The following is a 57,166-nucleotide window of genomic DNA, read 5'->3' as shown; positions in this document are numbered from 1 at the left end:
GGCGGGAATGCCGGGGGCGGCCGGGGTGGAGCCGGGGGCGGGCGGCGGGCCGGGGGGTGGAGGCGGTCCCTGGACGCCGGGGGGCGGGCCCGGGGGCGGCGGGGTGGCCGGGCCGCCACTGCGCGAGGAGCGCGACGGCGGTCGCGCCTTGCTCGTCGCGGCATTCGCTATGTCCGCCGCGCCACCGGCCGACGGCCGAAGCCCACCGGTCGACTCCTGCCTCAGGGTCTGCGGCAACTGACTGCCGCCGGACATCAGCGCGGTGGGAGCGTCCGGACCGACACCGGAAGGAGGAGTGCCGTCGTCGTCCACACCGGCGATGGGCGGCGCGAAGACCGTGTCGGGCAGGGGTACTGAGACGTCGTCGGTGTTCACGGAACTGGTGTCGTTCCAGGACCTGCCGTGGGACGGGGTCCGCTCCTGCTCCCCCGCGTCGGCTCCGGCCAGCCATACGGTGCCGTCCTGCGGCACGTTTCCGCCCTGCGAGCGGTCGGCTCCCACCGGGCTGGCGTCCGCACCGACAGCACCAGCAGCAACACCGGTCGATGGGAAGTCATCCACCCGGGGCAGGGGCGCCGAACCACCCTGACCACTCTCACCCACGGCAGGCGGAGGCGTGTCCTGAGCTCCCGACGAGGGCTGGACCGAAGGTGCGGGATCGACCACTGGCGCCGGCTCAACGGCGGGCGCGGGGACGGGTGCCGACGGTCGGACATAGGAGATCGGAGCACGGGGGGTGGCACCGATCGGCGCGTCCGTCGGCACGAAGACCGCCCCCGAACCGCCACCCGCTCCGACACTGTCCCCGCCCCCGGCAGGCGCAGCCCCGGAGGAGGCCGCGGAGTCCTGCTGACTACTCGGTTGACCGTCCTGGTCATTGCTCTGCTGACCGTCCTGCCGGCTGATTCCGGCACCCTGCGACGGGGCGGCGCCCCCGTCCGCGGGCTGCCCCCCTGACGTCCCCAGCCGATCGGCAGCGTCCTGGAGCCACTCGGGCGGAGTGAGCAGGAAGGAGGTCTGATTGAGATCGATCCGCTGGGGCGGCGGAGTGTCCGCGACGGCCTGCGCCCGGGAGCCGTACTCCTCCTCGTACCGCCTGATCACCTCACCGATCGGCAGTCCCGGCCAGAGCGTCGCCTCCCCGCTGTCCCGCGCGATCACCAGACGCTGGTGCCCCCCGTCGGGGGTGGCCACGTCCTCGCGGTCCTGGGCCCAGACGACGAAGCCCAACTCGAACTCACGGACCAGCACCTCACGGTGCTGGTACACGGGCATGTCGCCGTTGACCCACTCTTCCGCACGCTCCTGCGCCTGCGCGAAGGTCACCATCGGAGCGTCACTCCCCGTCCGGGTTCGGGACGACGTACGCGAAACCGCCGTCCACCATCAGATTGGCCACGGTCTCCAACTCGGGCGGACTGCCGGCGAGCCGCTTCAGGAAACCGTCGAAGTCGGCACCGCAGGGCAACAACAGTCGCTCGACCCGGTCCTGGATGTGCCAACCGTTCTGGTCCCGCGCGTCGTCGTACGCGCAGAACCACACGGAACCGGTCTGCGGCCCTCTGGCCTTCACGGCCAGGATGCCGCCCTGGACGAAGCCGACGCCCAGGAAGTCCTTGGTCAGATGGTCACGCAGACACTTGTTGACGTACACCAGATCGTTGGCGGCGGCCTCGTCGCGCACGGTGAAGAAGGGCTGGTCCACCAGCAGGCCGAGTTCCGCATCGAGCGCGACACCCACCGGGGCACAGCCGCCGGCGGCCTTCAGGAAGGAGCGGTACGCACCCGGCAACCGGTATCCGAGCTCCTCCTCCACACCGAGGATCTGCTGCTCGGTGACGGACAGGTCGCCCTTGGGGAGCCCGAAGTGGGCGGGCCTGGTCTCCTGGAGCGGGCGGGTGCCCCGCTTGTGGTGATCGACCGCAGTGGTGGCCAGTCCGCCGTGGTGGCGCAGCAGCGCCTTCACCTCGACGGGAATCAGCTGAAGCCGTCGCGTGCCGCGGACGTGGTGCCAGGTCCAACCGTGCGGCGTGGCCACCGCAGGCAGGGTGTTCCACAACTGGTGGCCGCTCCCGTGGAGCGCGGCGTTCGCCGATACGTAGTCGGTGAGCCGCAGTTCGTCGATGCCGAAGCCCTGAGGCGGCTCGGCGATCTCGGCGACGGCACGGGCGTACGGCGAGAAGTCGGGATAGCCGTCGGCGTCGATCCGCACACCGCGCGGGTGACGGGCGGCCCGTACCGGGTCGGGGAAGTACACGATCTGACCGGCGTAGGCCGCGTTCGGCGGTGCGGCGTTCACAGGACCGTTCGGTGGCGCGACGTGCCCCTGGGGGCCGGGCGGTGCCCCCAGCCCTTGCCGACCTGTCGTCATGGCGATCTGCCCCCTGCTGGCTTCCGACTGTTCAGGACAGCCTATGCGGGTGGGCCCGGAGGCAGTACCGGTCCTCCCAGGACACCCTTCCGCCGTCACCAAACGTCACGGTCGAGTGACCGAAAGACGACGAGCGGACACGTTTCACCCACCCCGCTTCCACACCCCGCACCGCGTTTGGCAAGGTGTTCACCCAACTCGGGGGAGTGCACGGGAGGGGACAGCGACACCATGCACACAGCGCAGTCAGGTCAACCGGTCACCACAAGTGACCCTCGTCTCAGCTGGAGCAGCACCGATGAGGTGCCCGCACCGGCGTTGAACCATCGAAGGGACGGCATCCTGCCGGCTGTCGCAGCCGCGCTCTCCGTACAGGGAGAGACGCTGAAGTCCACGGCGGGCAAGGGCGATCAGCCACCTGTGCTCCACCCTCTCGTCCAGGACTTCCTGGATCGGCTTCCCAGCGGCCAGCGGGAGCGCTTCACCGGCCGTTGCCCCGAGGCGATCCTGCTCTCACGCCATCTCGCCACCGCCGAAGGCAAGCGCTCCAAACGGGCCCGCCGCAGGCCACTTAGCCACAGCGAGGCCAAACGGGCACTCAAACAGGCGAAACTGACGGCACGCAGAATCCGGGAGGACGGTGACCCCTTGCACGGCAGCTACGCACCGCCGTGCCGCTCCTGCACGCCGATGCTCGACCACTTCGGCGTACGAGCGGTGGGCCCGTCCACGAACGAGAACGGCTGAATCCGCACCGATGTCCGAACGCCTCAGTACGACCCGGTTCCCCGTCGCCGTCGACGCCGCACTGCGCGAGTCGGGTTGGCAGCCCGGCCGCTGGGACATCAAGATCGCCGAGCAGTGGGCCGACAGCCTGCGCGCCTACGCGTCCCCGGCCGGACACCAGCACAAGGTCTTTCCCGCCGCGGTGGAGGCGTGGGCCGAGTTCGGTGGCCTCTTCATCACGGCTCCCGGCCCCGGCCGCCAGACGGCCCCCCTCGCGGTACGCATCGACCCGCTCGCCGGCCTCCATCTGGCGCGCACCCTGTCCGACCTCGGGCGCGCCCTGGAAACCGAGATCTCACCACTGGGTGCGGAAGGGGACGACCAAGCGGTACTGGCGATCGACTCGTCGGGGCGGGTGTACAGCGTGGACCACACCGGGGACTGGTACTTGGGCGCAGACATCGACCGGGCCCTGTCCACCCTGCTGCTGGGCCTCCAACCCCAACGCCTCACCCTCACCTGACCCCTGCCTCCCCCCGCCAAACACTCCGCCCGGCCCCACCCCATGGACGGACCAGGAGCAAACAGACCTGATCCCCCCACCAAGCCCCCACCCCCTGAGCCCAACCCACGCACCACCCAGGGCAGGCAGACCTGGTTGCCCCACCAAGCCCCCACCCTGAGCCCGGCCTACGGACCAGCCAGGGCAGGCAGACCTGGTTGATGTTCTGGGGGCGCGCAGGGGGTGTCCCCGGAAGCGTCGGCGGCTTCAGGGCTGTCACCCACGGGTCAGCAGCTGGCCGCCGGCGCTGAGGAGTCACGCCCGAAAGCACCCCCACCACCCGCACCAAACCCCACCCCGCACCCGGACCCCCCAAAGCCCCGCACCCCAGAGCCAACCCCCAACACAGGCTCCACCCGGAAACACCCAGCCCGTCCGGCGTTTGAGGACGGAACCCTCCAGCCCCCAGGGCGGAAACCCACACACGAGCCCCACCCGGAACCAGCTAGGACCCGCAGCCCCGGACCCCCCTCAGCCCGTCCGGCGCTTGAGGACGGAACCCCCCGCCCCCCAAGGCGGAAACCCACGCACAGGCTCCACCCGGAACCAGCTAAGCCCCGCAGCACCCGCAGCACCCCCCTCACCCCCTCGGCAACACCGCCGACACCCTGAACCCCCCCGCATCCGTCTCCCCCGACACGAACACCCCGCCCAACGCCTGCACCCTCTCCCGCATCCCCACCAGCCCGTTCCCCCCGCTCGGCAGGTCCGCACCCCCCGTTCCCCCCGCGCCCGAGGTGTCCGGAGCACCGTTTTCCACCTGCATGGCCACCTCGGCGTCCCGGTGGGCGATGCGCACCCGCACCTTGGCGCCCGCCGCGTGCTTGTGGACGTTGGTGAGGGCTTCCTGGATCACGCGGTACGCGGTCTGCTCCACCTCGGGCGCGTACTCCCTCACCTCGCCCTGCACCAGGAGTTCCACCACCATGCCCGCCTGCCTGGACTGTCCGACGAGCGCATCCACCTCGGTGAGGGAGGGGCCGACCTCTGCGGCTGCCGCAGCGGCAGCAGCCGCTGCGGCGCCGACCGCGGCCAGCGGCACGGAAGCCGTCCCGCGCTGCTCGCCTTCGCCCGTGCGCAGCACCCCGAGCATCTCCCGGAGCTCGGTCAGTGCCTGTCGACCCATGTCTCCCACGAGCGCGGCGTTCTTCACGGCCTTCTGCGGGTCCTTCAGCGCTACGGCCTGGAGCGCGGCGGCGTGGACGACCATCAGGCTCACCCGGTGGGCGACGACGTCGTGCATCTCACGGGCGATGCGGGTGCGTTCCTCGGTGCGCGCCCATTGGGCGCGCTCCTCGGCCCGGTCGGCGAGGAGCGAGAGTTCCTGCTCCAGGCTGTCGGCGCGTTCCCGCAGGCTCTCCATCAGCCGGCGTCTGGCTCCTATGTAGAGGCCGAAGAGCACCGGGGGAAGAGTGACGCCGATGGCGATGAAGCCGGACATCAGCGGGACGTACCAGACGCCCGGGTCGTCGAGGTCCGATGCGGCGACGTCCTGGCCGACCCGGATGAAGCTCACGATCAGTGTGCCCATCAGCGACATCCCGGTGAGGATGGCGATGATCCGCCGCGGCACGTCGGACGCGGCGAGCGTGTAGAGGCCGACGACGGACAGCAGATAGCCCATCTCGGCCGGTGTGACGGCGATGGCGAGCAGGACCACCGCGATCGGCCAGCGCCGCCGTAGGACGATCACCGATCCCGCGATCAGCCCGAACAGCACTCCGATGGGAACGGGCAGTGCGGTCCTGTCCGCAAAGGCCACCCCCTCCACAGCGCATTCCAAGGCGGAGAACAGGCCGAGCCCCACATCCAACGCAACACTGCGCCGCCGTCCCCACCACAGCCAGCCGCGGGCGGTCGTGCCCGTGGCGTCCTGGTGTGCCCCCGTTGTGGTCATGGCTCCCAGCCTAAGGGCGAGGGTGTGGCTTTTCCCCGGCACTTTTACGGGGCTGGTTCCGGCCGTCGAAATCGATGTTCGTTCGAGGGCGCCACGCCCTACCGTCGCATCAAGTGCCGTTGGTACGGCATAGTAGGGGCTGCCCTATCGCGTCCGATCGCGCAGAGCTCAGCGACGAGTCAGATCGGACATAGGGGGCGATCTATCCCAGGTCGTCTAATGGCAGGACAAATGGTTTTGGTCCATTGAATGAGGGTTCGATTCCTTCCCTGGGAGCACAAAGCGGTGGGTCCCGGCCTCAAAGGTCGGGACCCACCCTTATTTTCTTGGCGAAACCCCCCGGTATCCTGCGGATGTCCACCACTCGAAGCCGAAGGGCATTTCCGTGAGCGTCAACCGCCCGGCAGCCGTCGTCGTCCTCGCAGCGGGTGAGGGCACCCGCATGAAGTCGAAGACTCCCAAGGTCCTGCACGAAATCAGTGGGCGATCCCTCGTCGGCCACGTCGTCTGCGCCGCACGCGAGCTGGAGCCAGAGCACCTGGTCGTGGTCGTCGGCCATGCGAGCGAGCAGGTCACCGGGCACCTCACCGAGCAGTACGCCGGCACCCGCACCGCCTTCCAGGCCGAGCAGAACGGCACCGGCCACGCCGTCCGCATGGCACTCGAAGAGCTGGGCGCGGGCCTGGACGGGACCGTGGTGGTCGTCTGCGGCGACACCCCGCTGCTCTCCGGCGAGACGCTCACCGCGCTGACCTCCACCCACTCCGCCGACGGCAACGCCGTGACGGTCCTCACAGCCGCGGTCCCCGACTCGACCGGCTACGGCCGCATCGTGCGCGACGCGGCCACGGGCGCCGTCACCGCGATCGTCGAACACAAGGACGCCACCGCCGCCCAGCGCGCGATCCAGGAGATCAACTCCGGGGTGTTCGCCTTCGACGGCCAGCTCCTCGCCGATGCCCTCGGCAAGGTGCGTACGGACAACAGCCAGGGCGAGGAGTACCTCACCGACGTCCTCGGCATACTGCGCGCGGACGGCCACCGGGTCGGGGCCTCGGTGGCGACCGATCACCGTGAGATCCTCGGCATCAACAACCGCGTCCAGTTGGCCGAGGCCCGCAGGCTGCTCAACGAGCAGTTGCTGGAGCGGGCGATGCTGGCCGGGGTGACGTTCATGGACCCGGCGTCCGTACTGCTGGACGTCACCGTCACTTTTGAGCCAGACGCCATCGTGCACCCCGGAACCCAACTGTTGGGCTCCACCCATCTCGGCGAAGGCGCCGAGGTCGGACCCAACACCCGACTCAAGGACACCAAGGTCGGCAGCGGCGCCCGGGTGGACAACACCGTCGCCGACTCGGCCGAGGTGGGCGACGGGGCCTCGGTCGGCCCGTTCGCCTATCTGCGCCCGGGCACCCGGTTGGGCGCGAAGTCCAAGGCAGGCACGTATGTCGAAATGAAGAGTGCCGTCATCGGCGAGGGCACCAAGGTCCCCCATCTGTCCTACGTGGGCGATGCGACCATCGGCGACTACACCAACATCGGCGCCGCGAGCGTGTTCGTCAACTACGACGGCGAGGCCAAGCACCACACCACGATCGGCTCACACTGCAAGACGGGGTCCGACAACATGTTTGTGGCGCCCGTCACGGTCGGGGACGGCGCCTACACCGCGGCCGGCTCGGTCATCACCAAGGACGTGCCGGCCGGTTCGCTGGCCGTCGCCCGCGGCCAGCAGCGGAATATCGAGGGTTGGGTGGCCCGCAAGCGCCCCGGCAGCGCGGCTGCGCAGGCCGCCGCAGCGGCCACGGATCGAGCCATTGACGAGAACTGACCGGAAACAGCTGCGCCGAACTCGGCGTACCGTGATACGTGCACACAAATTCGGCTGGCTCGCGACTGGCGAATACACCGCGGCCAGAGAACACCCTCTGAGGAGACAGTGCTGTGACCGGGATCAAGACGACCGGCGAGAAGAAACTGATGCTCTTCTCCGGCCGCGCCCACCCCGAGCTGGCCGAGGAAGTCGCACATCAACTGGGTGTCAGCCTGGTGCCGACCAAGGCCTTCGACTTCGCCAACGGCGAGATCTACGTACGTTTCCAGGAGTCGGCGCGCGGCGCCGACTGTTTCTTGATGCAGAGCCACACGGCCCCCATCAACAAGTGGATCATGGAACAGCTGATCATGATCGATGCTCTGAAGCGGGCCTCGGCCCGGAGCATCACCGTGATCGTCCCGTTCTACGGCTACGCCCGGCAGGACAAGAAGCACCGCGGCCGTGAGCCGATCTCCGCGCGTCTGGTCGCCGACCTGATGAAGACGGCCGGTGCGGACCGAATCCTCACCGTGGACCTCCACACCGACCAGATCCAGGGCTTCTTCGACGGTCCGGTCGACCATCTGTTCGCGTTGCCGCTCCTCGCGGACTACGTGGCCGCCAAGGTGGACCCGTCCAAGCTCACCGTGGTCTCCCCCGACGCCGGTCGCGTCCGGGTGGCCGACCGCTGGTGCGACCGCCTCGGTGCGCCCCTGGCCATCGTGCACAAGCGCCGTGACAAGGATGTCGCCAACGAGGTGACCGTCCACGAGGTCGTCGGCAACGTCAAGGGCCGGGTCTGCATCCTGGTCGACGACATGATCGACACCGGTGGCACGATCTGCGCCGCCGCCGACGCCCTGTTCGCCAACGGCGCCGAAGACGTGATCGTGACCGCGACCCACGGAGTCCTCTCCGGTCCCGCCGCGGACCGGCTGAAGAACTCGAAGGTGAGCGAGTTCGTCTTCACGAACACCCTGCCCGACCCGCTGGACCTGGAACTGGACAAGATCACGGTCCTGTCCATGGCCCCGACGATCGCCCGCGCGGTGCGTGAGGTCTTCGAGGACGGCTCGGTGACCAGCCTCTTCGACGAGCAGGCATAGTCATGGCGCAGGGCCCGTACCCCACCCCGGGGTACGGGCCCTGCGGCATGTCCAGCCCCTCCCCCTGCCAGCTCCCGCCCCGCCTCCCCATCACGGTCCACAGTGATCGATTGGGTGCTGGGGGTCGGCTTGCGTAGACTGTGCGAGTTGCTCGGCGAGGGAGGCTGCGTCTTCGGACGCGGCGGTCCGTTATCGACGCGCTCTTCGTAGCAGGCCAGTCGTGGCCGGGTGACCCCAGTTCTCTCACCACTACGAGGAGTGCATATGTCCGAGGTCAAGATCGCCGCTGAGCTCCGCACCGAGTTCGGCAAGGGCGCCGCCCGTCGCACCCGCCGCGCCAACAAGGTGCCCGGTGTCCTCTACGGCCACGGCACCGACCCGGTCCACATCTCCCTCCCGGGCCACGAGCTGCTGCTCGCCCTCCGCACCTCGAACGTCCTGCTCGCGCTGGACATCGAAGGCCGCAACGCCGAGCTCGCGATCCCGAAGGCCGTGCAGCGCGACCCGCTGAAGGGCCACCTGGAGCACGTTGACCTGCTGCTGGTCAAGCGCGGCGAGAAGGTCACCGTCGAGATCCCCGTCCTGACCGAGGGCGACCTGGCCCCGGGCAACTTCCTCGTGGAGAACGTCCTCAACACCCTCACCGTCGAGGCCGAGGCCACCCACATCCCCGAGTCCGTCACGGTCTCCGTCGAGGGCCTTGAGGCCGGCGCCGCCATCCACGCCAAGGACATCGCCCTGCCCAAGGGCACGACCCTGGCCATCGACGAGGACGCCGTCGTCATCCAGATCCTCTCCGCGCAGGCCGAGGAGCCCGCTGCGGACAGCGAGTCCGGCGAGGACGCGGGCAACTCCGAGGCGTGAGTCTGCGCCGCTTTCTCTTCAGCCGCCGCCCGGGCCCTTCGGCCCGGGCGGCGGCTGGTCGTCCGGATGGAGACGGTCAGATGACGACAGAGGCGAACGCCCCCTGGTTGATCGTGGGGCTCGGCAACCCCGGCCCCGGCTACGCGGCCAACCGCCACAACATCGGCTTCATGGTCGCCGACCTCCTCGCGGAACGCGTGGGAGGGAAGTTCAAGCGCGCTCAGAAGGCGCAGGCGCAGGTCGTCGAGGGCCGCATCGGACCTCCGGGAGACGCCGGACGCCGGGTCGTGCTGGCCAAGCCCATGTCGTACATGAACCTCTCCGGCGGCCCGGTGGTCTCCCTGCGCGACTTCTACAAGGTGCCCACCGCCCGGATCGTGGCCATCCATGACGAGTTGGACATCGACTACGGCGTGCTGCGGCTCAAACTGGGCGGTGGGGACAACGGGCACAACGGTCTGAAGTCGATGACCAAGACCATGGGACCGGACTACCACCGCCTGCGGTTCGGGATCGGGCGCCCGCCCGGCCGGATGCAGGTCGCCGACTTCGTGCTCAAGGACTTCTCCGGGGCGGAGCGCAAGGAACTCGACTACTTCGTCGACCGCGCGGCCGACGCGGTGGAGTGTCTGGTGATCGAGGGCCTGGAGCGCGCACAGAGTACGTATAACTCCTGAAAAGTCAGCCAGCAGTTCAGGCCAAAGGTTGACCGAGTGCGGTCGGATGGCCAAGGATCGCGCCCCATGAAGCGGAGTTCTTCGCACCGCGCGCTGACGTACGGACGGTACTTCCTGATGTCCGTGGTCGCGCTGGTGCTCCTGGTGGCTGGAGTCTGGTCGTCCTGGGAGACGGCACAGCACGTCATCCTCTCCAAGGGGCGGGAGCACGGCACGATCACCATCGCGGGCTGTGGCGATGAGACGTGCACCGGCCCGTACGACCCCGACGGCACCGCCGCTCCGCGCACCGGGATGACCATCGAGAAGTCCGTGGCCGTGCAGAAGGGCGAGAAGCTACCGGTGGTGGTGAAGCCCGGTACGGCCGAAGTGGTGCGGGCGGGCACGGGTGGACTCTTCCACGCGTGGATGCCGCTGGGCGGCGCGCTGGTGCTCGGTGCCCTCGTCATCGGCGGCGGGTTGGGGCTCACCCGATGTGCGTGGGCCTCTGCGGCCCTGGGCGGTGCGGTACTCGCCGGCGTCTTCCTGACCATCTGACGCCGCCACCGACTCAGCCTCTGATCACAGACACCGGATCCACCGAGGCCCGAGCCGCAGTGCCGTAGAGGCGCAGTGCCGTACAGCCGTACAGCCATAGAACAGCAGTGCCGCAGAGCATCAAGTCGTAGAGCCGTGGGTGTCGGAGAGAGTCGCCGACCTGCCCGACAGACCCCGAACACACCGCTGCCCGGTGCGCTGGCGGCGCACCGGGCAGCGGGCGTTGGGACGGGGTGTCAGCCGGTGTTCCGCAGTCCGGCCGCAACTCCGTTGACCGTCAGCAGCAGCGCACGCGCCAGCAACGGGTCCGGCTCCTCACCCCGCGCCACCGCACCGCGCTGGCGGGCGAGCAGCGAGACCTGGAGGTAGGAGATCGGGTCCAGATAGGCATCGCGGATCGCGAAGGTCTGCTGGAGCACCGGGTTGGAGTCGAGCAACGTCGTCCCGCCGGTGACCTTCAGGACCTCACTGACCGTCAACTCGTGTTCGGCCACGATCGTTTCGAAGACGTGCTTGAGGTCGTCCGGTACGAGGGTGTCCACGTAGTGACGGGCGATCCGCAGATCGGTCTTGGTGAGCGTCATCTCCACGTTGGCGATGAAGTTGCGGAAGAAGTGCCAGCGCTCGTGCATCTCGGTGAGGACCGTGTCGAGCCCGGCCTCCCGTACCGCCTTGAGCCCCGATCCGACACCGAACCAGCCGGGCACGATCTGCCGGGACTGGGTCCAGCCGAAGACCCACGGGATCGCCCGCAGCCCGTCGAGACCTGCGCCCGAGTCGGGACGGCGGGACGGCCGGGAACCGAGGTGCAGGTCCGCCAACTGGTCCACCGGGGTGGAGGCGAAGAAGTACGCGGGCAGATCCGGGTCGTCGACCAGCTTCCGGTAGGCCGAGTGCGCGGCGTCGGACACCGTGTCCATGGCCGCGTCCCACCGGGCCAGCGCCTCGTCGGACTGGCGCGGCGCCGTGTGCAGGGCGGACGCCTGAAGGGTGGCGGCGACCGTCAGTTCCAGGTTCTCCCTGGCCAGCGATGGGATCAGATACTTGTCGGAGATGACCTCGCCCTGCTCGGTCACCTTGATCTCGCCCTCCAGCGTGCCCCACGGCTGGGAGAGGATCGCGTCGTGCGAGGGGCCGCCGCCGCGGCCGACCGTGCCACCGCGGCCGTGGAAGAGCCGCAGCCGCACACCGTGGCGGTGGGCGACGTCACGCAGTCGTCGCTGGGCCCGGTGGATCTCCCACTGCGAGGTGGTGATGCCGCCGAACTTCGACGAGTCGGAGTAGCCGAGCATCACTTCCTGCACATCGCCGCGCAGGGAGACCAGCCGACGGTACGAGGGGTCGGCGAGCATCCCGTCGAGGATGACGTCGGCGGCCCGGAGTTCGTCCGTGGTCTCCAGCAGCGGCACGATCCCGATCTTCGCCCAGCCGGCGTGGAGATCGATCAGCCCGGCCTCACGGGCGAGGACCGCCGCGGCGAAGACGTCGTCCGCGCCCTGGCACATCGAGATGATGTACGACTCGATGACCTCGGGTCCGAACCGCTCGAACGCCTCCTTGACGGTGAGGAACACCCCCAGCGTCTTCTCTCCCGCCGCGTCCAGAGGCGCGGGGGACGGTGCCAGCGGCCGGCGCGAGCGCAGCTCCTTGGCGAGCAGCTTCTCGCGGTGCTCGCGGGGCATGTCCGCGTACCGCCAGGACTCCTCGCCGAGCCGGTCGAAGAGCTGGCCGAGGGCGTGGTGGTGGGCGTCCGCGTGCTCGCGGACGTCCATGGTGGCGAGCTGGAGCCCGAAGGCCGAGAGCGTACGGATCGTACGGTCCATGTGGCCCTCGGCGAACAGTCCGCCGCGGTGCTCGCGCAGCGAGGTCTGGATGAGGGTGAGATCGCTGATCAGTTCGGCGGTGCCGAGGTAGTCGCGGCCCGGCTCGTGCGGGATGCCCTTGGCGAGGCGCTCGCGGGTGTTGACGAGCTTCTGCTGGATGCAGGTGGCCTTGAGGCGGTACGGCTCCTCGGCGTTGAGGCGCTTGTACCGGGGGCTGATCTCCGGGAGCCGTTCCAGATCGGCCTGGAGCGAGCTGAGGAGCTCCTCCGTGGCACCGGTGTAGCGGATGGAGTTGGAGAGCAGTCCGCGCAGGGAGTCGATCAGCGCCAGGGCGTCGGTGATGCCGTGCTCGTGCTGGAGGATCAGCACCTCACGGGTGACGGCGGGGGTGACGTTGGGGTTGCCGTCGCGGTCACCGCCGATCCAGGTGCCGAAGGTCAGCGGACGGGTGTCGGCGGGCAGTTCGACGCCGATGCGCTCCAGCTCGGCTGCGAGGTCCTCAAGGACGTCGCCGACGGCGTTCGCGTGCAGTTCGTCGAGGTAGTAGATGGCGTTGCGCGCCTCGTCGGCGGGCTCGGGCCGCACCACGCGCAGCTCGTCGGTCTGCCAGATGAGGTCGATGTTCTCGGCGAGGCGCAGGTCGGAGCGGCGCAGGTCGTCCTGGCCGACGCGGGCCTCCAGCAGCTCGGCGATGCGGCGGAGCTTGTTCAGCACCGAGCGCCGGGCGGCCTCGGTGGGGTGCGCGGTGAACACCGGTCGCACATTGAGGTTCTTGACGGCCTCGCGCAGGTGGTCCGGGTCGGCGTCCTTGAGCCGGTCCGCGGTACGGGCCAGCAGACTGCCCTCGGCCGCCCGCCGCTCGCGCATCTCGTGGCCGCGGTGGACCTGCTCGGTGATGTTGGCCAGGTGGAAGTAGGTGGAGAACGCGCGCACCAGCTTGGCCGCGGTCTCAAGGTCGGTATCGCCCAGCAGCTGCGCCGCCGCCTCGCCGTCGCTGCGGGTCAGGGCGCGGACCTGTTCGACGAGGTCGAGCAGATCGGAACCTTCCTGGCGAACGATGGTCTCGCCGAGGAGGTCGCCCAGTCGGCGGATGTCGGCACGGAGTTCGGCACTGGCCGTGGGGGTCTGGTCGGCACTGCTCACAGGTGCGGCTCCTTGCAGTGTTTAAGCACGTCTGGAGGGGTACTGGAGGCTGCGGACCGCGCTGTCCGACGAGACCTAAGGATAGGCGCCCACCCTTTGACGTTATCCACAGGGCCCTTGCCGCGGAGCTACGCACTGACATACTTACGTCGCCGTAGGTTACGGATCCGTAGCCACGCCTCGGTCTTCACCTCTCTCACCCCCCAGGGGACCTTCATGACGACAAGCCCCGATGTGCTCGGCGACGCCCAGAAACAGGACGTCGAGGGCCTTCCATCCGCCACCCTCGGTGGAGACAGCAAGGGTTCCATCGAACAGATCGCCCTGCTGCTGTTCATCGTGGTTCCGTTCCTGGCGCTGGTCGCGGCCGTGCCGCTGGCCTGGGGCTGGGGCGTGAGCTGGCTGGACCTGGGTTTGATGACGGCGATGTACTTCCTCGGTTGCCATGGCATCACCATCGGCTTCCACCGGTACTTCACCCACGGCTCCTTCAAGGCGAAGCGTCCGCTGCGGATCGCACTCGCCATCGCGGGTTCGATGGCGGTGGAGGGTCCGCTGGTGCGCTGGGTGGCCGACCACCGCAAGCACCACAAGTTCTCGGACGCGGAGGGCGACCCCCACTCGCCGTGGCGGTTCGGGGAGACGGTCCCGGCCCTTATGAAGGGGCTGTGGTGGGCGCATATTGGCTGGATGTTCGACGAGGAACGGACCCCGCAGGACAAGTACGCCCCGGACCTGATCAAGGACCCTGCGATCCGTCGGATCTCGCGCGACTTCATCTGGTGGACGATCCTCTCGCTCGCGATCCCGCCGATCGTGGGCGGTCTGGTGACGATGTCCTGGTGGGGGGCGTTCACGGCGTTCTTCTGGGGTTCGCTGGTCCGGGTGGCGCTCCTGCACCATGTGACCTGGTCGATCAATTCGATCTGCCATGCGGTCGGCAAGCGCCCGTTCAAGTCCCGGGACCGTTCGGGCAACGTCTGGTGGCTGGCGGTGCTTTCCTGCGGTGAGTCCTGGCACAACCTTCACCACGCGGACCCAACGAGCGCCCGGCACGGGGTGCTGAAGGGCCAGGTGGACTCCAGCGCCCGGCTGATCCGCTGGTTCGAGCAGTTCGGCTGGGCCTCCGACGTCCGCTGGCCCAGCGAGTCCCGTATCGATGCCAAGCGCAAGGGCGATCCCGTTCAGAGCACTGACACGGCATGATGGAGGACGTGGCGACCGAAGGCAGCAGTAGCGGTACGGACAAGGCCCGCGCAGGACGGCGGGCGCGCCGGGTGCGGATGACCGGCGCGGAGCGTCGGGAACAACTGCTGGACATCGGTCGCACCCTGTTCGCCGACAAGGGCTTCGAGGGCACGTCGGTTGAGGAGATCGCCGCCAAGGCAGGGGTCTCCAAACCGGTGGTGTACGAGCACTTCGGCGGCAAGGAGGGGCTGTACGCAGTGGTGGTGGATCGCGAGATGCGCCAGTTGCTGGAGGGGGTGACGGGCGCTCTGACGGCCGGCCACCCGCGTGAGCTGCTGGAGCAGGCGGCCTTCGCCCTGCTCGACTACATCGAGCGGTACACGGACGGTTTCCGGATCCTGGTCCGGGACTCTCCGGTGGCCCAGTCCACGGGCACCTTCGCCTCACTCATCAGCGATATCGCCACCCAGGTCGAGGACATCCTGGGGATGGAGTTCAAGAACCGCGGCTTCGATCCCAAGCTGGCTCCGCTGTACGCCCAGGCGCTGGTGGGGATGGTCGCGCTGACTGGCCAGTGGTGGTTGGACGCGCGCCGGCCGAAGAAGGCCGAGGTGGCGGCCCATCTGGTGAATCTGGCCTGGCACGGCCTCGACGGGCTGGAGCAGAAGCCCCGGCTGATAGGCCACCGCAAGAACTGACGGACGCTCGACGCACACTCGACCGCCCCGGCCGCTCATCTCATGAGCGACCGGGGCGGTGTCGTGCGGACCCCTGGAAGGGGACATCGGCGCATGCCCGCCGCCTTGGTGGACGGCCGGATCGCGGGAACTCCCGGCGTTTCCCACCGGGGCGTCGCTCATGTGCGTTGCATCACGCCGTGGGGTCTGCCTTCCGGGCGATGGCGAAGATCCGGCGGAAGGGATAGACCGTGCCGTGCGCTCCCCTTGGATACGCGGTGCGCAGCAGCTCCCGGTACTCACCGAGGAACTCCTCCCGCGCCTTCTCGTCGTCCGCGAGCTCGGTCAGGACCGGGCGCAGCGTGGTGCCCTTGAGCCAGTCGAGCACGGGGTCCTCGCCGGGCAGCAGCTGGGCGTAGGTGGTCTCCCAGACGTCGACGGTGCAGCCGAGGTCCATCAGCCGGTTCAGATAGTCGGTGGGTTCCAGTACGGCGGCGCGCTCACGGGCTCCGGCGAGGCGCTGGTGCCAGCGGGGTGCGGTGAGGAGGTCGGCGAGCAGGGTGTGGCTCGGGGCGGCGAAGTTGCCCGGGGCCTGGAAGGCGAAGGTGCCGCCCGGGGTGAGGCCGTCGATCCAGCGGCCGAAGGAGGCGGCGTGGTCGGGCACCCAGTGCAGGAGCGCGTTCGAGACGATCAGGTCGTACGACGCCGGTCGGGGCGTCCAGTCCTGGGCGTCGCCGGGGCGGAAGTCGAGGTGTCCGCCCCCACGGGTGGGGCCCGCGTGGTCACGTTCGGCCGCGGCGAGCATCTCGGGGGAGTTGTCGAAGCCGGTGATCCGGGCGGTGGGCCAGCGGTCGGCGAGCAGGGCGGTGACATTGCCGGCGCCGCAACCGAGGTCGGCGATTCGGATCGGATGCAGTGCGCCGGCCTCGCCGCCCTGGCCCGGCAGATCGGGGATGCGGGCGAGGAGATCCAGGAACGGGCGGGTGCGGTGACCGGAGTGGCGCAGGTACTGCTGCGGGTCCCAGGTCGCCGGTGCGGATGGGACCGGTGGTTCGCTGGTCATGGTGAGTTCCTTGCTGGGGCGTACGGGAACGGACGGCGGGGCGGGTTTCGCCGACGGCGTCATCGTCCAGCAGGGAATATCTTGACGTCAAGAGACTTCATGTCGACAGACCCTCTACACTGATCTTTATGGAGGACGAGGTCGATCGACTGGTCGCAGCGTGGCGTCGCGAGCGCCCTGACCTCGACGTGGAACCGCTGGAGGTGCTCAGCCGGGTCTCCCGGCTCGCCCGTCATCTCGATCGCGCCCGTCGACTCGCGTTCTCGGAGCACCAGCTCGAACCGTGGGAGTTCGACGTGCTGACCTCTCTGCGCCGCGCGGGGGCGCCCTATCAGCTCTCCCCCGGCCAACTGCTGACCCAGACGCTGGTCACATCGGGCACCATGACCAACCGCATCGACAGGCTGGCCAAGAAGGGTCTCGTGGAGCGGCTGCCCGACCCCAGCGACCGGCGCGGTGTACTGGTGCGCCTGACCGCCGAGGGCCGGGACCGCGCGGACCAGGCGCTGGCGGGACTGCTCGACCAAGAGCGTGCGATCCTCGGCGAGCTGTCCCGGGCCCAGCGGGCGGAGCTGGCGGCGTTGCTACGCCAGCTGACCGCCCCGTTCGACAACATCCCCGGCTAGGTCCACCGGCCCCACACCCGCACGGCGTGCGAGCGCCACCGCGGCGAGCGTGGAGTGCACGCCCAGCTTGCCCAGCACGTTCTGCATATGGGTGCGGACGGTGTGCGGGGACAGGAAGAGCCGCTCGGCCACGGCCTTGCGCCCGAGCCCCGCGACCATGCACCTCAACACCTCGCGCTCGCGCGGGGTGAGGGACTCCACGAGCCTCTCGCTCTCGGTGCGGTGCTTGCGCGCCGCCGTCAACTCCCGCAACACACCGGTGAGCAGTGCCGGCGGCAGATGCGTCTCATCCCTCAGCACTCCACGGATCACGGCCAACAGCCGCTGGAGCGAGCAGTCCTTGGCGACCCAGCCGGAGGCCCCGGCCTGGAGCGCCAGGGCGGCCCGGCGCGGATCGTCCTTCTCGGCCAGCACCACCGTGCGTACGGCCGGCTGTCCGGAGCGCACGCCCTCGACCAGCGTTATGCCGTCCACGAGGCCGTCATCGCCCTCGTCGGAAACGGCACGGGCAACGGGCGCACGGGCGAAACCGCCGTGCGCCGCGCCGAGATCGGCGTCGACGAGCATCACGTCGAACGCGCGACCTTCACCCGCTGCCCGCTCCAGACATCGCAGTGCGGCAGGTCCACTACCGGCAGCGGCGACGTCGACGTCGGGCTCGGCCGCGAGTGCGGCAGCGAGCGACTCAGCAAAGATTCGGTGGTCATCAACCACCAGGACCCGAATACGGACCACAGACACCCCCTGGCTCGGAGGGCGATCGACGGACTCGGCGCCCGGAGACATGGTTGCAGCATCCGCCCGGCCAATGCCGTGCTGGTCCTGGTACCCCGCCCCCGGGTGTCCTATCCGACTGTCTCGCCCCCTGATCAACACCGGCCCCCACCGGCGCTGAGGATCAGAGTACGGGCGGGGGGACCTGGGGGAAGGATATTTGCAGAACTGATTGCCTGAACTGTGCCAGGTGGGCTGATTGTTTGGTATTGGGGCGGAAGTCGACAGAGATCGACGAGTTGGCGATGGAGAGTCGACGTACTTCTTCTACCCCGCGCTTTCTCCAACCCGCCCGACCGGCGACCAACCCGCTCCGGGCTCCCGGCACCCGGCCGAGAGGCCGCACCGTGACACCGGACAGGATGCGGTCGCGAACCTTCACCGGAAAGGAAATCCCGCGGCGCAGTCCCGATGTAGGGGGGGGTCGGAGAAGCGGCTCAGGAAAGGCGTCTCGCCCCACTCGCGGCAACGGCCTCCCACACCTCGGGCGGGCGGTACGACGCCCGGGCGAAGGCGGACTCAACCGCGTCCCCCACCGCCCGCACCCGCGGCCCGGCGACGAGGGCGATCGCCGAGCCGCCGAATCCACCACCGGTCATCCGCGCCCCGAGCGCACCCGCGGCCAGCGCCGCCTCCACCACGAGATCCAGTTCCGGACAGGACACCCGGAAGTCGTCACGCAGCGAGGCATGGCCCTCGGTGAGGATCGGACCGAGCTCCTCGGGCGCACCCGTCAGCAGCAGGTCCGCTGCCCGCTCCACCCGGACGTTCTCGGTCACCACATGGCGCACCAGGGGGCCCAGTGCCGCCGGCAGTCGCTCCAGCGCCGCCGGGAGGTGCTCGGGGACCAGGTCCCGAAGGGCGGGGAGCCCCAGTAGCCGCGCCGCGGCCTCACAGCCCGCACGGCGTTCCCCGTACTCCCCTTGGCTGTGCGCATGGGTGACACGGGTGTCGACGACCAGGAGTGCCAGGTCGTGCGCTGCGAGGTCCAGGGGGATCTGTCGGCGGGACAGATCGCGGGTGTCCAGCAGCAGGGCGTGCCCATCGGTGCAGCACGCGGAGGCCATCTGGTCCATGATCCCGGTGGGGGCGCCCGCGTAGACGTTCTCCGCGCGCCGGCAGAGCAGGGCGAGTTCCGTACGGTCCAGGTCCAGTGCGTAGAGGTCGACGAGGGCCAGCGCGGTGACGACCTCCAGTGCCGCCGACGAGGAGAGCCCGGCGCCCGTCGGCAGCGTCGAATCGAAGTGGAGGTCGGCACCCGTGACCGGATGGCCCGCCTCCCGCAGGGCCCAGACCACCCCCGCGGGATAGTCGCTCCAACCGCCGGGTCCACGGCCGGGTGCGAGGTCCTCGACCCGGAGTTCGACGCTCTGGCCCGGGACGTTCGCCGAGGAGAGCCGCAGCCGTCCGGGGGTACCCCGGTCCGCGCTGACCTCGATCGACAGCGGTAGGGCGAAGGGCATCACCAGACCGTCGTTGTAGTCGGTGTGTTCACCGATGAGGTTCACCCGGCCGGGTGCGGTCCACACGCCCTCGCTCATGAGGCACGCCCTCGGGCGAACTCCCAGGCGTCCGTGATGATCCCGGTGAGGTCCGAGCGCTTGGGCGTCCAGCCCAGGCGCTCCCGGGCGAGGGTCGCGGACGCCACCAGGGCGGCCGGATCGCCGGGACGGCGGGGTGCGGGGACCACCGGCACCGGGTGTCCGGTGATCTCGCGCACGGCGTCGATGACCTCGCGCACCGAAAAGCCCTGGCCGTTGCCGAGGTTGCAGATCAGATGCTCTCCGGGAGCCGCCGCACCGAGCGCCAGCAGATGGGCTTCGGCGAGGTCGGCGACATGGATGTAGTCGCGTACGCAGGTGCCGTCAGGAGTGGGGTAGTCGTCCCCGTACACGGAGATGGACGCCCGGGTGCCGAGGGCCACGCCGAGGACGAGCGGGATCAGATGGGACTCGGGGTCATGGCGTTCGCCGAAGCCCCGGTAGGCACCGGCGACATTGAAGTAGCGCAGGGACACCGCGGCGAGCCCATGGGCTGCGGCCTCGCCCGAGATCATGTGGTCCACGGCGAGTTTGGTAGCGCCGTAGGGGTTGGTGGGCGTGGTCGGATCGGTCTCGGTGACGGGCGTGCGGGCGGGCTCCCCGTACACCGCGGCCGTGGAGGAGAAGACGAGGGTCCGCACCTGGTGGCTGCGCATGGCCGCGAGCAGTGCCATCGTGCCGGCCGTGTTGTTCTCCCAGTACTTCTCCGGGTGCTGGACGGACTCGCCGACCTGGGAGAAGGCCGCGAAGTGGAGGACTCCGGCGTAGGCGGGGTCAAGCCAGTCGGCGGCCTCTCGGACGTCCCCCTCGATGAAGTCGGCACCCTCGGGGACCGCCGTGCGAAATCCCGTGGAGAGATTGTCGAGGACGGTGACCTCGTGTCCCGCCGACAGCAGATGGTGCGTCACCACACTGCCGATGTATCCGGCTCCACCGGTCACCAGGTACCTGCTCATTGACTCGCCGCCTCTCGCAGTCGCCGGGCCGCGGACTCCGGCTGCACATCGTTGATGAAGACGCTCATACCGGACTCGGAGCCGGCCAGGTACTTCAGCTTGCCGGAAGTCCTGCGAATGGTGAAAAGCTCTAGATGGAGTGCGAAGTCATCCCGGCCCGGTGCGTGGAAGGGCGCCTGGTGCCACGCGGAGATATAGGGCGTCGGGGGCCCGGAGATTCCGAACAATCGGTCGAATCTTCGAAGGAGTTCGAGATAGATCCGGGGGAATTCCGCTCGGGCCGCTTCATCGAGCCCACGGAGGTCGGCGACGCGACGCCGTGGATATAGATGGACCTCGTACGGCCAGTGCGCGGCATAGGGCACAAACGCCAGCCACTCCCCTCCCATGAGAACCATCCGTTCGCGCTGGGCCAGTTCACGGGCGACCACGTCATCGAAGAGGTTGCCGCCGGTGTTCCGTCGGTGTTCGTCGACCGATCGCAGCATCAGGGCCGTACGGGGGGTCACGAAGGGATAGGCGTAGATCTGTCCGTGGGGGTGGCCGAGCGTCACTCCGATGTCGGCGCCGCGGTTCTCGAAGCAGAAGACCTGCTCGACCCCGGGGCGGGCGGCGAGGGCCGCGGTGCGATCGGTCCAGGCGTCGAGGACGAGTGCGGTCTGCTCCTCGTCGAGGTCGGCGAAGGAGGCGTGGTGGTCGGGGGTGAAGCAGACGACTTCGCAGCGGCCGAAGTCCCCCGCCAGGGAGGGGAAACGATTCTCGAAGACGACCACGTCGTAGTCGGCGGCCGGGATCTCGCTGACGCGGCCGTCCCGGGACGGGCAGAGGGGGCATTCGCCGGGCGGCGGCTGATAGGTGCGCTCCTGGCGGTGGGAGGCGATGGCGACGAAGTCGCCGAGCAGGGGATCGCGCCGGATCTCCGAGCCGGTGGTGACGGGGGCGAGGGGCCGTCGGTCGACCACCTCGCGCACGGTGTCGTCACGGCAGTCGTAGTAGAGCAGCTCCCGGCCATCGGCCAGACGGGTCGCGGTCTTCTTCACCCACAGACTCCCTCCTACTCCAACAGAATCACACATAAAAAATCACAATCAAACATTCATGGCAAGGAACGCGCTGGTCTTCGGTCAGGCTGTCGTGATCGGACCACCCGTTCGGACCGCCCGCTCAGCGGCCGGGGATCCATCGAGGAACCAGCAAGCTCAACACCGGAAGGGCGGTCAACGGCGCAGGCGCCACCAGCACGGGCAGCAGCAACGCCGACCGAAGCAACAGGCACGACGGACACAGCAGAGCGGCCTTGCCGCACCCTCCGCGAACGGGGGTGCGGCAAGGCCGCTGCGTCTTCGACATGCGTACTGCTCGGCGACACGGCCGGACCGCGGTGCTGAACACCGCCGCCCGAAGGCACGCGTAACGACTCGGTGGTCAGCGCTCCATCGGCAATGACGGCCGGGGCACCGTGGATGTCAGCGCGGGCGGGAAGACCCCCGGCGACGCCGCCGCCCGGTCCAGCAGCCCCGTGCGGGCAGCCAGCGCGGCGGCCTCCAACCGGGAGCCGACGCCGAGCTTCATCAAGACCCGCTGGACATGGGTGCGGGCGGTGCTGGGCGCGATCCCCATGCCCGCCGCGATCAGCCGGGTGTCCTCCCCCTCGGCGACCCGCACCAGCACCTCGACCTCGCGCGGGGTCAGCAGGTGCAGCAACCGCTGCCCCTCGTCGTCGGGTTGGGCCACCGGGTTGAGCAGTTCCGAAAAAGCGCCCTGGAGGAGCTGAGGGGCGACCACCGCCTCGCCCGCCCGCGCCTTGACCATGGCCCGCTCGACGCCCTCTATGCGTTCGTCGTGGCGCACATACCCGGAGGCACCGGCGGCGAAGGCCGCTGCGATGCCGCGAGGGGAAGGCACCGGGCCCAGAACCACCACGGCCACCTGGGGCCGCTCCCGCTTGATCTTCACGATCGGGTCGAAGGCGCCCGGCTCCGCCGGCGTCGCCGTGCCCAACAGACAAACTTCCGGCGCCCTACTGACCACCAGATCAGCCGCACCCGCGGCCGGCGCCGCTGCGGCGAGCACCCGGTGCCCCCGCAACTTCAATGCTGAGGCGAGCGCCTCCGCGAGCAGTCGGTGATCGTCGACCACCATGAGCCGCACGCCCATCGAGCAACTCCTATCCCCCGCCGCTGCCGCTCCACCCCGGCCCTGCCCCGGCAAGTTACACGCTTGTTCGACTTTGCGCCGCGCTAACTTGTGAGAAGTCCCCCGTACTGCCGAATTCTTCACCAAACAGGGCTACTTATGACCTTCCCATGACCAAAGCATGACCTTGGCCCGGCATTTCGGTTCACCGATCGGCCGGGCCAAGGAAGCGGGAGAAGCGGCTATCAGTCGGCCGTACTGAAGGCGACGGCCAGATACTTCTTTCCGATGGACGACTTGCTCATCAACGTGGCACCGACATAGAGCCGGCCATTGGCGAACCGGTACTCGGCCGAGTCCGAGGAGAAGGCGGTCTCGGACTCCCGTACCGAACGGTCCGACGGGTTCTCCATGAGCACGGTCTGCTTGAAGGTGGCGCCGTCGATGCTGACGACCTGACCGCCCGCGTCATACGGGGGCCACTTGTAGGCGATGATGTTGCCGCCGTCCATGCGCAACGGGAACATCGTGTAGCGGTCGCCCGCATCCGCCCGGTCGCTGGTGGGCTTTCCGGTGGCGAGGTCGTACGAGACGATCTCGTTGGTGTCGCCGTACTCGCTGGCGCCGTCGTGGTCGGCGGTCGGGAGGTAGACCCGGCCGTTGCCGACGACGATCTTGGTGCAGTTCTCCACCTCGGTGACCCGGCAGCGCGCCTCGAACTTGTCACCCGTCGCCGAGATCTTGGCCCGGAGCGTGCCCTTGTCGTCCAGCGAGAAGAGGTCGGAGAAACCGCTGGAGCCGGCCGTGTCGCCCACGTCGGCTGCGACCACGAGCGGCTTGCTGGACACGACGCTCGCGTACTCGACGCCGGCCGGCAGCTTGTACGAGAACAGCGGGGTCCCGTTGTCGGGGTTGACCGCCTGCACGATGAGCTGGGGATTGTCGTAGCCACCGCACTTGCGGATCGCGACCAGCGCGGGGCCGCCGCCGTATCCCAGGTCCTCGCACTGGTCGGCGTTGACCGTCGGCTTCCAGCGGATGGCGCCGCTGTTGAGGTCGAAGGCCGCTCCGCCGTCCAGGCCGCCGGCGGCCACCGTCTGGCCGCTCTGGGTGATCTCGTTGAAGCTCACCTTGCCGTCGCCGGTGGTGGTGCTGGTGAGGGACTTGCTCCACAACAGCTTGCCGGCCGCCAGATCGACGACACCGACCTCCGTGCACTTCTGGTAGTTGCGCGGGGGTGTGCGCTTGCCTGCCTCGAAGGCGATCGCGACCTTGTTGTCGGTGGGCTGCTGACGGGAGGACGCACAGATCTGGCCCGGCAGCGGCAGGGTCCACAGAACGGTGCCCTTGGCCGCGTCATAGCCGGTGATCGACTGCACTCCGGGCTTCACGTACGCCTTGTCGGTCACCCAGGAGCCCTGGACGTCCGTGAGGTCGGTACGGGCCGGTTCCGGCAGTTGGAAGGCGACCTTCGAGTTGACGTTGGCGGGCGCCTTCTCCTTGCCCGGGCCGTCACCGGCCTTGCCTTCGCCGTCGCCCTTTTCGCCGCCCGAACCGCCCTCCGAGGAGCCGTCCTTGGGCTGGGACGCGTTCTTGTCGGCGGTGTCCTTCTTGCCGTCGTCCCGGGTGCTGGCGAAGTAGACCCCGCTGCCCACGATCAGGACCACCGCGACGGCAGCCGCGATGATGATCCGCATCTGGGTGCTGATCTTCTTGCCGCCCCCGGGGCCTCCTCCCTGACCCGGGGCCGCGTACTGCGGCTGCATGGGCGCGGTCGGATGGCCATAGGCCGGTTGTTGGCCGTACCCCGGTTGTTGCGGCGGTGCCTGCTGGGGATAGCCGTACTGCGGTTGCTGGGGTGCCCCGGGCGCCTGCGGATAGCCGTATCCGGGCTGGCCCTGGGGAGCGGGCGTCGGAGCACCGAAGCCCTGGCCCGAAGGCTCCTGCGGGGCTCCGAAGCCCCCTGCGGGCGGCTCCTGCGGTGCGCCGAAACCACCGCCCTGCGGTGGCTGGTTCGGCGGAGGTGGCTGCGTCATGGCGTACGTACCTCTGAAGGGGAGTGGGAGACCGGGAAGGGGTCCGCGCGGGTGCTGCGGCCCGGCCCGAGAGCAGCCGGCGCGTCCAGCCGGCGAGCGGCCCGGGGGCCGGTGTGGACCGGCCCCCGGGAACCAGGGGTGAAGCTGCTCACTTGCCGAACGCCATCATGGTTTTGACCTGCTTCTCCTCGGCGTCGTTGGACGCGGAGACACGGGTGCTCGCCATGAAGAACCGGCCGTCGGCGTAGACCATGCGCGGCGTCCAGATGGTGCCTTCGATCCGCGAGGTCGACTCCGGGTGCTGGAGCAGCACCTTGGGTGCACCGCCGGCCGGGGAGATCGTGGCCACCGCGCCGCCCTTGCTGAACGATCCCGACTGGTAGACGAGGAGGTCGTCGCCCTCCATCCGCAGCGGGGTCATCGCCCGGTCGCCGATGGCCGGGGAGCGCCACTTGGCCTTGCCGGTGTCGAGGTTGAAGGCGACGACCTCGTTGGCACCGCCGAGCCGCTGGCCCTCGGTCGACATATAGAAGGTGTTGGCATCGGCGGCGACGCCGGTGCAGCCCTCCAGGTTCTCGCCGAAGATGACGAACGAGCCGCCGCAGCGCGGGCGGAACTTGTCCTTCCCACCGTCGATCTGCGAGCGCTGGGTGCCGTTCGCGTTGAGCGCGAGGATCGCCCACTTCTTCGGTTCGCGCTGGATCAGGGAGACCACCGTCGGGTTGGTCGAGTAGACCTTGTCGACTTCCCAGCCCGGCTTCAGCTTGAAGGTCCACCGGTTCTTGCCCGTGGTCGGGTCCACCTCGTGGAGCTGCTGTTGGGGCTTGCTGTAGTCGGCCGATGGGCAACTGGAGGCGGCGAGCAGCTTGGGTCCGCCGGCGAAGGCGAACGGCTTGCAGCCCGAGGTCGGTCCCTTGAAGAGCTGGCTGCCATCGGCCAGTGAGAACCCGTAGGAGTTGCCGGTGCCGGCCGCGGTGAGGGTGTTTCCGCTGATCGAGAGGGTGAACTCGCTGAGACCGGAGAAGCCGAATCCCTCGGGGATGGACTTCTTCCAACCGGCCTTGCCGGTCTTGATGTCGATCATCTGGAGATCGAGGCACTTGGCCTTGTCGGTGGTGCCGTTCTTGACGCCGACGACGATCTTCCCATCGGCGGATGCCTGTGCGGGGGCCGAGCACACCTCGGTGGCGACGGGTACGGACCACTTCTTGGTGCCGTCGGTGACCGAGTACCCGGCGACTTCCTTGTACATGGCCTTGGCCACGACATCGCCCGACACCCAGGGCCCGTACACGTCGGAGCCGTTGCGCGGCAGGTCCACGTCGTTCGTCGTCAGGAAGAGGACCTTCGCCTCGCCGCTCTTACGGCCGGCGTTGAGGTCGTCGTCGGCCTTCTCGCCGCCGCTGCCGTCGCCCTCGTCGACCGATGCGGAGGTGGAGGGCTTCGGGTCCTCGCTCTTGCTGACGTTCTTCTTCTTGCTCTTGCCCTCGTCATCGCCGCCGACGAGGAGGTACGTGCCGCCGCCGATCACGAGGAGGGCGGCCACCGCCCCGGCGATGATGACCCCCGGCTTGCCCTTGAAGAACCGGCCGGGTCCACCGCTGTTCGGCGGTGGGGGCGGTACGGGACCGCCCGGGTACTGCGGTTGCTGGGGGTAGCCGTACTGGCCGGGAGCCTGCTGGAAGGGCGCGGGCTGCTGCGGATAGCCGTAGCCCGGCGCACCGGCCGGCGGCTGCTGACCGTACGGACTGGGCTGTTGCGGCTGCTGCGGCGGTTGACCGTACGGACCGGGAGCCTGCTGGTAGGGCCCGGGCTGCTGCTGGTAGGGGCCGGGCTGCTGACCGTACGGGCCAGGCTGCTGCGGCTGCGGCTGCTGACCGTACGGGCCGGGTTGCTGTGGCTGTTGCGGCGGTTGCTGCGGATAGCCGTAGCTCGGCGGGCCGGTGGGTGGCTGCGCCGGTGGGGCGGCGGGCGGCTGAGGGACCTGCTGATGCGGGTCCTGGGGAGCTCCGAAGCCTCCCTGCGGTTCCTGTTCGGGCGGCTGAGACATCAGCGCATCCCCCTTCGTACGGAACCGCCGCCCGAGCTGCCTCCCCCGCTGCCCCGGTGACCCCGTGGGTAGGGGCCGCCACCGGGACGGAGCGTTTTCGGACAGGGGTCCCGCGTTCTCACTGCATCTGAGCGGGACTTCTTTCTATCACCCGAGTCAGTTCAGATGCGTGTCCGGTCCACGCTGTACCCAAGGGCGGACCGGCCTGTAATGCCGTTGTTACGCCTTCTCCACCAAGTTTCCACGCTCTTGTGGGAAGCGGAACGCCAAGAACGGCTCAGGAATCTTCAGCCAATTCCAGCCAACGCATCTCCAACTCCTCGCGCTCTCCCAACAGCGCGCGCAGATCCGCGTCCAGCTTTCCGACCTTCTCGAAATCGGTGGCGTTCTCGGCGATTTGGGTGTGCAGATTCCGTTCGCTGTCGGAAATCTTGTCGAGCCTGCGCTCGATTCGCTGCAATTCCTTCTGAGCGGCGCGCGCTTCTCCGGCGGACTTCGCCTTGGGCGCCGCGGACTCCACCAGCACGGGCACCGCGGCCTCGATCATCTTCTGCCGCCGCTCCAGATACTCATCGATGCCGCGCGGCAGCATCCGCAACGTCAGATCGCCGAGGAGGGCGAAGGTGCGGTCCGTGGTGCGCTCGATGAAGAACCGGTCGTGGGAGATGACCACCATCGAGCCGGGCCAGCCGTCGAGCAGGTCCTCCAACTGGGTCAGGGTCTCGATGTCGAGGTCGTTGGTGGGCTCGTCCAGGAAGAGGACGTTCGGCTCGTCCATCAACAGCCGCAGCAGTTGCAGCCGTCGGCGCTCACCACCGGAGAGGTCGCCGACCGGCGTCCACTGCTTCTCCTTGCCGAAGCCGAACTGCTCGCACAACTGGCCCGCGGTCATCTCCCGGCCCTTGCCGAGGTCGACGCGGTCCCGGATCTGCTGGACGGCCTCCAGCACCCTCAGCGCGGGCGGCAGTTCGGTGACGTCCTGGGAGAGGTACGCCAGTCGTACGGTCCTGCCGACGGTGATCTTCCCTACGGCTGGCTGGATCTCACCACCACTGCTCTGGGCGTCGGCGAGCGCCCGCAGCAGCGAGGTCTTGCCCGCGCCGTTCACCCCGACCAGGCCGATCCGGTCACCGGGGCCCAGCTGCCAGGTCAGATGCTTCAGCAGCAGCTTCGGGCCGGCCTCGATGGACACGTCCTCCAGGTCGAAGACGGTCTTGCCGAGCCGGGCACTGGCGAACTTCATCAACTCGCTGGAGTCCCGCAGCGGCGGCACGTCCGCGATCAGCTCATTGGCTGCCTCGATGCGGTAGCGCGGCTTGGAGGTGCGGGCGGGTGCACCGCGCCGCAGCCAGGCCAGCTCCTTGCGCATCAGGTTCTGCCGCTTGGACTCCTCGGTGGCGGCGATGCGCTCGCGCTCGGCCCGGGCGAAGACGTAGTCGCTGTAGCCGCCCTCGTACTCGTAGACCGCGCCGCGCTGGACGTCCCACATACGGGTGCACACCTGGTCCAGGAACCAGCGGTCGTGGGTGACGCAGACCAGCGCCGAGCGCCGGGCCTGGAGGTGGCGGGCGAGCCAGGCGATGCCCTCGACATCGAGGTGGTTGGTGGGCTCGTCGAGGACGAGGAGGTCCTGATCGGCGATGAGGAGCTGCGCCAGGGCGATCCGACGGCGCTCACCACCGGAGAGCGGTGCGATGACGGTGTCCAGGCCCTGGGGGAATCCCGGCAGGTCGAGCCCGCCGAACAGACCGGTGAGCACATCCCGGATCTTGGCGTTGCCCGCCCACTCATGGTCGGCGAGGTCCCCGATGACCTCGTGGCGCACCGTCGCCTCGGGGTCGAGGGAGTCGTGCTGGGTGAGGACGCCCAACTGGAGGCCGCCGCTCTGGGTGACCCGGCCGGTGTCGGGCTCCTCCAGCTTCGCGAGCATCCGGATCAAGGTGGTCTTGCCGTCGCCGTTGCGCCCGACGACACCGATGCGGTCACCTTCGGAGACGCCGAGGGAAATGGAGTCCAGCAGGGGACGGGTCCCGTACACCTTGCTGACAGCCTCGACATTGACCAGATTGACGGCCATTACTCTCCTGTACGGGGGGACGGATCGGCTTCCAGAGTAGTCGCCGTGCGGACCGCCCAGAATCGCGCTCAGCAAGCGCCCGGGGAGCCCGTCACTTCCCTCCCGTCGCCCCGTCCCGTACGGCAGGGCGCCCACCGCCCGCCCGCTCGACCAGCAGCCAGCCGATCAGCGCCATCGCAACCGTCGTGGGGGCGGTGACCTCGACCGCTATCAGCATCGCCGACCTGCCCTCCAGCAGTCCGGCGAAGCCCACCATGGACAGCCCGAGGACCCCCAGCAGGCAGAGCGTGATCCCCACCGCCGCAACGGGTCCTGAGCCACCCGTCCCCGGGCCGGTGGCCTTGGGGTGCTCGAAGGTGCGGAAGGTCGCGACCAGGAGTGCGGTGATTCCCGCGGCGAGCGCGATGCGGATCGGGGTCTGCACCCACCAGGCGGCGGATGCGGGCTCGGGCAGCGGGATGTCGAGCGCGAGCATCGCCCCGTACACCCCGAGCATCGCGGTCAGGTGCCAGAGGAAGGCGGTCATGGCCAGGCCGTTCGCGGCGACGACCGCGTGCCAGACGCGGGGGCGCCGCACGAGCCGGGTGCCCGGGTTCTTCAGCAGTTCGACCGCTCCGACGAGCCAGAGGCCGTGGCAGAGCAGGGCGAGGGTGGGCGGGGCCATGTTGGACACCTTCTCGCCCGGCATCCCCACCATGGAGAGCGGATAGGGCCCGTACGCGACCAGTGCGGCGGCGCCGAGCAGTCCGGCGCCGGCGAGCGCGGCGGGCATCCGAATGCGGCCGTCGGCCCGGAGGAAGCCCAGTTGGTGGACGGCGAGCCAGACGAAGACGAAGTTCGCGAAGGCGATGTGCGGCACGTCGAAGGCGAAGCGCGCCACGTCGACGGCCGCGGCACCGGCGACGAGGGCGCCGAAGGCGGTCCAGCCGTGGCGCTCGTGCAGCTTCAGCAGCAGCGGGGTGAAGGCGACCATCGCCAGATAGATCCCGATGAACCACAGCGGCTGGGTGACCAGTCGCAGGGCGACACCGGTCAGCCCGCCGTCGCCGTCGAGGAGTTGCACGATCAGCGCAGCGACGCCCCAGACCAGGATGAACACCACGGTCGGCCGCAGCAGGCGCCTGAGCCGGGCGCGCAGGAACACCGCGTACAGGGGCGATCCCTCGGGGTGCCTGCGGCGCAGGGAACGGTAGGAGAGCGCGTGCGAGAACCCGCCGACGAAGAAGAAGACCGGCATGATCTGGAGCGCCCAGGTGAGCAGCTGCAACTCGGGGACCACGGCGAGGAGATTGCCGACGCCGTCGTCCGTGACGGCAGCCATCAGCCAGTGCCCGAGCACCACGACACCCAGGGAGGCGACCCGGAGCAGGTCGACGTACCGGTCCCGGGTGTCGGGTGTTGCGGCGGCGAGATCGCGAACGCGTGCTTCCATGCGTCATACGGTCGCCCGCGGGGTGGGTTCGCGGTCAGGGTCGTCGTACTCATGTCCGTATCTGAGTACGGGTGGCGCGGGCGTTCAGACGATGGTGGCGCCCGGCGCGGGGGAAGTCGCCACCCGGGCCGTGCGGCAGGTGCCCGATGCCCTGAGCGCTTCGGCCACCGCGGTCGCCGCTTCCGCGTTCTTGGCCAGGAACGCCGTCGTGGGACCGGAGCCCGAGACGAGAGCGGCGAGCGCACCGGCCGACATGCCCAGGTCCAGGGTGGAGCGCAGGGAGGGCCGCAGGGACAGGGCCGCGGGCTGGAGGTCGTTGGAGAGGGCCCCGGCCAGTGCGGTGGGGTCTCCGGAGCGGAGCGCCTCCAGCAGCGCGCCGGACGCCCGGGGCGCGGGCACCTGCACGCCTTCGTTGAGGCGATCGAACTCGCCGTACACCGCGGGGGTCGACAGTCCACCGTCCGCCGCCGCGAAGACCCAGTGGAAGTTGCCGCCCACGGGCAGTTCGGTGAGCTGTTCCCCGCGCCCGGTACCGAGCGCCGCCCCGCCGACCAGGCTGAAGGGGACGTCGCTGCCCAGTTCCGCGCAGTCGGCGAGCAGGGCTGCGCGGGTGGAGTGCAGCCCCCACAGGGCGTCGCAGGCCAGCAGCGCCGCAGCACCGTCCGCGCTGCCTCCGGCCATGCCACCGGCGACGGGAATGTCCTTGGCGATGTGGATGTGCACATCGGGGGCGATGCCGTGGCGTTCGGCGAGCAGGGTGGCGGCGCGCGCCGCCAGGTTCGATGTGTCCAGGGGGACCTGGTGGGCGTCGGGCCCCGCGCAGGTGACGGTCAGCCGGGCGGCGGGGGTCACCGTCACCTCGTCGAACAGGGACACGGCGAGGAAGACGTTGGCCAGGTCGTGGAAGCCGTCGGGGCGGGCGCCGCCCACGGCCAGTTGGACGTTGACCTTGGCGGGGACGCGTACGGTCACGCTCCGGTCGTCGACACCGCTCATGCCTTGGCCTCCGCGATCCTGGCGAACTCCGCCACCGTCAGGGACTCGCCGCGCGCCTGGGGCGAGACCCCGGCCGCCACCAGGGCCTCTTCGGCAGCCGCGGGGGAGCCGGCCCAGCCCGAGAGGGCCGCGCGCAGGGTCTTGCGGCGCTGGGCGAACGCGGCGTCGACCACGGCGAACACCTCCGCCTTGGTGGCGGTGGTCTCCGGTGGGTCGCGGCGCACGAGGGAGACCAGACCGGAGTCCACGTTGGGAGCGGGCCAGAACACATTGCGTCCGATGGAGCCGGCCCGCTTCACATCGGCGTACCAGTTCGCCTTCACGGACGGCACTCCGTACACCTTGTTGCCCGGAGACGCGGCCAGTCGGTCCGCGACCTCGGCCTGCACCATGACCAGCGTCCGCTCGATGCTGGGGAAGCGGTCGAGCATGTGCAGGAGCACGGGCACGGCCACGTTGTACGGAAGGTTCGCGACCAGTGCGGTCGGCGGCGGGCCGGGCAGTTCCTCGATGAGCATCGCGTCCGAGTGGACGAGGGAGAAGTGCGTGGCGCGCTCGGGCAGCCGGGCGAGGATCGTGGCGGGCAGGGCACTCGCGAGTACGTCGTCGATCTCGACGGCGACCACCTCGTCGGCCGCCTCCAGGAGCGCCAGGGTCAGCGAGCCCAGCCCCGGTCCCACCTCCACGACCACATCGTCGGCGCGCACCTGCGCGGTACGGACGATCCGGCGGACGGTGTTGGCGTCGATGACGAAGTTCTGACCGCGCTGCTTGGTGGGGCGTACGCCCAGTGCTGCGGCCAGTTCGCGAATGTCGGCGGGGCTCAGAAGTGCGTCGGGCTCAGTGGTGCTCACCGATACAGCCTACGGCCGCAGTGCGGCCACGGAGTCGCGCCCCTTTGCACGTACAGCTTCTTCGCCCGGTACGTCTGCTCGGCGGCGGGTGCGTCCTGCGGTCGGCCGCTGCCGCCCAGGGCCCGCCAGGTGCCGGTGTCGAACTGGTACAGGCCGCCGTGCGTGCCCGACGAGTCCACGGAGTCGGGGCGGCCACCGGACTCGCACCGGGCGAGCGCGTCCCAGTTGAGTCCTTCGGCGCCCTCGACGGATTGGGGCATCCGCTGGGTGCCGACCTTGATCAGTCGGGTCACCGGCTCCTGGACCACTTCGTCCGCGAGCTTCTTCGGCTTCTGCCGGACGCCGTTGACGCTCCGCAGTTCATAGGTGACCCGCCGGGTACCCGGCCGGCCCTGCTGGGTGACGATCTCGGTGCCCCGGAACAGCTGCGGGTCCTCGGTCCTGACCGTGTCGTACGGGATCGACTCCTCGCGCACCTCGCGTGAGCCGGAGATCCGCATCACGGTCACCGTCTGCCCCTGCCGCGGGAAGCTGTCCGGGGCCACGGAGGTGGTGTCCTGTCCGCGGAGGGTGATGCCGGCCTCGGCCAGGGCCTGCGCGACGGTGGCCGCGGTGGTGCGGACGGTGCGTGCGCGGCCGTCAGCCATGAAGGTGACGGCGCGTTCGGTCCGCACGTCGAGGGCGAGGCCGCGACGGGAGATCGGCAGCGAACGGGACGCGGAGAGATGGGCGCCCTCGGCGCGCACCCCGAGTTGGCGCAGGGCGCCTTCGACGGTGCGGGCGGTGGTCCACACCCGACGGCGTTCCCCATCGAGCGTGAGGGTGACGGGCCTGCCGTAGCGGACGACGACGTCATCGCCGCTGACGAGGTCCTGACCGGGCGAAGGGGCGACCAGATCGTGGTCGCCGACCTCGACGCCCTCGTCCGCGAGGAGTTCCTCGACGTCGTCGGCGAAGGTGTGCATCGTGCGGGGGACGCCGTCGACGGTGAGGCGCACGGCCTTGTCGCTGGCAACGAAGGCGGAGGTGCCACCGGCGAGGAAGGCGACCACGAGTGCCTGGGGGACGAGTTTGCGCAGGGAGTCCGGCCGGTCGGCCGCGCGCCGACGGACGGGGGCGGTGGGCAGTCGTGGCTCCGCCGGGGCCTTCGGCGCATCGGGTCCAGGCGGTACGGGGTGCGGTGGGAGGGGCTGCGTCGGTGCGGGCTGCGGCGGGGTGCCCTGCTGCGGTCCGGGCCGGGCGTCCTCGTAGGCGTCCGGGCCGAGGTCGACGTCCAGTGCGGGGTCGTGCGCCTGGGGGCCGAGGGAGCCTTCGAACCATGGGTACGGGACGCCGGCCGCTGCTTCCGGCTGGTCGAAGAGGCTGGGCAGGGGGCGGAAGACGGGCCCGGGGCCCGGGGTGAAGCGGTGGTCCAGCGGCGGCCCGGTCGCCTCATCGGACGCGTGGTAGGGATCGAAGTGGTCGGAGAGCCCTCCGACGCCCGGCCCCGAGCCGTTGGCCAGGCCGGAGAAGTCCCAGTCCCCGCCGGCGGGGAGGAAGCCGCTGCCCTGGTCGAAAGCGCTGCCTTGCTGGAACCCGCCGTGCTGATCGAACCCACTGTGTTGGTCGAACCCACCGTGCTGATCGAAACCGCCGCCCGGGGCGAACCCGCTGCCCGGCATCGGGCCGAGCCCCGGCGATCCGTCCAGCGGACCGAGCGGGTCGGACGCGAACCCGTCCCACGGTGCGTGGGAGCCGGTCACCGACTCCGATGCCTCCCACTCCCCCTGGAACGGCCCGGGTTCCGCCTCGGTCCGCGGGAAGGGCGCGTACGGGTCCGCGAGGTCATGGGGTCCGGCCTCGGGCCCGCCCACCGGGTCGTACTCCGCGCCGAACCCGGGCGCGAATCCCGTCTCGTGCCCGGGATGGCCCCCGGCCGCTCGGCCGGCGTCCGACGGCGATCCGTACGGGCGCGCGGGAGCGTAGTCGTAGCCGAACGGGTCGGGGGCCGCGGCCCCTACCACCCCCGTCGCGTTCGCGCTGCCCGCCGCTCGGTGTCTGCCCTGCGCACTGCTCACATCGCTCACGACGCTCCGTAAGGTCCGGGTCCGTTTCGCTCGATGGCGCTGCGGCCGGGACGCTATCGGAGGAACAGTCACTCTCCAAAGCGAATCGACTACCCTGTGTCGCGATTCTGGGGTGTGCGGGCCCGAGGGGCGCCCTGTCCGTTATCCCTCAGTAATCGAACGCGGCTGCTGTGTTCGCCGCCACCGCCGCGGCCAGCGTGTCCTCGTCCAGCCCCTTCACCACGGCCATGGCACGCAGCGTGACCGGAATGAGATACGGCGCGTTAGGCCGTCCGCGGTAGGGCACGGGGGTGAGGAACGGCGCGTCCGTCTCCACCAGCACCAGTTCGCGCGGGGCGACGGCCAGCGCATCACGCAGCGGCTGGGCGTTCTTGAAGGTCACGTTCCCGGCGAAGGACATGTAGTAGCCGGCGGCTGCGCAGATCTCGGCCATCTCCGCGTCACCGGAGTAGCAGTGGAAGACGGTCCGCTCGGGCGCACCCTCCTCCGCGAGGATGCGCAGCACATCGGCGTGGGCGTCACGGTCATGGATGACCAGGGCCTTGCCGTGCCGTTTGGCGATCTCGATATGGGCGCGGAACGACCGCTCCTGCGCGGCCACGCCGTCCGGACCGGTACGGAAGTAGTCGAGGCCGGTCTCCCCCACGGCCCGCACCTGTGGAAGTGCGGCGAGCGCGTCGATCTCGTCGAGCGCGTCATCGAGTGCGACCTCGCCACCGGCTTCCCGCGGGATCTGCCGCGGCCCCCCACCCCCCGGTTCGCCGAGGACGATCCTCGGGGCCTCGTTGGGGTGGAGCGCGACCGCCGCCCACACGGCGTCGTGGTCGGCAGCCGTCTGCGCGGCCCAGCGCGATCCCTTGATGTCACAGCCGACCTGTACGACGGTCGTGACTCCCACGGCTGCGGCCCTGGCCAACGCCTCCTCGACGGTGCCCTCCTGCATGTCCAGGTGGGTGTGGGAGTCGGCGACCGGAACCCCCAGCGGTTCGGGCAGCGGCGGCGGGGCGGACGAGGCACTCATGGGCGCGATCCTACGAGGCTCGCGCCCATGGGCTCACCTGCGGTGGAAAGGGTGCAGCAGATCGGAGAGGTGCCAGTGGTGCTTGGCCTTCGCCGGGGTGCCCGACCGGTCCTGCGCAGCGGTGGCGCCCGCCCCGGGGTCCAGTTCGTCCTCGATCTCGCCCGCGCCGAGGGGTCCGGCCGTCGGGGACGTGGGAGGCGACTTGCGCTGCCGTCCCGAGCGGGGACGGGTAGTGCTCATCGATCGGGCCATCAGGTCCATGACCGACGAGACCTGTCCGGCCCGCATGATCCGTACGACGTGACCGCCGCAGTTCAGACACGTGGGGCTCGACAACGGGGACGGAACCCGTTCACCACCCGCGCGGTAGACGACGTACTCCTGTCCGTGGCTGTCGATGTGATGCTCGATGTCGTACGCCTGTTCCCAGCCGTGTCCGCAGCGCATACAGGCGAAGGCGTATGCCTCATGGACCCTGGCGGTGCCCGCGATCTCACTCATGCCTGCTCCTCTCCACTGCCCCAGTGGACGCCCATTCCGGCGGGAGCGCATCAGCGCCTGTCGAATAATGGAATGCTCTTTTGCCTTCCCATGCCCGGAGGGGTCCGGACACGGTCTGGGCTTTGCTTTCTACGGTAGTCCTTTACCGTCTGAGGGGACTGACCGAGCCGTGTTCTTTGCCGCCACGACGGCATCGAACACCTCCCGCTTGGGCACCCCGGCCGCGACCGCCACCGCCGCGATGGCCTCCTTGCGCCGCTCCCCCGCCTCCTCGCGCACCAGCACCCTGCGCACCAGTTCGTCGGGGTCGAGATCCCCGGGTGCGGCGTCCGGGGCTCCCTCCACCACAACGGTGATCTCGCCGCGCACCCCCTCGGCCGCCCAGGCGGCCAGTTCGGCGAGGCCGCCGCGCTTGATCTCCTCATAGGTCTTGGTCAACTCCCGGCACACCGCGGCCCGACGGTCCGCGCCGAACACCTCCGCCATGGCCGCGAGGGTGTCGTCGAGCCGGTGGGGGGCCTCGAAGTAGACGAGGGTGCGCCGCTCGGCCTGGTTCTCCTTGAGGCGGGCGAGGCGCTCGCCCGCCTTGCGCGGCAGGAAGCCCTCGAAGCAGAAGCGGTCCACCGGGAGGCCGGACAGGGCGAGCGCGGTGAGGACCGCGGAGGGGCCCGGCACGGCGGTGACCCGGATGTCCCGGGCCACGGCCGCCGCAACCAGCCGATAGCCGGGGTCGGACACGGACGGCATGCCGGCGTCGGTGACCAGCAGGACGCGCGCACCACCGGCGAGGGCCTCGACGAGCTCCGGGGTGCGCGCCGACTCATTGCCTTCGAAGTAGGAGACGACCCGGCCCTGGACCTGGATGCCGAGGGCCTGGGTGAGGCGGCGCAGCCGTCGGGTGTCCTCGGCGGCCACCACGTCGGCCCCCGCCAGTTCGGCGGCCAGCCTGGGCGGGGCGTCGGCGACATCGCCGATGGGGGTCCCGGCGAGGACCAGCAGTCCGGCCGAGGGGTCGGTCTGCTGCGGTCCGGGGGGAGTTTCACGAGGCGGCTCAGTCGTCACGCCGTCCATTGTCCCAGCGTCGGCGCGGGTGTGAGCCCGCGCGGGCGGGTCAGGGCGTGATCTTCACCGGCACACGGACTGGCGCGTGTGATCTTCTCGGACGCACCGGCGTGCGCGGGCGGGTCGGGAGCGTGGCAGACGCCGTCGTCGTCCGGTGCGAGGTTCCCGGCCTGCGCAGGGGCGGATCGGGAGCCTCGACGACTGTGGGGACCCTCACGCCGGTGCCGCCCGCGGTGGAGCAGCCGGGCGCCCCGGAGGCCGCGCAGCGGGGCGGGACCGCCCTGGTTCACCGGCCGTTGCCGCTCATGTGGAACCCGTGCTCATGGCGACGGCGCACCCCGAGCATGGGGACGGACGCACACCCAGGTCGGTCTCGTTCCCTACGATGGCGCGGTGACCAGTACCGCGCCACAGACCGTCCCGGGCAAGGACGCCGACGAACAGCCGTCCGGCTGGCAGCAGCGTCTGCGCAGATTCGGCTATGTGCCACGTCCCGTGATCGGGCTGCGCGAACGCCTGGTGCCCCCCTACACCCGCCCTTCCGAACGGGTCTGGCCGGTGTTCGGCATCCGACCGGAGCGGGTGAACGCGCTGCTGCGGGCATCCGCCTGGGGCGGCCCACTGCTCGTGGCACTGGTCGCGGGCCTGCTGAGGTTCTGGAACCTGGGCAAGCCGAACGCGGTGATATTCGACGAGACGTACTACGCGAAGGACGCGTGGGCGCTGATCAACCAGGGGTACGAGGGCAGCTGGCCCAAGGACATCGACAAGAAGATCCTCCGGGACCCCTCGTCCGTCGACATCCCCGTCGACCCCGGCTACGTGGTGCATCCCCCGGTCGGCAAGTGGATCATCGGCATCGGCGAGAAGCTGTTCGACTTCACCCCCTTCGGCTGGCGCTTCATGGTGGCCGTGCTGGGCACGCTGTCGGTGCTGATGATCTGTCGCATCGGTCGCAGGCTGTTCCGCTCGACCTTCCTCGGCTGTCTCGCGGGTCTGCTGCTCGCCGTGGACGGACTTCACTTCGTGATGAGTCGTACGGCCCTGCTCGACCTGGTGCTGATGTTCTTCGTGGTCGCCGCCTTCGGGTGTCTGCTGCTCGACCGGGACTGGGCACGGTCCAAACTCGCGGCGGCGCTGCCCCTGGACGAGAACGATGTGCTGCATCCCGATCGACGGATCGCGGAGACCCTGCGGCTCGGCTGGCGGCCCTGGCGGATCGCGGCCGGTGTGATGCTGGGACTGGCCGCGGGCACCAAGTGGAACGGCCTCTATGTGATGGTCGCGTTCTGCGTGATGGCGGTGCTGTGGGACGTGGGCGCCCGGCGCACGGCGGGTGCGGTGCGACCGTACCTCGCCGTGATCAAGCGGGATCTGCTGCCCGCGTTCGTCTCCACCGTGCCGGTGGCGATCGTGACCTACATCGCGTCCTGGTCGGGTTGGATCTTCACGGACAAGGGCTACTTCCGGGACTGGGCCGAGAACGACGGCAAGGACTCCTCCTGGGACTGGCTCCTGCCCGATTGGCTGCGCAGCCTCTGGCACTACGAGAACGAGGTGTACGACTTCCACGTCTCCTTGACGTCGGGACACACCTACGAGTCGAACCCATGGAGCTGGATCGTCCTCGGACGCCCGGTCTCGTACTACTACGAGGACCCCAAGGCCGGTGAGCAGGGCTGCCCGGCCGACGCCGCCGACAAGTGCGCGAGCGAGGTGCTGGCGCTCGGCACTCCGCTGCTGTGGTGGGCGGCCTGCTTCGCGATCTGTTACGTCCTGTGGCGCTGGTTCTTCCGCCGCGACTGGCGGGCCGGGGCGATCGCGTGCGCCATCGCGGCCGGTTGGGTGCCGTGGTTCCTCTACCAGGAACGCACGATCTTCCTGTTCTACGCGGTCGTGTTCGTGCCGTTCCTGTGTCTGGCGGTGGCGATGATGATCGGCGCGATCCTGGGCCCGCCGGGCTCGGACGAACGTCGGCGAGCGATCGGGGCGATCGGCGCCGGGGTGCTGGTGCTGCTGATCATCTGGAACTTCATCTACTTCCATCCCCTCTACACGGGCACCCCGATCCCGGTGGAGGACTGGCGCGATCGGATGTGGCTGGACACCTGGGTCTGACGCCCCATCAGCCCGGAGCGGGACGGCTCCCGGCAACTGGGCGGGGAGAGGCTGCCGGGACGGGTGGGGTTTCACTTCTGCCTTGCCGTGCGCCTCACACACCGCTCAGCGGCTTTAGGTGGCCTTTATCGAAAATCGACTGACCAGGCTGAACGTCAGATCTTGAGAAGATCAGGACACGGGACGGTCACGAAGTGTCCTGCCATGTCACGGGACGGCAGCCAACTGGACAAATGTCTTGACCCGCTCACTTCAAGCCCCCTACGTTTCGGCTGGCCTAGTCCATCGGGACGGGCCTCCGTCGCTGTCCTATGGGGGGACGAACGTGAACTATTACCTGGACGTCGTCAAGCAGTACGCAGTGTTCAACGGCCGTGCGCGCCGCAAGGAATACTGGATGTTCTTCCTGATCAACTTTGTGATCAGCATCGTCCTGTCGATCATCGAAGCACTGGCCGGCATCTCGCCGTTCCTCTCCTTGATCTACGGCCTGGCCGTCCTGCTGCCGAGCATCGGCGTAGGAATCCGGCGTCTGCACGACACCGACCGCTCCGGCTGGTGGCTGCTGATCGGCCTGGTGCCGCTCGTCGGATTCATCATCATCCTGGTCTTCACCTGCCTTGAGGGCCAGCGTCACGACAACAAGTACGGACCCGACCCCAAGGCGGGCGGGTACTAGACCACGTACGTGCCGGCTGGTCGGGACCGCTCCCCGACCGGCCGGCACTTTGTTGTCTGCCCTCTGCCCACTGCCCCCCTGCCTTCGAAAACCGACAACCGACACCACGACGTCCCCGCCTCGCCTCGCCTCGCCTCGAAGCGTTCACGTCCTGGAGGGCTGGCCCCCCGCAACATCGTCAATCGGTCAGCCCGGCGACGGCATTCACCTTGGCGACCCGGACCCTGACGGTCAGTTCGTCCGGCCCGCTGTTGCGCCGCCCGAAGTCCTCGGCCTGGTCCTCGCCCATATAGCGGGCGGCGATCCGCGTCGCCCAGTGCAGGGACTGCTCCTCGTCCTCGCTGACCTCCGCCTGCCCCTGGAGGAGCACGAAGGCGAACGGCGGTTCGTCGTCCTCGATGCAGATCGCAACCCGGCCGTCCCGGCGCAGACTGCGGCCCTTGACCGACTCCTTGCTGGTGTTGAAGACCAGTTCGTCACCGTCCAGGAGGAACCACACGGGTGCGACATGGGGGCTACCGTCGACCCGTACGGTGGAGAGCTTCGCGGTGCGGGTGCCCTCCGAGACGAACTTCCGCCACTCGTGCTTCGTCATCGTCTTCGCCATTGCCCCATCTTCGGGCCAGGGGCGCCGGGTGGCCGGTCCGGCACGCCGGGGCTCATGCTCAGGTGACCGCCGAGGTCCTCCCGGAGGGAAAAGCTCCACTGTCGCGTTCCCGTAACAGTCCTGGGGGACCGTCAGAGAGGTCCCGTAAGGTGCACGAGACATCCACTTTCTTGAACACGTTCAAGGGCTTCTGAGAAGGGACCGCGCCAGATGCGCAGCGGAGTGAAGGTCGCCGTCATCGGCGGAGCATTCGTCCTGGTCGCCACCGGTGTGGGATACGGCGGTTACACGCTGCTCTTCGACGACGACCCCACCTCCACGATGTCCGCGCCGGCGCGCAAGACCGGGCCGCCCGACCCCACCGAGATCGACCGGACGTCCAAGGCTTTCCTGGCGGCCTGGGCCGCGGGCAACGCCAAGGAAGCCGCCCAGCTGACCAACAATCCGGTCGAGGCGGAACCACTGCTCGCCGGATACCGGGCGGACGCGAAGGTCAGCAAGACCATCATCACCCCGCAGGCGGCCACCGGCGCGAAGGTCCCCTTCAGCGTGACGGCGACCGTCACCCACGGCGCCGTGAGCAAGCCCTGGTCGTACTCCTCGTACCTCCAGGTCGTCCGGGGGTTGAGCACCGGCAAGCCGCTGGTCGAGTGGACGCCGGCCGTGCTGCACCCCAAGCTCCAGAAGGGGACGAGCCTGAAGACCGGGCCGACGACAGCCGCCCCGGTGACGGCGGTGGACCACAGCGGCCGTGAGCTGTCGCGCGAGCAGTACCCCTCGTTGGGGCCGTTGTTGGACGCCCTGCGCAAGAAGTACGGGAAGGTCGCCGGCGGCACCCCGGGGGTGGAGTTGGTCATCACCTCCACCGATCCGAACGCAGCCGACCAGACCCTGTTGCCCATCAGCGAAGGCACACCGGGCAAGCTGCGCACCGCCCTCGACGCCGATGTGCAAGCGGCGGCGGAGGCAGCGGTGAAGCAGCATGACTCCGCGTCGCTGGTGGCGATCAAACCGAGCACGGGAGAGATCCGGGCGATCGCCAACAGCCCGGCAGGCGGCTACAACACGGCGATGCTGGGCGCCCAGGCCCCCGGCTCCACTATGAAGATCGTCACCGCGGCGATGATGCTGGACAAGGGCCTCGTCGACGGCCCCGCGTCGAAGGTGGAGTGTCCGGCGACCGTGCAGTGGATGGGCCGGACCTTCGAGAACCTCGAACGCTTCTCGATCCAGGACAGCACCTTCAAGGACAGCTTCCGCCGCTCCTGCAACACCACCTTCATCAAGGCGGTGAAGCCACTGGACGAGCGCGGTGAATCCGGTACGGCACTGGGCGAGACGGCGCGCAAGTTCTTCGGCATCGGTCTGGAGTGGAAGACCGGCGTGGCCACCTTCGACGGCAAGGTGCCCGAGTCCGACGGCACCGAGACCGCGGCCTCCTACATCGGACAGGGCAAGATCACCATGAACGCGCTCACCATGGCTTCGGTGTCAGCGACCGTGAAGGACGGCGGATTCCGCCAGCCCGTGCTGGTGCCCCCGTCGCTCGACGACCGCGAACTGGCCACCGCCGAGCGGATGCCCGGCTCGATGTCGGCCGCCCTGCGGGAGATGATGGCGGCCACCGCCCAGTCCGGCTCCGGGCGGGCCGCGATGACTTCGGTGCAGGGGAACAAGGGCGCGAAGACGGGCTCGGCCGAAGTCGACGGCCAGGGGAAGTCGAACAGTTGGTTCACCGCGTACGCGGGGGACCTCGCGGTCGCGGCGGTGGTGCAGTCCGGCGGCCGTGGCGGCGAAGCAGCGGGCCCGGTGGTGGCGAAGGTCCTCAACGCACGGTGACGCGGGTCGCCCTGGCAACCCCTCCCGTGTCTGCACGACTACCGCTAGCGTGCGGCCATGAGCACCTCCTCCGAGACCCAAGCCCACCCCCGATTCGCCGAGGCCCTGCGCACGTTGGGCCTCGACGTTGAGGTACGCCGCTTCCCCGACGCCACCCGGACGGCCGCCCAGGCCGCGACCGCCATCGGCTGCGATGTCAGCGAGATCGTCAAGTCACTGGTCTTCGCGGCCGACGGGGTGCCGGTCCTGGTGTTGATGGACGGCTCCTCGCGGGTGGACGTGGAGCGCGTGCGCGAGGAGTTGGGCGCCGGGTCCGTGCAGCGTGCGGACGCCGATCTGGTGCGCCGGACCACCGGGTACGCCATCGGCGGCGTACCGCCGTTCGGCCATGCCACGAAGACCCGGGTCCTTGCGGACCGCGCCCTGCTGAACCACAACGTCGTCTGGGCAGCGGCGGGCACGCCTCACACCGTCTTCGCGATGGACCCCAAGACCCTGGTCTCCCACGCGGGCGGCGAACTGGTGGACGTACGCGAGCGCACGGCGTGAACACCGCCGCCCGCGGTCGAGACGGGTACGGCACATGACCCCGCTGGTGATCTCCGCGGTGCTGCTCGCAGCGGTCACCCACGCCACGTGGAACGCCATGGCGCACGCGGTGAAGGACCGGTTCGCGGCCTTCACCCTGCTCGTCGGGGGCTCCGCGTTGGTGGGAGCCGTCCTGGTCTGCTTCACCGGACCGCCGAAGGCCGATGCGTGGCCCTATCTGATCGCATCGGCGCTGCTGCACCTCGGCTATCAGGCGCTGCTGTTCAAGTCGTTCAGCCTGGGCGACTTCGGTCAGATGTACCCGATCGCCCGTGGGACGGCGCCGCTGGTCGTGTTCGTGCTCGCCGCGCTCTTCCTCGACGAGCAGTTGACCGGCTGGCAACTGGCGGGCCTGGTGCCGGCGGTGGCGGGGCTCGTTGGAATCGCCCTGTGGGGCATCAAGGGCTCCACACTCCGCCCAGAGTGGCCCGCCCTCCTCGCCGCCCTGGCGACGGGCCTCTCCATCGCCGCCTACACGGTGGTCGACGGCGCCGGAGTACGGGCCTCCGGATCAACGTTGAGCTATATCGCCTGGCTCACGCTCCTCCAGGGCGCCCTGGTCCCGTTCTACGCCCTCGCCACCCGGGGCCGTGAACTGCTGCCCCGACTGCGGCCCCACGCGGCCCGCGGCCTGCTCGGTGCGGCCCTGTCGATGGTGGCCTACGCCCTGGTGCTGTGGGCCCAGACCAGGGCCCCGCTGGCGACGGTCGCGGCGCTCCGCGAGTCCTCGATCATCGCGGGTGCGGCCATAGGAGCCCTGTTCTTCAAGGAACGCTTCGGCGGCCCGCGCCTGGTGGCGGCCGGGCTCATGGTGGTGGGGATCGGACTGATGCTGCAAGCGGGCTGAGACGGGGGCTGCGGACCGGGAGCAGCCCAGTCGCCCTCGGCCACCGCGCACCGCACTCAGTACGGCTGCACGCAGTGCGGCTGCACGAAGCGGTCGTTGTCAGTGACGGGCGCTAGCGTCGTTGAGCATGACCGTACGCTTTGATCTGACCCTTGACTGCCACAACGCACCAGAGTTGGCCGTGTTCTGGAAGCTCGCCCTCGGGTATATCGACGAGCCGCCGCCACCGCCCTTCAAGACCCGGGAGGAGTGGGCCGCCCACTTCGACCCCGACGGCGACAACTCCGACGACGCCGGGGAGTGGCTCTGCGACCCCGAGGGGATCGGGCCACGGCTGTCGATCCTGAAGGTGCCCGAGCCCAAGATCGCGAAGAACCGGCTGCACATCGACATCCGACTGTCTGGGGACGGTACGGCCGATGAGCGGTGGGAGCGCATCAAGGTCGAGTCGAGCAGACTGGTTTCGGCAGGGGCGACGGTGCTGACGGAGGTGGACGGATATCACATGGTGATGGCCGACCCCGAGGGCAATGAGTTCTGCATCTCCACCAGTTAGCTCGCCTTCTGGGGGTTGGCTCACTTTCTCGGGGCTGGCTTAGTCGGGGCTCGCTTAGTCGGGGCTCGCTTCGACGCCGAGGAAACCGCGCCCACCCCGCCCATCAGCCGCCAGGCACAGCGCTCCGGGCCGTACGCAACGGGCCGGAAGCGCGCTTGGCGGTCTGGCCGGAGGCCGGGCGCTCATGCGTTCGTCCCCGCATCGACCGTGATGGCCGCACCCGTGATGGCACGCCCGCCAGGGCCGGCCAGATGCAGGACCGTGGCCGCCACATCGTCGGGATCGAGGAAGTGGCCCAGCGCGGAGAGAGCCCGCTGCCCATCGGCGGTCTCACCGTCGACCGGGTTCATGTCCGTGTCGGTGGAGCCGGGGTGCACCACATTGACCGTGATGCCGCGCGGGCCGAGCTCACGGGCCAGCCCCCGGGTGAGTCCGCCGAGGGCCGCCTTGCTCATCGCGTACAACGCGATGCCGGGGAACGGCACCCGGTCGGCGAGATTGCTCCCGACGCTGATGATCCGCCCGCCTTCGGTCAGATGGCGCGAAGCCGCCTGGGCGGCGAGGAAGGCTGCCCGGGCATGCACGGCCAGGGTGCGGTCCAACTCTTCCAGGGTGACGTCCTCGAACGGGCCCCAGGGATAGATCCCGGCGTTGTTCACCAGGATGTCCAGCCGACCCCATGCCGCTGCCGCGCTGTGGACCGCCCTGCTGACCTCGTCGGCATCGGCGGCATCGGCCTTGATCATGAGCGCGCGTCCACCGAGCTCCTCGACCTCCTCCACCACCCCTCGCGCCAACTTCTCGCTCTCCGGACTGACATAGGTGAAGGCGACGTCCGCGCCCTCACCGGCCAGCCGTCTCACGATCGCCGCACCGATCCCCCTGCTGCCGCCCGTCACCAGCGCAGCCTTGCCCAGCAGTGCGTCACCCATGATCCCCCACTTCCGTATCGACCACTACAGAAATGCTTCCACGCCCCTCGGTACGGGTCAAGGTGTATTTTTAGCGAGCGGCACAGAATTAGCCGTCGATGACGGAGTCAGATCCGACCCAGAGCCGAAGGAGGGGCTGTGGCGGCACGCGGACGCCCCCGGGGTTTCAACCGGGCCACCGCTCTGGAGCGGGCCATGGAGACCTTCTGGACGCACGGGTACGAAACAACGTCGATCGCCGAGCTGACCTCCGCCATGGAGATCAACTCCCCTAGCCTGTATGCCGCGTTCGGCTCCAAGGAGCAGTTGTTCCGTGAGGCGGTGGCCCTCTACGAGGCGACCGAGGGCAGCCCGGTGACCCGTGCGCTCACCGAAGGGCTCACGGCGTACGCCGCCGTAGCGGCCGTGCTCCGGGAGAACGCCCGTGCATACACCGGGGATGGCAGGCCCACCGGCTGCATGATCGTGCTCGCCGCGATGAACGTCTCGGACGCAGGGGCGAACGCCCGCGACCATCTCGCCCAGTGGCGTAGGTCCGGCGTCGAGATGATGAGGGCCCGGCTGGACCGGGGCGTACAGGAGGGGGAACTGCCTCCGGATGCGGACACCGCGACGATCGCCGCCTTCTACACCGCCGTGCTCCAGGGCATGTCCGTCCAGGCCCGCGACGGCGCCCGGGCCGAGGAGTTGGAGCGCATCGCCGAGTGCGCCCTCGCGGCCTGGGACACCGTCACGGCAATGCCCGGCCGCCAGGACGAACCCCCGCACGCCGCCGGACAGACGAAGTCCCCGGAGCGGGTTGAAGGCTGAGGCGACGCCCCAGCCATCCGGTCGCCTGGAATCCGAACCAAGGACTGCCGTCGAGCGCCGGCCGGGAATTGCGGGACGGCCCTCAGGCAGTGCCTCGCTGTGGAACGTCGAGCACGGCGAGCGTGGCGGTGCGCAGCCATGTCGCCGCTTCGCTCACCGTCATCCGTCCCGCACCGACCTCGTCACCCGCGGCGTGGCCCAGGGCGGTCACGGCAGCCACCAGCCAGGTGGCCGGTGCGGCAGAACCGAACTCCCCTGCCGCCCGGCCCTGTTCGATCAGCCTTGTCAGCCGGTCGGCGACGGGCTCGTGTCGGATCCGGTCGGCTTCGGCGCTGGCGGGGGCGTTTCCGAGTTGGAGCAGCACTGGATGCTGTTCGAACAGTTGCCAGCCGATGTCCTGGAGCCGCAGAAGCACCTCCAGGGCCGACCCACCGGCGACTTCCGCCTCGTCCAGGGCGGCCATGGCCTGATCGGTGATGCGGTCGGCGACGGCCTCCAGCAGTGCGCCACGGGTGCCGTAGTGGGCGTAGACGGTCTGCCGGGTGACGCCGGCCTCGGCGGCAACGGCCGCCATTCCGGCGCCGGGCCGCTCCGCCAGTAGCCGGATCGCGGCGTCCAGCACGGCGATTCTGCTCCGCTCGGCATCGGCGCGGCGGCGCGGGCGGACGGGCGAGGAGCCGTCCACGTACTCGGAAGCAGGCAACTCTTACACCCTTGTCGGAGATGAACCTTCCTGCATATCTTACATGCCTGTAAGGGATTGCCCTGGGGTGCGAGCCCCGCCCTCCCGCTAGGAGCAGGATGAAGCCTCTCGCAGTCAAGTCTCCCGAACAGTTCATCGCCGACTTCTTCACCACCTTCACCGAGGCGGTGGTTCGGGGTGCGGAGGAGCCCGTCGATGTGATGTCCAGGTACTACACACGGGACGTCGTCCAGTACGCCGACGGCGTGCGGCTGGACTGGGATCGGTTGCTCGCCCATCTCCGTCCGGTCCGAAGGAACTTGACCGAGTTCCGCTTCGAGGTGCAGGAGGCCCTCGCGGACGGCCGTCGGATCGCGGCCCGCTTCACGATCCACGCCCGGATGCGCAAGACGGGTCCCGTGGCGACCCAGGTGCATCTGTTCGCTGAGTTCACCGAGGACGGCCTGCTACGACGGTCCGAGCAGCTCACGCGCACACTGTCGACAGCCGAACTACCGTCAGCCGCAATTGATGCGCAGGACTGACCTGTATCACCTGGTGCGCATCAGCCCTGCGCAGCAGGCGGTGCGTATCGGGTGATCGTGCCCCTGACTCCCGATGGCGGGCGGGCCACTGCGCCTGCTGCGTCGTGCGGTTGCGTCCTCAGTCACCGCCACCGCAGCCGCAACCTCCGCCCTGGCCGCAGTCCAGTCCGCCACCGCCCCCCGAACCCCCTCCGCTCTCGCGCCCCGACACCCACCACAACAGGCCGGACGCGACGAGGAAGACCGGGAGCGCGACCCACCAGAACAGGGGCCAGGACATGTCATCGCGATCCACCATCAGTTCGCGGAAGAAGTGCGCCAGGAATCCCGCGGTGATGCCCGCAGGCGGGGCGAAGATGAGGACGAGCGCTATCCGGTCACCCTTGGAACTCACGGCGTCCTCCCCTGCTCTCGGGCCTTCCCGGACGATAGGCGCGGTGGCCCGGATTCCGCTGCGCTCCGGAGCAAGGACACGAGACTCTGGCCGAATCGAGGGTGATGTGGCCGACGGAGTGCTTCCGCACGGCCACACCTGCTTCGCTCGCTACTCGGCCTCGGCCAACGCAGCTTCGGCGTCCGCTGCCTCGGCTGCCTCCGCTTCGGTGATTGCCTTGTTGAACGTCGTGTTCACCGCCAGGACGCCTCCGTCCACCCGGAGGGTCGTCCCCGTGATCCAGGACGCGTCGCTCGATGCCAGGAAGGCCACCGCCGAGGCGATGTCGTCCGGTTCACCCACCCTGCCGAGCGGATAGATGTCCGCGAGCGCCGCGATGACCCCTTCGCGACCCTCCCAGTTCCGGGTGCGGATGGTGCCCGGGTTGATCTGGTTGACGCGGACACCGAGGGGGCCCGCCTCGCCCGCCAGGGTGCGGGTCAGCGAGGCCAGGCCCGCCTTCGCCGCACTGTAGGAGTGTCCGCCGAAGGACTGCTCGGCGTTGACCGAACCGATGTTGACGATCGCCCCCCGACCCGACTTCGCGAGCAACGGAAGGGCGGCCCGGGCGCAACGGAAGGCGCCGCCCAGGGTGACGTCGAGATCGCGGCGCCAGTTCTCGTCGGACAATCGGTCCAGGGCGAGTTCGGGGGTGGCCGCGAAGGCGTTGTTGACCACGACATCGAGGGTCCCGAAGCGCTCGACGGCGTACGCCACCGCAGCATCCACATCGGTGCGGTCGCTCACATCGCAACGCCGGTACTCGGCACCGGGGATCTGTGCCGCGGTCTGCTGGGCCGCCTCCTCGTCCACGTCCGCGATCAGTACCCGCGCCCCCTCCGACGCCAGCCTCCGCACGATCGCCTCGCCGATGCCCCGGGCACCGCCCGTGACCAGTACGCCATACCCCTCGAAACGTTTCAGCGCAGTGTTCATAGGACTGAACGTACCGCTCTGACCAGCGCTTGGGCACGGGGATCGGCGGTAACTCCCTTGCGTAGTCCATTGGTCACATAGCCGAGGGCGATCCCCGACGCGGGGTCGGCGAAGCCCAGGGATCCGCCACGGCCGGGGTGACCGAAGGAGCCGGGCCCCAGGAGCGGGGCAGCCGCGCCATGGAGCATAAAACCCAAACTCAGACGGGTCGGGACGATCAACACCCGGTCCGGGCCCACCGACTCCTCGGTGCGGGCGAGGGTCAGGGTCGCCGGGGCGAACAGCCGCCGTCCACCGTCCACATCGCCGATGGTCGCCGCGTAGAAGCGGGCCAGGGCACGGGCGGTGGAGATGCCGCCGGACGCGGGCAGTTCGGCGGCCCGGTAGTCGGGGTCGTTTTCGTCGGGGAAGGGGTGGATCGCTCCGAACGCACGCCGGGTGAGCGACTCCGGATCGCGGTACGCCTCGACCACCGAACGCTTGGGGCGCAGGCTGAGTCCGCCGCCCATCGCGGCGGGCGGTTCGGCCACCGGCCCGATCCGGCCGACTCGATGGGCCTCTTCGGCCGGGAGCCCGATCCAGAAGTCCAACCCGAGCGGGCGGGCGATCTCCTCGGCGACCCAGCGGCCGATGGTGCGCCCGGTGACCCTCCGCACGAGTTCGGCGATCAACCAACTGTAGGTCTGCGGGTGGTAGCCGTGATCGGTTCCGGGTTCCCACTGGGGGCGCTGGGCCGCGAGCGCGGCCGGTCCACTGACTCCGTCGATCGCTTCGGCCGGGGTCAGCGGTCGGTCGATGGCGGCCAGTCCGGCACGGTGCGAGAGCAGATGGCGTACGAGCACCCGCTCCTTGCCCGCGTCCTTGAACTCCGGCCAGTAGGTGCCCACGGGGGCGTCCAGATCGATCTGTCCGCGCTGGTGGAGCAGGAGGACGACCGCGCCGGCGACGCCTTTGGTCGCCGAGCGGACGACCTGGGCGGTGTCCACGGCCCAGGGGTCATCACCGTCCACGTCGCGGGTTCCGGCCCATAGGTCGACGACCTTGTGTCCATGGCGATAGACGGCCAGGGCCGCCCCGCGCTCGCCGCGCTGCTCGAAGTTGCGTTCAAACGCCTCCTCGACCGGCTCGAAGCCTGCCGCCACCGTGCCCCGGACGTCCACTGTGCCCACTCTCCCGCGTCTGTTGATCTCCCCCATGGTGCAACGGTCGCGGCTGAGTGTTGCTTCCGGGCTGCTCGGGACCACCCTGAAGAGGTTCGTCCACCGGTGCGAGGAAGGCCGAGTACGGGGGTCTTGCCCCCTCTTGGGCGCCGGTTTCGGGTCACGAGGGTGCCGGCTCAGACCTGTGGACGGTTTCCAGAGCGCCGAATGGCTGGACCGCCGTTTCGAGGACGGGCCGGGGCACCGCGCCGGCCTCTCCACAGGTCCACTCGCAACCGAAGCCCATCGCGCCGTCGCCAAGAGGGGAACTCCCAAGCCCCCGAAGGACCACAGAGGTTTGCGGGCGGGCTTAACTCAGGCCCTCACCACGCCCCCTGCTACGCCGCCTTGGTCGCGACGGTTGTCCGACGGCGGCTGTGGCTCACCCGCACGAGAGGTGGTCGCCGAGCACGAAAGGCGTATCCCCCGTGAATGGGTGAGCCCCGAGCAGCCGCAGCGGTCAGAGGTTGTCGCCCCAACCACCCTGGATCATGGTCTGGAAACCCCAGGCACCATCTCGCCTGATCAGGATGTCCGCATACCTCAACTGCTGGGTGTGGCCCTCGACTGTCATGGTCGAGTCGGTGAAGACGATGGCCATGGCGGCGGAGAGGAAGACCGGTGTCCGTACCGAGTCAAAGGTGATGTCCTCGCTGCCGCCTCCCATCACCTGCGTCATGGTCTCGATGAACTGCGCCCGGTCCCACTGGGCCGAGCGGCCGTTGCCCGCGGAGTCGTCGCTCACCAGATTGAGCGGGAAGACCGCCATATCGGCCATGCGCTCGACCTTCCGCCCGGCACTGAGGGCGTCGTACTCGGCGAACCAGGCGTCCACACTCTTACGGTCTTCGGCGGTCGGCTGGTATCCGGTGTCGGGCAGGACGGGCATATGCGCTCCTCACTACGGGTGATCCGTAGTAGTCAAGTTTGATTACATCCCAACAGTAACCCGCCCCCCTTCAGTAGTCAAGCTTGAATAGCTAAGCTCCGTACGACGCCGCGAACCCCGGGTCAAAACCGAACGGCAGCTCCAACCGGTGCTCCCGCATCAACGCCTCGTTCGCGAGCAACTCCCCCGTGGGACCGTCCGCCGCGATGACCCCTTCGCTCAGGATCACCGAGCGCGGGCAGAGCTCCAGGGCGTACGGCAGATCGTGGGTCACCATCAGCACCGTGACGTCCAGGGACCGCAGGATGTCGGCGAGTTCCCGCCGGGACGCGGGGTCGAGATTGGACGACGGCTCGTCGAGCACCAGGATCTCGGGCTCCATCGCCAGGACCGTGGCGACCGCGACCCGCCGCCGCTGCCCGTAGGAGAGGTGGTGGGGCGGCCGATCCAGGTACTCGACCATGCCCACGAGCTCCAGCGCCCCGGCCACGCGCTCCTCCAGCGCGGCACCCCGCAGCCCGGCAGCCGCCGGGCCGAAGGCGACGTCCTCCCGGACCGTGGGCATGAAGAGTTGGTCGTCCGGGTCCTGGAAGACGATGCCGACCCGACGGCGGATCTCGGCCAGGTGCTCGCGCGCGACCGGTAGACCGGCGACGGACACCGTCCCGACGCCGCCCCCGAGGATGCCGTTCAGATGGAGTACGAGGGTGGTCTTGCCCGCGCCGTTGGGGCCGAGCACGGCGACCCGCTCCCCCCGGGCCACGGTCAGATCGACGCCGAAGAGGGCCTGGTGCCCATCGGGATAGGCATAGGCGAGTCCCTGGACATCAAGGGAAGGAGGAAGGGCGGCAGGGCCGGTCATGGGGTCCATCCCAGCAGGGTCATAGGGTCCATCCCAGCAGGCAGACAGTGAGTGCGGCGAGGGGCAGGGCCGCCGCGTACGCCCATTGGGTCCGGGATGCCCGCACCTCGTCGATCACCGGCATCACCCCCGTGTACCCGCGGCTGACCATGGCCAGATGGACCCGCTCACCGCGCTCGTAGGAACGGATGAAGAGGGCGCCCGCGGACTTGCCGAGCACACCCCAGTGGCGTACGCCCCGGGCCTCGAACCCCCTGGAGCGGCGGGCGATCGACATCCGGCGCATCTCATCGGCGATCACATCGCCGTACCGGATCATGAAGGAGGCGATCTGCACCAGCAGGGGCGGCAGCTTCAACCGCTGGAGCCCCAACAGCAGGGCCCTCAGTTCGGTGGTGGAGGCCAGGATCACCGAGGTGGCGACACCCAGTGTCCCCTTGACCAGGATGTTCCAGGCGCCCCACAGTCCGGGCACGCTCAGCGAGAGCCCGAGGACGGTCGTGCGCTCGCCGGGCACCACGAACGGCATCAGCAGGGCGAAGGCGGCGAACGGGATCTCGATCAACAGCCGGCTGAGCAGGAAGCCGGGCGGGATGCGAGCCACGGCAGCGACCGCGGCCAGCAGGACGGCATAGCCCGCGAAGGCCCACACCGCCTCCCGCGGGGTGCAGACCACCACGAGGACGAAGCAGAACGCGGCGACGAGTTTGCAGTGCGGGGGCAGGGCGTGCACCGGGGAGCGCCCCGGCCGGTAGAGCTTGTGGGTGTGTCCGGAGCCCACCGCTCACTCCCGCGCACTGTCCGACGGCCGCTCCGGGGCCGTCACCGCCGCGGCCTCGGTGTCCTGTCGGGTACGGCGACGGCGCGCCGTCGCATAGAAGACCCCGCTGCCCACCAGGACGGTCGCACCCACCCCGATGACACCGGCCAGCCCACCGGAGATCCGGGTGTTGGTGATGTCCTCGATGCCGTAGTCGGCGAGGGGCGAGTCGGCGGCTGCGTGTTCCTCGACCTTCTTGTCGATGCCCTTGTCGGCGGCGACCTTCTCCAGCCCGTCGGGGTGCGCGGAGGCGTAGAAGGAGCCGAACCCCGCGAGGACGAGGGCGGCGGCCAGGCCGGCCAGCCACACCTTGCGCGGTGAGCGGGGCGGGCCGCGCTGCGGATCGAACCCGGGCGCTTCGATCAACTCGCCCCCGACCCTGAGCTTCAGCGGGCGCCGCAGCCCACGGGCGCCATAGACCAGGTCCGGGCGGACGGCGAGGACCGCCCCCACCGTCAACATCGTGATCAGGGCTTCGCCGATGCCGATGAGCACATGGACACCGACCATGGCGACCAGGACCTTGCCGATCGGCACCTCGGTGGTGCCGCCGATCCAGTAGAGGAAGGTGAAGGCTGCGGCCGACGCCGGTACGGAGACGAGAGCGGCGACGAAGCTGGCCGCGGCGATGGATCGACGACCGCCGGGCAGGACGGCGAGCAGCCCGCGGAACAGCGCGTAGGCCAGGGCCGCGGTCACCACGCCCATGATGGTGATGTTGACGCCGAGTGCGGTGAGACCGCCGTCGGCGAAGAGGACGCCCTGCATCAGCAGGACCACGGCTATGCAGAGCACACCGGTGTACGGGCCCACCAGGATCGCGGCGAGCGCTCCACCGAGGAGATGGCCACTGGTGCCCGCGGCCACGGGGAAGTTCAGCATCTGTACGGCGAAGACGAAGGCGGCCACCAGACCGGCGAGGGGTGCGGTGCGCTCGGCGCCGACGAGGCCCACGGCATGCGCGGGGCCCGCCAGTTCTCGACGGGCCCCGCGGAGGCTGACGGCGACCGCGCCGGCCGCCACCACTCCCGCCGCGACCGATACGGGCGCATTGATGAATCCGTCGGGCACATGCATGGCTGGCTCCGCATCGGACAGACGAGAAGGGCTGCCCGTCGATAGTGGGGCTACTGCACATGGCTTGCAAGAGCGCATGTATGACGAAAAGTGTGTGGGCCCTCCACCAGGTCGAGCATTGGCCCGAAATATGCAACATTGGTTAATAAAGACGATGAATGCGAGGAGCGCCCCATGTCCGCCGCCTCAGTCGAAGATCATGCGTGGGCCCGGATCGTCACCGACGCTCCTCAGTACCGACCTGTGCGCGTCGCCCTGTGCTACGAACCGGCCGACGATCCCGCCGCGGTGCGGTTCTCCTTCGCCAGCGGGCGCGACTGGACCTTCCCCAGGGAGGTGCTGGAGACCGGATTGCGCTCCCCCGTGCGCGAGGGCGATGTGGAGGTCTGGCCGTGCGGCCGGGCCCAGGCGGTGGTGGAGTTCCACACGGCTGACGGCGTGGACGTACTCCAGTTCGACACCAGGGCCCTGAGCCGCTTCCTGACCCACACCTACGCGGCCGTCCCCACCACCACGACCGGCTGAGACCACCACGACCGGCGAGAACCGATGCGACCGGCGAGAACGGCCGTGGCCGCACCCCCCGCCGCAAGGCGATGAAGTACGGCCACGACCACCGCGGCCCGAAGGGCGCGGCGCAGGACGTCAGACGCGGGACAGTTCTCGGTCCTCGTCGCCGCCCGAGGAGTTCTGCAACTGCTGCTGGAGCTTCTCGCCCTCGACGTCGACGTTCGGCAGGGCCTTGTCCAGCCAGCCCGGCAGCCACCACGCCTTGTGGCCGAGCAGCGCCAGTACGGCGGGCACGATCGCCATCCGGACCACGAAAGCGTCGAAGAACACCGCGATCGCCAGACCGAAGCCGATCATCATGACCATCTGCTCACCGGAGCCGATGAAGCCCGCGAACACCGCGATCATGATCACTGCTGCTGCGGTGACCACCCGGGCGCCGTGCTTGAAGCCGGTCACGATGGCTTCGGCCGGCCGCTCTCCGTGGACGTACGCCTCACGCATGCGGGTGACGAGGAAGACCTCGTAGTCCATCGCCAGACCGAAGACCACGCCCACCATGAAGATCGGCATCATCGACATGATCGGGCCCGGCTGCTCGACGCCGAAGACATCGGCGAGCCAGCCCCACTGGAAGACCGCCACGACTGCGCCGAGCGCGGCGACGACGGAGAGCAGGAACCCGAGCGCTGCCTTGAGCGGCACCAGGATCGACCGGAAGACCACGACCAACAGCAGGAACGCGAGCCCCACGACCAGCGCGAGGTACGGCATCAGGGCGTCGTTCATCCGCTGCGAGAAGTCGATGTTCATCGCGGTGGCACCGGTGACGAGCACCTCCGCACCCGTGTCGGACTTCAGAGCCGTACGCGAGTCGCGGATGTCATGGACCAGGTCCTCGGTCTGCACCGAACTGGGCCGGTCGTCGGGGACGACGGTGATGATCGCCGTGTCGCCCGTCTTGTTCAGCGGCCCGGGCAGCACGGCGGCGACGCCGTCGAGCTTCTCCACCGTGTCGCCGACCTTGTCGACCGCACCCTGCGGGTTCTCGCTGCCCTTGGCGTTCACGACCAGCATCAACGGGCCGTTGAAACCGGGGCCGAAGCCCTCGGAGAGCATGTCGTAGGCCCGGCGCGGGCTCGACTCGGTCGACTGGGAGCCCTCGTCGGGCAGACCGACCTTCAGCGAGCCCACCGGGATCGCGATGACACCGAGGCCCACCACACCGGCGAGCAGCACGGCGACCGGACGGCGCAGGACGAAGCGCGCCCAGCGGACGCCACCGTTCTGCTTCTCGACGGCCCCGCCCTCGGTCTCGGCCGCACTGCCGGCTGCCTTGACCGCCTTGGCGTCCTTGCGGGCCTTGCGTCCCATCACCTTGCCGCCCGCGAAGCCCAGCAGCGCCGGGATCAGGGTGATCGCGATGATGACGGCGATGACGACCGTACCGGCGGCTGCGAAGCCCATCTTGCTGAGCATCGGGATGTTGACGACCGCCAGGCCGACCAGTGCGATCACCACGGTCAGACCGGCGAAGACGACCGCGGAGCCCGCGGTGCCCACCGCACGGCCGGCGGCTTCCTCACGCTCGCGCCCCTCGGCCAGTTCGGCGCGGTAGCGGGAGACGATGAACAGGGCGTAGTCGATGCCGACCGCGAGGCCGATCATCATCGCCAGGGTGGAGGTGGTGGTGCCGAGGTCGAGCGTCTTGGCGAGTGCGGTGATCGACGAGATGCCGATGCCGACGCCGATGAGCGCGGTGATCAGCGGCAGACCGGCCGCGATCAGGGAGCCGAAGGTGATGACCAGGACCACCGCGGCGACCGCGATGCCGATCATCTCGGCGGAGCCGGTCTCCGGCTCCGCCATGGAGGCGTCCCCACCGATCTCGACCGTGAGCCCGGCGTCGCGGGCCGCTTCACCGGCCTTCTCCAGCGCATCGCGGGTCTCGTCGGTCAGCTCCATCGAGTTGACCTTGTAGCTCACCGAGATGTACGCGATCGAACCGTCCTCGGAGACCGCGTCCGCGGTGTACGGGTCGGTGACCGAAGAGACCTGCGACGATCCGGCCTTCAGATCGGCGACCGCTTCATTGACCTCGGTCTTGTGCTCGGCGTCCGTCATCTTCTGACCGGCAGGAGCCTTGAAGACCACTCGGGCCGTCGCACCATCGGCGCTCCCACCGGGGAAGCGCTCTTCCAGGAGGTCGAACGCCTTCTGCGCCTCGGTGCCGGGCATCGAGAAGGAGGCTTCGGTCGGCTTGGCTGCGGCGGACGCGCCGACTCCGGCTAGCACCAGGAGCGCGACCCACAGCAGGGCGACTATGCGGCGGCGCCGGAAGGCGAGCCGTCCAAGTTTGTAGAGGAACGTGGCCACGAGGGCTTACTCCCATTGGGTTGAGAGGACAAAGGGCATGGGGAGCCGGCCCGACGACGAGAGCGGCGCACGTCAGGTGCTGCGGTGGTACCGAGCGGAGGGTGGGGATCCCGGGGAGGAGTGGGGGGCGGGTCGATGTCCTGGGGAGGGACACCGGACGCGTTCAGGAACGATTCATGAACGACGTCCGGGGGGTCGGGTGCACGGTGAAGGCCAACAGGACTCACCGAAGCGGCAGCGCTGACACCGTTGGCAGAGCAGCCGGGGAACCAAGAACACCGAAAACGGGGAAGAGAACGCGAACCCTGTGGGGCAGGATCCACCGCGCTCCGGTCGGACGGTCTGCGGTGGCGAAGGGCAACGCCCTGCCACCGCGGACCGGGAGGTATGGGGAGCGCACGACGGACGACAAGCGTCCGACAGGGCCGTACGCCTGCTCGACAGTGTGCACCGAGAGGCGGGACGGGAGTGTGAACGGAACCGGGCCGACGCCATCAGACCCCCAGCGCCGGAAGGACGACGGCATCGATGTACCGCATGGTGTACGCCTTGTCAGGGTGCTGGTCGTCGATGATGAGCCGGGCGAAGAACGCCCCGACCAACATATGGGCGACGAACTCCACCGCGGGATTGGCGGCACTGATCTCACCGCGCCCCACGGCCCTGCGCACCACGCCGTCGAGCTCGCGCTTCTCCGGCTCGACGAGCTGCTCGCGCAGTGCCTCGTGCAGATCCGGGTTGTCGTGAACGGCCTGGACCAGCCCCCGCAACAGCGCCGAGTCCCGCTCCAGTTTGGAGTCGTCCGTACGCGCGAGGATCTCGTAGAAGTCACCGCGCAGGGAGCCGGTGTCGATCTCGTCGAGCCCAGGCGGCTTGGTCTCCTGGAGGGCCCTGGCCACCAGCTGCGGCTTGCTGCGCCACTGACGGTAGAGGGTGGCCTTGCTGGATCTGGTCCGGGCGGCGATGGCGTCCATGGTCAGTGCGTCGTAGCCCACCTCGGCGAGCAGATCGAGTACGGCTTCGTACAGCTCTGCCTCGCGCTCGGGGGTCAACCGGGTGCGCGTTGCCATGATGGACCTCCCCCCACTGGTGCCACTGCCGAACGAAACGGTTTCGTACACCTCCAAGTTAACCCAGCCCGCTTCACGAAACGAAATCGTTTCGCTTGTGTTCTGGGTCACGGACGGTTCCAGGCCGAACCACCGCACCCATCCGGCCAACGACACCCACCGTCCGAACAACCGAAGCACCCAACCAAGGCGCCACGGCATCAGGACATC

The 57,166-nt window shown here is 69.4% G+C and carries 51 protein-coding genes and 1 tRNA gene (1 of these 52 running past the window's edge); 20 read left to right on the top strand and 32 right to left on the bottom strand.

The features are described 5' to 3' along the window. Together ACFXJL_RS13265 and ACFXJL_RS13260 are read right to left on the bottom strand one after the other, a co-directional pair. Positions 1-1,329, bottom strand: the 5' portion of a protein-coding gene (locus ACFXJL_RS13265) for an SUKH-4 family immunity protein (RefSeq protein WP_384691902.1). It extends 1,251 nt beyond the left edge of the window; only the first 1,329 of its 2,580 coding nucleotides appear in the window; its start codon is at positions 1,327-1,329; its stop codon lies beyond the left edge, outside the window. 7 nt (positions 1,330-1,336) lie between these two features. Further along, positions 1,337-2,371, bottom strand: coding sequence for an SMI1/KNR4 family protein (locus ACFXJL_RS13260; protein ID WP_358877291.1), 1,035 nt, complete (start codon positions 2,369-2,371; stop codon positions 1,337-1,339). Between the two features lie 231 nt (positions 2,372-2,602). Between ACFXJL_RS13260 and ACFXJL_RS13255 the strand changes: the two genes are divergently transcribed. Together ACFXJL_RS13255 and ACFXJL_RS13250 are read left to right on the top strand one after the other, a co-directional pair. Continuing rightward, positions 2,603-3,118, top strand: coding sequence for a YwqJ-related putative deaminase (locus tag ACFXJL_RS13255; RefSeq protein WP_383545549.1), 516 nt, complete (start codon positions 2,603-2,605; stop codon positions 3,116-3,118). 10 nt (positions 3,119-3,128) lie between these two features. Continuing rightward, positions 3,129-3,620, top strand: coding sequence for an SUKH-3 domain-containing protein (locus ACFXJL_RS13250; RefSeq protein ID WP_358877289.1), 492 nt, complete (start codon positions 3,129-3,131; stop codon positions 3,618-3,620). 619 nt (positions 3,621-4,239) lie between these two features. Here ACFXJL_RS13250 and ACFXJL_RS13245 read toward each other — a convergent pair. Further along, complete coding sequence (locus ACFXJL_RS13245; RefSeq protein ID WP_384691898.1) at positions 4,240-5,556, bottom strand: sensor histidine kinase; 1,317 nt, start codon at positions 5,554-5,556, stop codon at positions 4,240-4,242. A 205-nt stretch (positions 5,557-5,761) separates the two neighbouring features. Between ACFXJL_RS13245 and ACFXJL_RS13240 the strand changes: the two genes are divergently transcribed. From ACFXJL_RS13240 to ACFXJL_RS13215, 6 genes are all read left to right on the top strand, one after another. After that, positions 5,762-5,832, top strand: a tRNA-Gln gene (locus tag ACFXJL_RS13240). Positions 5,833-5,941: 109 nt separating this feature from the next. Next, a complete protein-coding gene (gene glmU / locus ACFXJL_RS13235) occupies positions 5,942-7,390 on the top strand; it encodes a bifunctional UDP-N-acetylglucosamine diphosphorylase/glucosamine-1-phosphate N-acetyltransferase GlmU (protein ID WP_358877287.1) in 1,449 nt (482 codons plus the stop codon). Between the two features lie 113 nt (positions 7,391-7,503). Continuing rightward, on the top strand, positions 7,504-8,481 hold the full coding sequence (locus ACFXJL_RS13230) for a ribose-phosphate diphosphokinase (protein ID WP_329020111.1): 978 nt from the start codon (positions 7,504-7,506) through the stop codon (positions 8,479-8,481). Positions 8,482-8,745: 264 nt separating this feature from the next. Further along, entirely contained in the window at positions 8,746-9,345 is a 600-nt protein-coding gene (locus tag ACFXJL_RS13225; protein WP_358877286.1) for a 50S ribosomal protein L25/general stress protein Ctc, read from the top strand. A gap of 80 nt (positions 9,346-9,425) precedes the next feature. After that, the gene (gene pth / locus ACFXJL_RS13220; RefSeq protein WP_329020119.1) at positions 9,426-10,022 is read left to right on the top strand and encodes an aminoacyl-tRNA hydrolase; all 597 of its coding nucleotides are present in this window, start codon (positions 9,426-9,428) and stop codon (positions 10,020-10,022) included. A 66-nt stretch (positions 10,023-10,088) separates the two neighbouring features. Further along, positions 10,089-10,559 (top strand): hypothetical protein, encoded by a 471-nt coding sequence (locus ACFXJL_RS13215; RefSeq protein WP_358877284.1) that lies wholly within the window; start codon positions 10,089-10,091, stop codon positions 10,557-10,559. Positions 10,560-10,795: 236 nt separating this feature from the next. Here ACFXJL_RS13215 and ppc read toward each other — a convergent pair whose 3' ends face one another. Then, on the bottom strand, positions 10,796-13,525 hold the full coding sequence (ppc, locus tag ACFXJL_RS13210) for a phosphoenolpyruvate carboxylase (RefSeq protein WP_358877283.1): 2,730 nt from the start codon (positions 13,523-13,525) through the stop codon (positions 10,796-10,798). Positions 13,526-13,741: 216 nt separating this feature from the next. Here ppc and ACFXJL_RS13205 point away from each other — a divergent pair, with 216 nt between their 5' ends. Both ACFXJL_RS13205 and ACFXJL_RS13200 read left to right on the top strand, forming a co-directional pair. Then, a complete protein-coding gene (locus ACFXJL_RS13205) occupies positions 13,742-14,731 on the top strand; it encodes a fatty acid desaturase (protein WP_358877282.1) in 990 nt (329 codons plus the stop codon). Then, entirely contained in the window at positions 14,731-15,411 is a 681-nt protein-coding gene (locus tag ACFXJL_RS13200; RefSeq protein WP_329027543.1) for a TetR/AcrR family transcriptional regulator, read from the top strand. The genes ACFXJL_RS13205 and ACFXJL_RS13200 overlap by 1 nt, the downstream gene beginning before the upstream one ends. 172 nt (positions 15,412-15,583) lie before the next feature. Here ACFXJL_RS13200 and ACFXJL_RS13195 read toward each other — a convergent pair whose 3' ends face one another. Further along, positions 15,584-16,453, bottom strand: coding sequence for a trans-aconitate 2-methyltransferase (locus ACFXJL_RS13195; RefSeq protein WP_384691889.1), 870 nt, complete (start codon positions 16,451-16,453; stop codon positions 15,584-15,586). Between the two features lie 128 nt (positions 16,454-16,581). On the opposite strand from ACFXJL_RS13195, the gene tamR reads away from it, so the two are divergent. Further along, positions 16,582-17,079: a MarR family transcriptional regulator TamR gene (gene tamR, locus ACFXJL_RS13190; protein ID WP_329020134.1), complete on the top strand. Its 498-nt coding sequence runs from the start codon at positions 16,582-16,584 to the stop codon at positions 17,077-17,079. Here tamR and ACFXJL_RS13185 read toward each other — a convergent pair. From ACFXJL_RS13185 to rsmI, 15 genes are all read right to left on the bottom strand, one after another. Then, a complete protein-coding gene (locus ACFXJL_RS13185) occupies positions 17,038-17,814 on the bottom strand; it encodes a response regulator transcription factor (RefSeq protein ID WP_358877280.1) in 777 nt (258 codons plus the stop codon). The two genes, tamR and ACFXJL_RS13185, sit on opposite strands and share 42 nt — an antisense overlap. 476 nt (positions 17,815-18,290) lie before the next feature. Beyond that, on the bottom strand, positions 18,291-19,394 hold the full coding sequence (galK, locus tag ACFXJL_RS13180; protein ID WP_384691885.1) for a galactokinase: 1,104 nt from the start codon (positions 19,392-19,394) through the stop codon (positions 18,291-18,293). After that, on the bottom strand, positions 19,391-20,350 hold the full coding sequence (galE, locus tag ACFXJL_RS13175; protein ID WP_384635853.1) for a UDP-glucose 4-epimerase GalE: 960 nt from the start codon (positions 20,348-20,350) through the stop codon (positions 19,391-19,393). The genes galK and galE overlap by 4 nt, the downstream gene beginning before the upstream one ends. Next, positions 20,347-21,390 carry a galactose-1-phosphate uridylyltransferase gene (galT, locus tag ACFXJL_RS13170; RefSeq protein ID WP_358877277.1) on the bottom strand — a complete coding sequence of 348 codons (1,044 nt, stop codon included), beginning with the start codon at positions 21,388-21,390 and terminating at the stop codon, positions 20,347-20,349. Before galT ends, galE begins: the two co-directional genes overlap by 4 nt. Before the next feature lie 385 nt (positions 21,391-21,775). Beyond that, the gene (locus ACFXJL_RS13165; protein WP_358877276.1) at positions 21,776-22,507 is read right to left on the bottom strand and encodes a LuxR C-terminal-related transcriptional regulator; all 732 of its coding nucleotides are present in this window, start codon (positions 22,505-22,507) and stop codon (positions 21,776-21,778) included. Between the two features lie 224 nt (positions 22,508-22,731). After that, complete coding sequence (locus ACFXJL_RS13160) at positions 22,732-24,522, bottom strand: PQQ-binding-like beta-propeller repeat protein (protein WP_384691880.1); 1,791 nt, start codon at positions 24,520-24,522, stop codon at positions 22,732-22,734. A gap of 148 nt (positions 24,523-24,670) precedes the next feature. After that, positions 24,671-26,572, bottom strand: coding sequence for a PQQ-binding-like beta-propeller repeat protein (locus ACFXJL_RS13155; protein WP_384691877.1), 1,902 nt, complete (start codon positions 26,570-26,572; stop codon positions 24,671-24,673). Positions 26,573-26,849: 277 nt separating this feature from the next. Beyond that, positions 26,850-28,649, bottom strand: a complete 1,800-nt coding sequence (locus ACFXJL_RS13150) for an ABC-F family ATP-binding cassette domain-containing protein (RefSeq protein WP_358877273.1) — start codon at positions 28,647-28,649, stop codon at positions 26,850-26,852. 91 nt (positions 28,650-28,740) lie between these two features. Further along, positions 28,741-30,081: an acyltransferase gene (locus tag ACFXJL_RS13145; protein ID WP_384691874.1), complete on the bottom strand. Its 1,341-nt coding sequence runs from the start codon at positions 30,079-30,081 to the stop codon at positions 28,741-28,743. A gap of 84 nt (positions 30,082-30,165) precedes the next feature. Beyond that, entirely contained in the window at positions 30,166-31,077 is a 912-nt protein-coding gene (locus ACFXJL_RS13140; protein WP_384691871.1) for a 4-(cytidine 5'-diphospho)-2-C-methyl-D-erythritol kinase, read from the bottom strand. After that, complete coding sequence (gene rsmA, locus ACFXJL_RS13135) at positions 31,074-31,931, bottom strand: 16S rRNA (adenine(1518)-N(6)/adenine(1519)-N(6))-dimethyltransferase RsmA (RefSeq protein ID WP_384691868.1); 858 nt, start codon at positions 31,929-31,931, stop codon at positions 31,074-31,076. Before rsmA ends, ACFXJL_RS13140 begins: the two co-directional genes overlap by 4 nt. Next, the gene (locus tag ACFXJL_RS13130) at positions 31,928-33,301 is read right to left on the bottom strand and encodes a ubiquitin-like domain-containing protein (protein ID WP_384692136.1); all 1,374 of its coding nucleotides are present in this window, start codon (positions 33,299-33,301) and stop codon (positions 31,928-31,930) included. The genes rsmA and ACFXJL_RS13130 overlap by 4 nt, the downstream gene beginning before the upstream one ends. An 844-nt stretch (positions 33,302-34,145) precedes the next feature. After that, the gene (locus tag ACFXJL_RS13125; RefSeq protein WP_358877269.1) at positions 34,146-35,018 is read right to left on the bottom strand and encodes a TatD family hydrolase; all 873 of its coding nucleotides are present in this window, start codon (positions 35,016-35,018) and stop codon (positions 34,146-34,148) included. Between the two features lie 33 nt (positions 35,019-35,051). Continuing rightward, positions 35,052-35,519: a hypothetical protein gene (locus ACFXJL_RS13120; RefSeq protein WP_358877268.1), complete on the bottom strand. Its 468-nt coding sequence runs from the start codon at positions 35,517-35,519 to the stop codon at positions 35,052-35,054. Between the two features lie 129 nt (positions 35,520-35,648). Next, complete coding sequence (rsmI, locus tag ACFXJL_RS13115; RefSeq protein ID WP_384691865.1) at positions 35,649-36,581, bottom strand: 16S rRNA (cytidine(1402)-2'-O)-methyltransferase; 933 nt, start codon at positions 36,579-36,581, stop codon at positions 35,649-35,651. A gap of 393 nt (positions 36,582-36,974) precedes the next feature. Here rsmI and ACFXJL_RS13110 point away from each other — a divergent pair, with 393 nt between their 5' ends. Continuing rightward, complete coding sequence (locus ACFXJL_RS13110) at positions 36,975-38,699, top strand: dolichyl-phosphate-mannose--protein mannosyltransferase (protein WP_384635823.1); 1,725 nt, start codon at positions 36,975-36,977, stop codon at positions 38,697-38,699. Between the two features lie 325 nt (positions 38,700-39,024). Further along, complete coding sequence (locus ACFXJL_RS13105) at positions 39,025-39,378, top strand: DUF805 domain-containing protein (protein ID WP_358877266.1); 354 nt, start codon at positions 39,025-39,027, stop codon at positions 39,376-39,378. 178 nt (positions 39,379-39,556) lie between these two features. Here ACFXJL_RS13105 and ACFXJL_RS13100 read toward each other — a convergent pair whose 3' ends face one another. Further along, entirely contained in the window at positions 39,557-39,985 is a 429-nt protein-coding gene (locus ACFXJL_RS13100) for a PPOX class F420-dependent oxidoreductase (protein WP_358877265.1), read from the bottom strand. Positions 39,986-40,195: 210 nt separating this feature from the next. Here ACFXJL_RS13100 and ACFXJL_RS13095 point away from each other — a divergent pair, with 210 nt between their 5' ends. From ACFXJL_RS13095 to ACFXJL_RS13080, 4 genes are all read left to right on the top strand, one after another. Further along, positions 40,196-41,824, top strand: a complete 1,629-nt coding sequence (locus tag ACFXJL_RS13095) for a penicillin-binding transpeptidase domain-containing protein (protein ID WP_358877264.1) — start codon at positions 40,196-40,198, stop codon at positions 41,822-41,824. Positions 41,825-41,881: 57 nt separating this feature from the next. Next, positions 41,882-42,373: a YbaK/EbsC family protein gene (locus tag ACFXJL_RS13090; protein WP_384691860.1), complete on the top strand. Its 492-nt coding sequence runs from the start codon at positions 41,882-41,884 to the stop codon at positions 42,371-42,373. A gap of 34 nt (positions 42,374-42,407) precedes the next feature. Further along, a complete protein-coding gene (locus ACFXJL_RS13085) occupies positions 42,408-43,259 on the top strand; it encodes an EamA family transporter (RefSeq protein WP_384691857.1) in 852 nt (283 codons plus the stop codon). Between the two features lie 127 nt (positions 43,260-43,386). Continuing rightward, positions 43,387-43,815: a VOC family protein gene (locus tag ACFXJL_RS13080; protein ID WP_358877261.1), complete on the top strand. Its 429-nt coding sequence runs from the start codon at positions 43,387-43,389 to the stop codon at positions 43,813-43,815. 182 nt (positions 43,816-43,997) lie between these two features. On the opposite strand, the gene ACFXJL_RS13075 is transcribed toward ACFXJL_RS13080, so the two are convergent. Further along, positions 43,998-44,747 carry an SDR family NAD(P)-dependent oxidoreductase gene (locus ACFXJL_RS13075; RefSeq protein ID WP_384691854.1) on the bottom strand — a complete coding sequence of 250 codons (750 nt, stop codon included), beginning with the start codon at positions 44,745-44,747 and terminating at the stop codon, positions 43,998-44,000. Between the two features lie 138 nt (positions 44,748-44,885). Here ACFXJL_RS13075 and ACFXJL_RS13070 point away from each other — a divergent pair, with 138 nt between their 5' ends. Next, positions 44,886-45,557, top strand: coding sequence for a TetR/AcrR family transcriptional regulator (locus tag ACFXJL_RS13070; RefSeq protein ID WP_384691851.1), 672 nt, complete (start codon positions 44,886-44,888; stop codon positions 45,555-45,557). An 82-nt stretch (positions 45,558-45,639) separates the two neighbouring features. Here ACFXJL_RS13070 and ACFXJL_RS13065 read toward each other — a convergent pair whose 3' ends face one another. Beyond that, a complete protein-coding gene (locus ACFXJL_RS13065; protein WP_384691848.1) occupies positions 45,640-46,260 on the bottom strand; it encodes a TetR/AcrR family transcriptional regulator in 621 nt (206 codons plus the stop codon). Positions 46,261-46,358: 98 nt separating this feature from the next. Between ACFXJL_RS13065 and ACFXJL_RS13060 the strand changes: the two genes are divergently transcribed. Then, positions 46,359-46,784 (top strand): nuclear transport factor 2 family protein, encoded by a 426-nt coding sequence (locus tag ACFXJL_RS13060; protein WP_384691845.1) that lies wholly within the window; start codon positions 46,359-46,361, stop codon positions 46,782-46,784. 118 nt (positions 46,785-46,902) lie between these two features. Here the strand turns inward: ACFXJL_RS13060 and ACFXJL_RS13055 are convergent, their stop codons facing one another. The 7 genes from ACFXJL_RS13055 to ACFXJL_RS13025 all read right to left on the bottom strand — a co-directional run bounded on the left by ACFXJL_RS13055 (position 46,903) and on the right by ACFXJL_RS13025 (position 53,000). After that, positions 46,903-47,178, bottom strand: a complete 276-nt coding sequence (locus tag ACFXJL_RS13055; protein ID WP_384691842.1) for a hypothetical protein — start codon at positions 47,176-47,178, stop codon at positions 46,903-46,905. A 150-nt stretch (positions 47,179-47,328) separates the two neighbouring features. Next, complete coding sequence (locus tag ACFXJL_RS13050) at positions 47,329-48,153, bottom strand: SDR family NAD(P)-dependent oxidoreductase (RefSeq protein ID WP_384635806.1); 825 nt, start codon at positions 48,151-48,153, stop codon at positions 47,329-47,331. Then, positions 48,150-49,349 (bottom strand): serine hydrolase domain-containing protein, encoded by a 1,200-nt coding sequence (locus ACFXJL_RS13045; protein ID WP_384691839.1) that lies wholly within the window; start codon positions 49,347-49,349, stop codon positions 48,150-48,152. Before ACFXJL_RS13045 ends, ACFXJL_RS13050 begins: the two co-directional genes overlap by 4 nt. A gap of 463 nt (positions 49,350-49,812) precedes the next feature. Continuing rightward, positions 49,813-50,241: a nuclear transport factor 2 family protein gene (locus ACFXJL_RS13040; protein WP_384635802.1), complete on the bottom strand. Its 429-nt coding sequence runs from the start codon at positions 50,239-50,241 to the stop codon at positions 49,813-49,815. Positions 50,242-50,332: 91 nt separating this feature from the next. Continuing rightward, positions 50,333-51,103 (bottom strand): energy-coupling factor ABC transporter ATP-binding protein, encoded by a 771-nt coding sequence (locus tag ACFXJL_RS13035; RefSeq protein ID WP_384635919.1) that lies wholly within the window; start codon positions 51,101-51,103, stop codon positions 50,333-50,335. Positions 51,104-51,122: 19 nt separating this feature from the next. Next, positions 51,123-51,884, bottom strand: coding sequence for a cobalt ECF transporter T component CbiQ (gene cbiQ / locus ACFXJL_RS13030; protein ID WP_358877252.1), 762 nt, complete (start codon positions 51,882-51,884; stop codon positions 51,123-51,125). Between the two features lie 3 nt (positions 51,885-51,887). Next, a complete protein-coding gene (locus ACFXJL_RS13025; protein ID WP_384691835.1) occupies positions 51,888-53,000 on the bottom strand; it encodes an energy-coupling factor ABC transporter permease in 1,113 nt (370 codons plus the stop codon). Between the two features lie 174 nt (positions 53,001-53,174). On the opposite strand from ACFXJL_RS13025, the gene ACFXJL_RS13020 reads away from it, so the two are divergent. Further along, positions 53,175-53,525, top strand: a complete 351-nt coding sequence (locus ACFXJL_RS13020) for an SsgA family sporulation/cell division regulator (RefSeq protein WP_329020219.1) — start codon at positions 53,175-53,177, stop codon at positions 53,523-53,525. 120 nt (positions 53,526-53,645) lie between these two features. Here ACFXJL_RS13020 and ACFXJL_RS13015 read toward each other — a convergent pair whose 3' ends face one another. Further along, positions 53,646-55,886 (bottom strand): MMPL family transporter, encoded by a 2,241-nt coding sequence (locus tag ACFXJL_RS13015; RefSeq protein WP_384635794.1) that lies wholly within the window; start codon positions 55,884-55,886, stop codon positions 53,646-53,648. Positions 55,887-56,380: 494 nt separating this feature from the next. Then, on the bottom strand, positions 56,381-56,956 hold the full coding sequence (locus ACFXJL_RS13010; protein WP_358877249.1) for a TetR/AcrR family transcriptional regulator: 576 nt from the start codon (positions 56,954-56,956) through the stop codon (positions 56,381-56,383). Between the last annotated feature and the right edge of the window lie 210 nt (positions 56,957-57,166).

This window comes from Streptomyces sp. NPDC059256, assembly GCF_042753785.1.
In the GTDB taxonomy this organism is placed as follows: domain Bacteria; phylum Actinomycetota; class Actinomycetes; order Streptomycetales; family Streptomycetaceae; genus Streptomyces.
The sequence above is the reverse complement of the archived record's forward strand: the minus strand, read 5'-3'. Positions and strand labels throughout refer to the sequence as shown.

Bases quoted from the DNA above. Each gene is read 5' to 3' on its own strand.
- ACFXJL_RS13260 (WP_358877291.1), bottom strand. From the start codon at position 2,371: ATGACGACAGGTCGGCAAGGGCTGGGGGCACCGCCCGGCCCCCAGGGG.
- ACFXJL_RS13255 (WP_383545549.1), top strand. From the start codon at position 2,603: ATGCACACAGCGCAGTCAGGTCAACCGGTCACCACAAGTGACCCTCGT.
- ACFXJL_RS13250 (WP_358877289.1), top strand. From the start codon at position 3,129: ATGTCCGAACGCCTCAGTACGACCCGGTTCCCCGTCGCCGTCGACGCC.
- ACFXJL_RS13245 (WP_384691898.1), bottom strand. From the start codon at position 5,556: ATGACCACAACGGGGGCACACCAGGACGCCACGGGCACGACCGCCCGC.
- ACFXJL_RS13225 (WP_358877286.1), top strand. From the start codon at position 8,746: ATGTCCGAGGTCAAGATCGCCGCTGAGCTCCGCACCGAGTTCGGCAAG.
- pth (WP_329020119.1), top strand. From the start codon at position 9,426: ATGACGACAGAGGCGAACGCCCCCTGGTTGATCGTGGGGCTCGGCAAC.
- ACFXJL_RS13215 (WP_358877284.1), top strand. From the start codon at position 10,089: ATGAAGCGGAGTTCTTCGCACCGCGCGCTGACGTACGGACGGTACTTC.
- ACFXJL_RS13205 (WP_358877282.1), top strand. From the start codon at position 13,742: ATGACGACAAGCCCCGATGTGCTCGGCGACGCCCAGAAACAGGACGTC.
- ACFXJL_RS13200 (WP_329027543.1), top strand. From the start codon at position 14,731: ATGGAGGACGTGGCGACCGAAGGCAGCAGTAGCGGTACGGACAAGGCC.
- ACFXJL_RS13195 (WP_384691889.1), bottom strand. From the start codon at position 16,453: ATGACCAGCGAACCACCGGTCCCATCCGCACCGGCGACCTGGGACCCG.
- tamR (WP_329020134.1), top strand. From the start codon at position 16,582: ATGGAGGACGAGGTCGATCGACTGGTCGCAGCGTGGCGTCGCGAGCGC.
- galK (WP_384691885.1), bottom strand. From the start codon at position 19,394: ATGAGCGAGGGCGTGTGGACCGCACCCGGCCGGGTGAACCTCATCGGT.
- galE (WP_384635853.1), bottom strand. From the start codon at position 20,350: ATGAGCAGGTACCTGGTGACCGGTGGAGCCGGATACATCGGCAGTGTG.
- ACFXJL_RS13165 (WP_358877276.1), bottom strand. From the start codon at position 22,507: ATGGGCGTGCGGCTCATGGTGGTCGACGATCACCGACTGCTCGCGGAG.
- ACFXJL_RS13160 (WP_384691880.1), bottom strand. From the start codon at position 24,522: ATGACGCAGCCACCTCCGCCGAACCAGCCACCGCAGGGCGGTGGTTTC.
- ACFXJL_RS13155 (WP_384691877.1), bottom strand. From the start codon at position 26,572: ATGTCTCAGCCGCCCGAACAGGAACCGCAGGGAGGCTTCGGAGCTCCC.
- ACFXJL_RS13150 (WP_358877273.1), bottom strand. From the start codon at position 28,649: ATGGCCGTCAATCTGGTCAATGTCGAGGCTGTCAGCAAGGTGTACGGG.
- ACFXJL_RS13145 (WP_384691874.1), bottom strand. From the start codon at position 30,081: ATGGAAGCACGCGTTCGCGATCTCGCCGCCGCAACACCCGACACCCGG.
- ACFXJL_RS13140 (WP_384691871.1), bottom strand. From the start codon at position 31,077: ATGAGCGGTGTCGACGACCGGAGCGTGACCGTACGCGTCCCCGCCAAG.
- ACFXJL_RS13125 (WP_358877269.1), bottom strand. From the start codon at position 35,018: ATGAGTGCCTCGTCCGCCCCGCCGCCGCTGCCCGAACCGCTGGGGGTT.
- ACFXJL_RS13120 (WP_358877268.1), bottom strand. From the start codon at position 35,519: ATGAGTGAGATCGCGGGCACCGCCAGGGTCCATGAGGCATACGCCTTC.
- ACFXJL_RS13100 (WP_358877265.1), bottom strand. From the start codon at position 39,985: ATGGCGAAGACGATGACGAAGCACGAGTGGCGGAAGTTCGTCTCGGAG.
- ACFXJL_RS13095 (WP_358877264.1), top strand. From the start codon at position 40,196: ATGCGCAGCGGAGTGAAGGTCGCCGTCATCGGCGGAGCATTCGTCCTG.
- ACFXJL_RS13090 (WP_384691860.1), top strand. From the start codon at position 41,882: ATGAGCACCTCCTCCGAGACCCAAGCCCACCCCCGATTCGCCGAGGCC.
- ACFXJL_RS13085 (WP_384691857.1), top strand. From the start codon at position 42,408: ATGACCCCGCTGGTGATCTCCGCGGTGCTGCTCGCAGCGGTCACCCAC.
- ACFXJL_RS13080 (WP_358877261.1), top strand. From the start codon at position 43,387: ATGACCGTACGCTTTGATCTGACCCTTGACTGCCACAACGCACCAGAG.
- ACFXJL_RS13075 (WP_384691854.1), bottom strand. From the start codon at position 44,747: ATGGGTGACGCACTGCTGGGCAAGGCTGCGCTGGTGACGGGCGGCAGC.
- ACFXJL_RS13060 (WP_384691845.1), top strand. From the start codon at position 46,359: ATGAAGCCTCTCGCAGTCAAGTCTCCCGAACAGTTCATCGCCGACTTC.
- ACFXJL_RS13050 (WP_384635806.1), bottom strand. From the start codon at position 48,153: ATGAACACTGCGCTGAAACGTTTCGAGGGGTATGGCGTACTGGTCACG.
- ACFXJL_RS13045 (WP_384691839.1), bottom strand. From the start codon at position 49,349: ATGGGGGAGATCAACAGACGCGGGAGAGTGGGCACAGTGGACGTCCGG.
- ACFXJL_RS13040 (WP_384635802.1), bottom strand. From the start codon at position 50,241: ATGCCCGTCCTGCCCGACACCGGATACCAGCCGACCGCCGAAGACCGT.
- ACFXJL_RS13035 (WP_384635919.1), bottom strand. From the start codon at position 51,103: ATGACCGGCCCTGCCGCCCTTCCTCCTTCCCTTGATGTCCAGGGACTC.
- ACFXJL_RS13025 (WP_384691835.1), bottom strand. From the start codon at position 53,000: ATGCATGTGCCCGACGGATTCATCAATGCGCCCGTATCGGTCGCGGCG.
- ACFXJL_RS13020 (WP_329020219.1), top strand. From the start codon at position 53,175: ATGTCCGCCGCCTCAGTCGAAGATCATGCGTGGGCCCGGATCGTCACC.
- ACFXJL_RS13010 (WP_358877249.1), bottom strand. From the start codon at position 56,956: ATGGCAACGCGCACCCGGTTGACCCCCGAGCGCGAGGCAGAGCTGTAC.